The 57,671-nt window shown below is 55.2% G+C and carries 48 protein-coding genes (1 of these 48 running past the window's edge); 19 read left to right on the top strand and 29 right to left on the bottom strand.

Features of this window, described 5'->3' with window-relative positions; all coding sequences use genetic code 11:
* Positions 1 to 259, bottom strand: partial view of a hypothetical protein gene (locus EJ361_RS23705; RefSeq protein WP_126249066.1) — the 5' end (the start) only. It extends 1,235 nt beyond the left edge of the window; 259 of the gene's 1,494 nt are visible here — the first part of the coding sequence; its start codon is at positions 257 to 259; the stop codon falls past the left edge of the window.
* Between the two features lie 94 nt (positions 260 to 353).
* On the opposite strand from EJ361_RS23705, the gene EJ361_RS23700 reads away from it, so the two are divergent.
* The 5 genes from EJ361_RS23700 to EJ361_RS23680 all read left to right on the top strand — a co-directional run bounded on the left by EJ361_RS23700 (position 354) and on the right by EJ361_RS23680 (position 5,693).
* On the top strand, positions 354 to 1,700 hold the full coding sequence (locus EJ361_RS23700) for a hypothetical protein (RefSeq protein WP_126249065.1): 1,347 nt from the start codon (positions 354 to 356) through the stop codon (positions 1,698 to 1,700).
* 11 nt (positions 1,701 to 1,711) lie between these two features.
* Positions 1,712 to 2,011: a hypothetical protein gene (locus EJ361_RS23695; RefSeq protein ID WP_126249063.1), complete on the top strand. Its 300-nt coding sequence runs from the start codon at positions 1,712 to 1,714 to the stop codon at positions 2,009 to 2,011.
* A 17-nt stretch (positions 2,012 to 2,028) separates the two neighbouring features.
* On the top strand, positions 2,029 to 2,619 hold the full coding sequence (locus tag EJ361_RS23690; RefSeq protein WP_126249061.1) for a hypothetical protein: 591 nt from the start codon (positions 2,029 to 2,031) through the stop codon (positions 2,617 to 2,619).
* Positions 2,620 to 2,654: 35 nt separating this feature from the next.
* Positions 2,655 to 4,385, top strand: coding sequence for an O-antigen ligase family protein (locus EJ361_RS23685; RefSeq protein WP_126249059.1), 1,731 nt, complete (start codon positions 2,655 to 2,657; stop codon positions 4,383 to 4,385).
* Positions 4,386 to 4,493: 108 nt separating this feature from the next.
* Positions 4,494 to 5,693, top strand: a complete 1,200-nt coding sequence (locus EJ361_RS23680; RefSeq protein WP_205687099.1) for a cytochrome-c peroxidase — start codon at positions 4,494 to 4,496, stop codon at positions 5,691 to 5,693.
* Positions 5,694 to 5,971: 278 nt separating this feature from the next.
* Here the strand turns inward: EJ361_RS23680 and EJ361_RS23675 are convergent, their stop codons facing one another.
* The gene (locus EJ361_RS23675; protein WP_126249057.1) at positions 5,972 to 6,505 is read right to left on the bottom strand and encodes a GNAT family N-acetyltransferase; all 534 of its coding nucleotides are present in this window, start codon (positions 6,503 to 6,505) and stop codon (positions 5,972 to 5,974) included.
* 231 nt (positions 6,506 to 6,736) lie between these two features.
* Between EJ361_RS23675 and EJ361_RS23670 the strand changes: the two genes are divergently transcribed.
* Positions 6,737 to 7,135 carry a VOC family protein gene (locus EJ361_RS23670; protein ID WP_126249055.1) on the top strand — a complete coding sequence of 133 codons (399 nt, stop codon included), beginning with the start codon at positions 6,737 to 6,739 and terminating at the stop codon, positions 7,133 to 7,135.
* A gap of 34 nt (positions 7,136 to 7,169) precedes the next feature.
* Here EJ361_RS23670 and EJ361_RS23665 read toward each other — a convergent pair whose 3' ends face one another.
* On the bottom strand, positions 7,170 to 9,635 hold the full coding sequence (locus tag EJ361_RS23665) for a TonB-dependent receptor (protein WP_126249053.1): 2,466 nt from the start codon (positions 9,633 to 9,635) through the stop codon (positions 7,170 to 7,172).
* 104 nt (positions 9,636 to 9,739) lie between these two features.
* Entirely contained in the window at positions 9,740 to 10,429 is a 690-nt protein-coding gene (locus EJ361_RS23660; RefSeq protein ID WP_126249051.1) for a lycopene cyclase domain-containing protein, read from the bottom strand.
* Here EJ361_RS23660 and EJ361_RS26205 point away from each other — a divergent pair.
* Positions 10,411 to 10,770: a hypothetical protein gene (locus EJ361_RS26205; protein ID WP_394344738.1), complete on the top strand. Its 360-nt coding sequence runs from the start codon at positions 10,411 to 10,413 to the stop codon at positions 10,768 to 10,770. The two genes, EJ361_RS23660 and EJ361_RS26205, sit on opposite strands and share 19 nt — an antisense overlap.
* Positions 10,771 to 10,886: 116 nt before the next feature.
* On the opposite strand, the gene EJ361_RS23650 is transcribed toward EJ361_RS26205, so the two are convergent.
* The 7 genes from EJ361_RS23650 to EJ361_RS23620 form a co-directional block, all read right to left on the bottom strand.
* Entirely contained in the window at positions 10,887 to 11,723 is an 837-nt protein-coding gene (locus tag EJ361_RS23650; protein ID WP_126249048.1) for a phytoene/squalene synthase family protein, read from the bottom strand.
* Complete coding sequence (locus tag EJ361_RS23645) at positions 11,707 to 13,197, bottom strand: phytoene desaturase family protein (RefSeq protein WP_126249046.1); 1,491 nt, start codon at positions 13,195 to 13,197, stop codon at positions 11,707 to 11,709. Before EJ361_RS23645 ends, EJ361_RS23650 begins: the two co-directional genes overlap by 17 nt.
* A 3-nt stretch (positions 13,198 to 13,200) precedes the next feature.
* Positions 13,201 to 13,839, bottom strand: coding sequence for a MarR family winged helix-turn-helix transcriptional regulator (locus tag EJ361_RS23640; RefSeq protein WP_205687098.1), 639 nt, complete (start codon positions 13,837 to 13,839; stop codon positions 13,201 to 13,203).
* Between the two features lie 218 nt (positions 13,840 to 14,057).
* Positions 14,058 to 14,507, bottom strand: coding sequence for an SRPBCC family protein (locus tag EJ361_RS23635; RefSeq protein ID WP_126249043.1), 450 nt, complete (start codon positions 14,505 to 14,507; stop codon positions 14,058 to 14,060).
* Between the two features lie 224 nt (positions 14,508 to 14,731).
* On the bottom strand, positions 14,732 to 15,673 hold the full coding sequence (locus tag EJ361_RS23630; RefSeq protein WP_126249041.1) for a T9SS type B sorting domain-containing protein: 942 nt from the start codon (positions 15,671 to 15,673) through the stop codon (positions 14,732 to 14,734).
* A gap of 1 nt (position 15,674) precedes the next feature.
* Positions 15,675 to 16,535, bottom strand: a complete 861-nt coding sequence (locus tag EJ361_RS23625; protein ID WP_126249039.1) for a hypothetical protein — start codon at positions 16,533 to 16,535, stop codon at positions 15,675 to 15,677.
* Between the two features lie 4 nt (positions 16,536 to 16,539).
* Positions 16,540 to 17,886, bottom strand: coding sequence for an immunoglobulin domain-containing protein (locus EJ361_RS23620; RefSeq protein ID WP_126249037.1), 1,347 nt, complete (start codon positions 17,884 to 17,886; stop codon positions 16,540 to 16,542).
* Positions 17,887 to 18,514: 628 nt separating this feature from the next.
* Here EJ361_RS23620 and EJ361_RS23615 point away from each other — a divergent pair.
* From EJ361_RS23615 to EJ361_RS23590, 6 genes are all read left to right on the top strand, one after another.
* Positions 18,515 to 19,102: an RNA polymerase sigma factor gene (locus EJ361_RS23615; protein WP_126249035.1), complete on the top strand. Its 588-nt coding sequence runs from the start codon at positions 18,515 to 18,517 to the stop codon at positions 19,100 to 19,102.
* Positions 19,103 to 19,190: 88 nt separating this feature from the next.
* Entirely contained in the window at positions 19,191 to 20,186 is a 996-nt protein-coding gene (locus EJ361_RS23610; RefSeq protein WP_126249033.1) for a FecR family protein, read from the top strand.
* Between the two features lie 42 nt (positions 20,187 to 20,228).
* Positions 20,229 to 23,720, top strand: coding sequence for a SusC/RagA family TonB-linked outer membrane protein (locus EJ361_RS23605; protein ID WP_164714399.1), 3,492 nt, complete (start codon positions 20,229 to 20,231; stop codon positions 23,718 to 23,720).
* Positions 23,721 to 23,731: 11 nt separating this feature from the next.
* The gene (locus tag EJ361_RS23600) at positions 23,732 to 25,114 is read left to right on the top strand and encodes a RagB/SusD family nutrient uptake outer membrane protein (RefSeq protein ID WP_164714398.1); all 1,383 of its coding nucleotides are present in this window, start codon (positions 23,732 to 23,734) and stop codon (positions 25,112 to 25,114) included.
* A gap of 48 nt (positions 25,115 to 25,162) precedes the next feature.
* Complete coding sequence (locus tag EJ361_RS23595; protein WP_126249027.1) at positions 25,163 to 26,224, top strand: TlpA family protein disulfide reductase; 1,062 nt, start codon at positions 25,163 to 25,165, stop codon at positions 26,222 to 26,224.
* On the top strand, positions 26,224 to 27,465 hold the full coding sequence (locus EJ361_RS23590) for an amidohydrolase family protein (RefSeq protein WP_126249025.1): 1,242 nt from the start codon (positions 26,224 to 26,226) through the stop codon (positions 27,463 to 27,465). The genes EJ361_RS23595 and EJ361_RS23590 overlap by 1 nt, the downstream gene beginning before the upstream one ends.
* 49 nt (positions 27,466 to 27,514) lie before the next feature.
* On the opposite strand, the gene EJ361_RS23585 is transcribed toward EJ361_RS23590, so the two are convergent.
* The 7 genes from EJ361_RS23585 to EJ361_RS23555 all read right to left on the bottom strand — a co-directional run bounded on the left by EJ361_RS23585 (position 27,515) and on the right by EJ361_RS23555 (position 39,114).
* Positions 27,515 to 29,053 carry a SulP family inorganic anion transporter gene (locus tag EJ361_RS23585; protein WP_126249023.1) on the bottom strand — a complete coding sequence of 513 codons (1,539 nt, stop codon included), beginning with the start codon at positions 29,051 to 29,053 and terminating at the stop codon, positions 27,515 to 27,517.
* Positions 29,054 to 29,261: 208 nt separating this feature from the next.
* The gene (locus EJ361_RS23580; protein ID WP_126249021.1) at positions 29,262 to 31,253 is read right to left on the bottom strand and encodes an FAD-dependent oxidoreductase; all 1,992 of its coding nucleotides are present in this window, start codon (positions 31,251 to 31,253) and stop codon (positions 29,262 to 29,264) included.
* A 15-nt stretch (positions 31,254 to 31,268) separates the two neighbouring features.
* Positions 31,269 to 32,714, bottom strand: a complete 1,446-nt coding sequence (locus tag EJ361_RS23575) for a RagB/SusD family nutrient uptake outer membrane protein (RefSeq protein ID WP_126249019.1) — start codon at positions 32,712 to 32,714, stop codon at positions 31,269 to 31,271.
* A 27-nt stretch (positions 32,715 to 32,741) separates the two neighbouring features.
* On the bottom strand, positions 32,742 to 36,005 hold the full coding sequence (locus EJ361_RS23570) for a TonB-dependent receptor (protein ID WP_205687097.1): 3,264 nt from the start codon (positions 36,003 to 36,005) through the stop codon (positions 32,742 to 32,744).
* A gap of 280 nt (positions 36,006 to 36,285) precedes the next feature.
* Positions 36,286 to 37,449: a FecR family protein gene (locus tag EJ361_RS23565; RefSeq protein WP_126249015.1), complete on the bottom strand. Its 1,164-nt coding sequence runs from the start codon at positions 37,447 to 37,449 to the stop codon at positions 36,286 to 36,288.
* Between the two features lie 90 nt (positions 37,450 to 37,539).
* Positions 37,540 to 38,136, bottom strand: a complete 597-nt coding sequence (locus tag EJ361_RS23560; protein WP_126249013.1) for an RNA polymerase sigma factor — start codon at positions 38,134 to 38,136, stop codon at positions 37,540 to 37,542.
* 162 nt (positions 38,137 to 38,298) lie between these two features.
* The gene (locus tag EJ361_RS23555; RefSeq protein WP_126249011.1) at positions 38,299 to 39,114 is read right to left on the bottom strand and encodes a class I SAM-dependent methyltransferase; all 816 of its coding nucleotides are present in this window, start codon (positions 39,112 to 39,114) and stop codon (positions 38,299 to 38,301) included.
* 269 nt (positions 39,115 to 39,383) lie between these two features.
* Between EJ361_RS23555 and EJ361_RS23550 the strand changes: the two genes are divergently transcribed.
* Entirely contained in the window at positions 39,384 to 40,394 is a 1,011-nt protein-coding gene (locus EJ361_RS23550; protein WP_126249009.1) for a hypothetical protein, read from the top strand.
* 38 nt (positions 40,395 to 40,432) lie between these two features.
* Here EJ361_RS23550 and EJ361_RS23545 read toward each other — a convergent pair whose 3' ends face one another.
* The 3 genes from EJ361_RS23545 to EJ361_RS23535 all read right to left on the bottom strand — a co-directional run bounded on the left by EJ361_RS23545 (position 40,433) and on the right by EJ361_RS23535 (position 42,562).
* The gene (locus EJ361_RS23545) at positions 40,433 to 41,296 is read right to left on the bottom strand and encodes a sugar phosphate isomerase/epimerase family protein (protein WP_126249007.1); all 864 of its coding nucleotides are present in this window, start codon (positions 41,294 to 41,296) and stop codon (positions 40,433 to 40,435) included.
* Positions 41,297 to 41,457: 161 nt separating this feature from the next.
* Positions 41,458 to 41,916 (bottom strand): carboxymuconolactone decarboxylase family protein, encoded by a 459-nt coding sequence (locus EJ361_RS23540; RefSeq protein WP_126249005.1) that lies wholly within the window; start codon positions 41,914 to 41,916, stop codon positions 41,458 to 41,460.
* A 184-nt stretch (positions 41,917 to 42,100) separates the two neighbouring features.
* Positions 42,101 to 42,562, bottom strand: a complete 462-nt coding sequence (locus EJ361_RS23535; RefSeq protein WP_126249003.1) for a DUF4268 domain-containing protein — start codon at positions 42,560 to 42,562, stop codon at positions 42,101 to 42,103.
* Positions 42,563 to 42,751: 189 nt separating this feature from the next.
* On the opposite strand from EJ361_RS23535, the gene EJ361_RS23530 reads away from it, so the two are divergent.
* Positions 42,752 to 44,221, top strand: a complete 1,470-nt coding sequence (locus EJ361_RS23530) for an ATP-dependent DNA helicase (RefSeq protein ID WP_126249001.1) — start codon at positions 42,752 to 42,754, stop codon at positions 44,219 to 44,221.
* 4 nt (positions 44,222 to 44,225) lie between these two features.
* On the opposite strand, the gene EJ361_RS23525 is transcribed toward EJ361_RS23530, so the two are convergent.
* Complete coding sequence (locus tag EJ361_RS23525; protein WP_126248999.1) at positions 44,226 to 45,062, bottom strand: glycoside hydrolase family 16 protein; 837 nt, start codon at positions 45,060 to 45,062, stop codon at positions 44,226 to 44,228.
* 151 nt (positions 45,063 to 45,213) lie between these two features.
* On the opposite strand from EJ361_RS23525, the gene EJ361_RS23520 reads away from it, so the two are divergent.
* Positions 45,214 to 47,436 carry an alpha-L-fucosidase gene (locus tag EJ361_RS23520; protein WP_126248997.1) on the top strand — a complete coding sequence of 741 codons (2,223 nt, stop codon included), beginning with the start codon at positions 45,214 to 45,216 and terminating at the stop codon, positions 47,434 to 47,436.
* A 70-nt stretch (positions 47,437 to 47,506) separates the two neighbouring features.
* Here EJ361_RS23520 and EJ361_RS23515 read toward each other — a convergent pair whose 3' ends face one another.
* The 7 genes from EJ361_RS23515 to EJ361_RS23490 all read right to left on the bottom strand — a co-directional run bounded on the left by EJ361_RS23515 (position 47,507) and on the right by EJ361_RS23490 (position 54,598).
* Positions 47,507 to 48,331, bottom strand: a complete 825-nt coding sequence (locus EJ361_RS23515) for a hypothetical protein (RefSeq protein ID WP_126248995.1) — start codon at positions 48,329 to 48,331, stop codon at positions 47,507 to 47,509.
* Between the two features lie 85 nt (positions 48,332 to 48,416).
* Entirely contained in the window at positions 48,417 to 49,154 is a 738-nt protein-coding gene (locus EJ361_RS23510) for an SDR family oxidoreductase (RefSeq protein ID WP_126248993.1), read from the bottom strand.
* Positions 49,155 to 49,160: 6 nt separating this feature from the next.
* On the bottom strand, positions 49,161 to 49,334 hold the full coding sequence (locus EJ361_RS25705; protein WP_164714397.1) for a hypothetical protein: 174 nt from the start codon (positions 49,332 to 49,334) through the stop codon (positions 49,161 to 49,163).
* Positions 49,335 to 49,552: 218 nt separating this feature from the next.
* Positions 49,553 to 50,719 (bottom strand): mandelate racemase/muconate lactonizing enzyme family protein, encoded by a 1,167-nt coding sequence (locus EJ361_RS23505; RefSeq protein ID WP_126248991.1) that lies wholly within the window; start codon positions 50,717 to 50,719, stop codon positions 49,553 to 49,555.
* Between the two features lie 10 nt (positions 50,720 to 50,729).
* A complete protein-coding gene (locus tag EJ361_RS23500; RefSeq protein WP_126248989.1) occupies positions 50,730 to 51,035 on the bottom strand; it encodes a hypothetical protein in 306 nt (101 codons plus the stop codon).
* 19 nt (positions 51,036 to 51,054) lie between these two features.
* A complete protein-coding gene (locus tag EJ361_RS23495; RefSeq protein WP_126248987.1) occupies positions 51,055 to 53,871 on the bottom strand; it encodes a glycoside hydrolase family 2 TIM barrel-domain containing protein in 2,817 nt (938 codons plus the stop codon).
* Position 53,872: 1 nt separating this feature from the next.
* Complete coding sequence (locus EJ361_RS23490) at positions 53,873 to 54,598, bottom strand: RraA family protein (protein WP_126248985.1); 726 nt, start codon at positions 54,596 to 54,598, stop codon at positions 53,873 to 53,875.
* A gap of 261 nt (positions 54,599 to 54,859) precedes the next feature.
* On the opposite strand from EJ361_RS23490, the gene EJ361_RS23485 reads away from it, so the two are divergent.
* From EJ361_RS23485 to EJ361_RS23475, 3 genes are all read left to right on the top strand, one after another.
* On the top strand, positions 54,860 to 55,750 hold the full coding sequence (locus EJ361_RS23485; RefSeq protein ID WP_164714396.1) for an AraC family transcriptional regulator: 891 nt from the start codon (positions 54,860 to 54,862) through the stop codon (positions 55,748 to 55,750).
* A gap of 124 nt (positions 55,751 to 55,874) precedes the next feature.
* On the top strand, positions 55,875 to 56,213 hold the full coding sequence (locus EJ361_RS23480) for a potassium transporter KefB (RefSeq protein WP_126248981.1): 339 nt from the start codon (positions 55,875 to 55,877) through the stop codon (positions 56,211 to 56,213).
* A gap of 192 nt (positions 56,214 to 56,405) precedes the next feature.
* Positions 56,406 to 57,506 (top strand): zinc-binding dehydrogenase, encoded by a 1,101-nt coding sequence (locus EJ361_RS23475; protein ID WP_126248979.1) that lies wholly within the window; start codon positions 56,406 to 56,408, stop codon positions 57,504 to 57,506.
* Positions 57,507 to 57,671: the final 165 nt, after the last annotated feature.

Genomic DNA, 57,671 nt, shown 5'->3' with positions numbered 1-57,671 from the left:
ACAAAAGGCTTTCCACGTTGTGAAAGGAATCTATCCGGAAACGGGTGGGTTTGCCGGAGGAAGCGTCCATGATCGCGGGCCGGTCCGACAACTGGCCGGGTATCTCCCTGAGCAGGTACCGCAAGGCTTCCAGCTTCAGCGAATCCGCCGGGTTGCCGGCGTATCGGTTTTCCAGGGAGCGAGCGTCCAGCGCACCGCCGCGCGGGCGGCAGGCCACGCATGAAAACAACAGTAGCCAACAAACAGGGAAGTATTTCATACGGTAAATTTAATCGCTGCCCTGCCGATGAAATATTGATTTTTATCAAATATTCCAACGGCTCCAAGACTATACTTTTGCCAAAACCTCAATTATGAAGAAATTTGTATTGTTACCATTAATGGCACTTGTACTGGTCACCTACTTCGCCTGTACCAAGAACGAAGCCCCGTTCACACCCGAATCCTTTAAAGACCCGTTCGTAAGTGAAGCGGCGAATTTCCTGAAGGGTCAGGTTTCCGCTTCGGAGTTCGAATCGCTGGACCTTCATGGTTATTCCCTCATGAAAAAGAATGAAAAGGAAGTGATCGGCGTACGATTCAATGTGAAAGGTAAAGACGGCAAGCAATTCGCCGTAATCGGCAAAACCGCCACAGGCCTTACCGGCAACTGGGTGGACGTATCCGGACTGGATGCGGACGCCAGCAAAAACGGTACGCTCGCTACCCGTTCTTTCTCCGGAGACAAGCGTTCGAACGTTTCCTTCACCGAAGGCCGCGTTACGAAAGTGAACAGCACCGTCAACGGAAAATCGAAAACGACCGTATTGCGTTACGGCCCCAACGGCGAACGCCTGAAAACAACCACCGGCGCGAGGATTTCCGGGCCGGATTCGGAAGATGGGATATGGCTCCCGGAAGTAACGGTAGTCGGCTACTACAACAATTACTCCGTAAGCTATTATAGCCTGTTCTACTATTTCAACCAGAGCCCGTCCTACACTTACACCTATCAAACTACCGATCCCTATATCTATGGATATGGCGGCGGGGGCGGCGGCAGTTCTTCCGCGGTAGTGGAACTGGCTCCCGTGGAAATCCTCAGCGGCCCCAGCGTCAACCTCAACAAACGCATCAACTGCTTCGGCAACGTACCTTCCAACGCCAGCACCACCTATTCCATGACCGTTTATACCGATATCCCGGAAGACGGCAATCCTTCCACCGTACTCTATGGCACCAATCCCGGCCATGCGTTCGTAACGCTGACGAAAACCAACGGTTCCACGACCGTCAGCCAGACTTTCGGCTTCTATCCCTCAAACGGTATCAAGAGCATCACCTTCGACAACGTGTCCAGCAAAATCGTGAACGACGCCTCGCATGAATACAATGCGAAGATCACCATTCCCAGCATGACCGAGGCGCAATTCAACGCCGCCACATCTACGGCATTGACAAAATCCGGCAATTCCTATGATCTGAATGATTATAATTGCACAGACTACGCCGTCGATATTTTCAACTCCGTTTCCGTTCCCGGTTTCAGCCAGCTGAGCATTCCCGATCACGTGGCACCGGCAGGCGTCAATTACAAAACAACGCCCGGCGGATTGTACAAGGCGCTGGACCAGCTGAAGACAGCCGGCGGCTCCATGGCCCCGTACATTACGGTAGGCGTGGATACCAATGGCGGAACAAGCGGCGGAGAATGTAACTAAATAAAACGCTTGTGAAGAAAGGACTACGGATATTCATGATCCATTTGGGGATTTTCGGGGTGTATTTCGCGGCAACCTCGTTGAAATTCATCTTTGAAAAATCCCCAAATCCTACCGGGCATGGCCTGCTCATGGCAGGCTGCATGCTCGTCCATCTCGTTGCGGGAGCGATGTGGATTGCGGCCCGCCGCAAAACGTTAACCCGCCCGGCCATCATCGTCCATATGTGTGCGCTCATCCTGCCCATCGTCTTGTTCATCATATTCAGCTCGTCTGTTTATGAATGGTTATGGGAATGGAGAGGCAATTGATAACCTAATTTCAAACCATGAAAACATCCAGAAAACCATTTAAATTCCTCATTACCTGCATCCTGTTGATGACCGCCGGAAAGGCGGCGTTCGCGCAGATCCGGTTCGAAGGGTACAGCCAGGATGCCGCGAAAGCCCCCATCCACAAGTTGTACCGTTTCCTGAAAGACGCGCCAACAGATCTCCGGCTGCCCGAAGAAAACCTCCAACCCTCCAAAGCCCCGCTATACGACAAAGTGCTCGCATCCTATTTCGACAATGCCGTCATGACCCAAAAACTCGGCGAAAGGGATGTTGACGTACGGATTCAGTACCAGGCGCTCTACGGCATCGATAAAAGCATCGACCAGGTGCCGGCAGATTCCGTGTTCGCCATGCCAGCCGGGTATTACTACGGCCGGTACCCGGAAGACAAACCGGCCGACCAGGCCGACTGGGCCCAACGGTACGTGGTAGGCTATATCATCGCCGGTAAACATTATCCGATGCTCGATGTCTGCCTCGCAGGTAACCAGCGCTTCGCCTATATCATGCCTTACATTTACTATGACCGCGAGAAAGGTAAAGTTGTAGAGGAATTCGCCCTCAGGCACCGGAAACCGTCATAACACAACAGAAATTGAACCGGAAACTGATTGTAGCCTTGGAATCGGCATACATCGCCAGTGTATTTATGCTTTGCATGTTTTATGCATTGTATAAATACACTTTTTCTTTCAACTACCAGCAAATACCGGAGGGCGGGCACTACCTCGCACTCCCGGTCATCGCCGGTGTAACGGCTTTGTTCGCAGCTTATGCGGCGATCAGGAATGTGAAATCGGAGTACATGCCCGCGGATGGCCTTGTGATGCTGGCGCTCCTTGTTTTCGGGGTGCTGCTGGCAACCGGCAACGGATGGTACAACCTGCACAACGAAATATGGGTCAACACCTTTTGCGGGTTGTCGGTTTACCTGCTTCTCCGGATGGGCGGGCAAACCGCATATCGCAAAGTCATCGTTCCCATCATCCTTTTGTTTTTCCTGCTCGAGCTCTGCGTTGGATACGCCATGCTGTTCAGCAACTTCCGTTCCGAACGTTTGTCCCTGCAGATTACCGGGCACCTGGAAAATTCTGGATTATACGCCATTTACCTGGTGCTGCATTTCCCGCTTGTCCACTATTGGGTTTCCACTAACATTCAAAACAGGCGGGCAAGATTAGCGTTACAGGCGGTGGTCTTTGCGGCTGCAGGAATGCTGGTGTTGATCGTACAGTCGCGGGCGGCGATGATCGGCGCGGCATGTTATGCCATCCAGCTGTTGATGGATGCGCCCTTTTGCAGGAAGCACAGGAAGCAGATTCTACTGACAAGCGCAGTATTGCTGCTCTTCCTCGTAGCAGGGCTCGTTTTCCTGAAGCCGGGCTCCGCTTTCGGGAGGTTCATCATCTGGAAAATCTCGTTGGAACACTGGCAGGAATATATCTGGACGGGAATTGGATATGGCCGGTTTCCCGTGGCTTTCCCTTCGTGGCAGACCGGTTATTTCGAATCGCTGCCGATGTCGGCGATATCGGAAGTACTGTCGGCGGATGAAGTGTATGTCGCCTATAACGAGCCGTTGCAATGGCTGACGGAAACCGGGCTGCCAGGGCTCGCATTGCTGCTGTATGGAATTTGGCGCATCATATCCCATAAACACGAACCGCAGGCGCTACTTCCCCGCCAACTGCAATCCACGCTGCTCATCCTGTTGGCGACGAGCCTGTTCTCCTATCCCTTGCATGTGAACGTTATCCTGATATTGGTATCGGCGATAATGGCCGGTCTCCTTCCGCTTACATTCCGAAAACGCCACCTGCCGGGTTCGAGATGGGTTAATAACTGCCTGGCCGCCCTGCTGCTGGCGGTAACGGTCATAGCCACGGACACCTACCGGGTTGTGAGCCGTTGGAACGGGTTGCAGGAAGCTATCACGATGTCCGAAAACGAACAGGTTGCCTCCTACCAACGGCTATACCCGGCGTTGAAATACAACCCGCATTTCCTGCTCGACTACGGCATCCTGCTGCTTTCCCGGCAAGACGAAAGGGCGGTGGAAATATTGGAGGAAAGTAAAAGCCGGCTGGTCACCGTCACCGTGCTGAACGCCCTGGTGCAGGCATATGAAAGCCGCGGGAACACCAGGAAAGCCATCTCGAACTGTGCCGCGTTGACCTATTTCGTGCCTTACAAGTTTACCTACCGGAAAAATTTGATGGACTTGTACCTCAAAGCAGGTTTTCCCGAAGAAGCCCGGGAAACGGCCAGGTGGATCGTTGCCATGCCGGTCAAAAAGGAAGATGAAACCGTGGTGAATATCAAAAGGATCGCGGGTACCTTGCTGCAATGATCCGATCAGGCCTATCCCAACTGCCTGCCAGTTTTCCATTCCCCGAAAATAAAAGATAATTTCCTCGTTATTTATTATCTTGACAGGCACAAACTGATAAGCAAACCCATGCGCCCAGGCCTCCTTCATGCAATTATGCTGCTCCTCGCCGGCGTTGTAGCCGTCAACGCCTGCCATTCGCCCGACAAACCGGCGGACAAATCCACCGTTGCCGAAAAGAAAGAACTCCCCGGCCTGGGAACCATCGATGCACTGCCGCTCTCCTACCGCTCGCCCGCCGATAATCCCGCTACGCCAGAAAAAGTGGAACTGGGGAGGCTGCTGTTTTACGACCCGGTATTGTCCGGCGGGAAAGATGTAGCCTGCGCCACCTGCCATCATCCCGATTTCGGCTATGCGGAAAGCATCGACCTGTCTATCGGTGTTAACGGGAATGGACTGGGCGAAAAACGGCGCTTCAGGGACAACAACAACATCCCCTTTACCAAACGCAATTCACAATCGCTCCTCAATATAGCGTTCAACGGCATCGGCCCAGACGGAAAATATACGCCGGAAGAAGCACCCATGTTCTGGGACCTCCGCGCAAAAAGCCTCGAAGAACAGGCCGCCATGCCGGTTAAGACGTTTGAAGAAATGCGCGGACATGATTTCAGTGAAGAACAGATTGCGGAAGAAGTGGTGAAACGGGTGAATGGTATCGCAGCATACCGGAAACTTTTTAAATCGGCTTTCCCGGAAAGCAATACGATCGCGCTCACCCACATCACCAAAGCCCTCGGCGCATTCCAGCGTTCACTGACGGCCGTGAATTCGCGGTTCGACCAGTATATGCGCGGCGACCGCTCCGCACTTTCACAACGGGAAGTGGAAGGCATGCAGCTCTTTATCCAGTCCGGCTGCGCCCGCTGTCATAGCGGCCCCATGCTATCCGACTTTAAGCCCCATGTACTCGGCGCTCCCGACAACGAAAAATTACCAGCATCCGATTCCGGCATTCAACGCAGCTATGGCTTCCGCACCCCCACACTCCGCAACCTGCGGTTCACCCGGCCTTACCTGCATAGCGGCAAACTGCAAACCCTCAACGAAGTGCTGTTTTTCTATGAAGACCTTCATGGCAAGCCGCTGCGCAACCCGCATGTAGACCGCTCACAGCTCGACCCACTGGCCGCGGCGGTGCGACTGGAGTTCAAAGACATCAATACCATCGTGGAATTCCTGAATACGTTAAACGATCCCAATTACGACAAGAAAATTCCTGCTTCCGTACCCAGCGGTTTGCCGGTAGGCGGGAACATACAATAACCGGGAGCAATCTCCATACCGGTCGCTGATCCCATCCTTTTTATCATCCACCCCGATTACACGGTCGAGGCGCGCTTTTAGGCTATCGTTCAGGTATTTACTCACGGGGATGTCGAATTGCACCATCACTGCGTATGCAAATCCGGTCAGCAGTACTACTCCACCAACGATGATCATCGCAAGTTGTGTTGGAGGAATGGGGGCCATTGGTTTTCTTATAACTCATAATGGGGAACTGCTTCGTTTTTCCGAGAAAGGAAAGTATCCGCTCAATAGCCTCACAGCCGGATGATCATATGAATATCTTTCGGTTCCCTGCTGAAAAGGGCCTCATCCGGCGTTGCGGCAAGGGCGCTCCCGTTATGCCGGTAAAAGGAAACGGCGGAGCGGGTTTCGGTGGAAGAGACATACAAATACACAGCGCCCCGCTTCCGCGCTTCGCCGGCCAGGCGGTCGAGTATCTGTGTACCGATCCCCCGTCGCCGGAAGTCCCGCGAAACATATAGCAGCTCTACCGCCAGCTGGTTGCCGTTCTCCCCGATCCACGCGTGCCCCAGCACGCCGAACCCCACCAGCACACCGTTGCTGAAGGCGCCGGTAGCGAATCCGCCTGCCGCCAGTGTTGCGATGTACCGCTCCTGTAGTTCGCGGAGTGCGTCCGCGTCCCAGGAGGCACAGTCGATGTGGGCTTCTTTGGCCGTCAATTCCCCGTTTTGCATCTCGTACAGCAGGTCTATGACCTCCGACCGGTCGATCTGCGCCAGCAGCGGGGCTTGCGTTACAGTCATGGTTTCGTGGGATATGGGAGCCATGGTGTGGTGTTTTATGCAAAGGTAAGGCGAAAATGCGCCGTCTTTTTCTTCCGGGGAAATCACGGTTCCGGTGTCCTGCGATCGCGATCGTTTTTCATTTCCGGGTCGTCATTAAATAAAATGCTGTTGCGCGAGACGTGCTGAAAATCGTTATTTTTAATTTGGGATAAACGGCTGTATCCAGCCACCATCCTTCCACGGAACCATGTTCAACATCCAAATGCCATCACTATGAAAACGCAATTATCCACGTTCCTGACTTTCCAGGAAAACAACGCCGAAGCCGCGATGAACTTCTACATCAGCCTGTTTGCCGATTCGAAGGTTATCGACATCCACCGATACGGGAAAGAAGGGCCGGGGAAAGAAGGGTCTGTCATGATCGCAACGTTCGAGCTTAACGGGAAGGCCTTCCGCTGCAGCGACAGTTTCGTCAGGCACAACTGGACCTTTACGCCCGCCATTTCCATCTGGGTCGATTGTAAAGATGAAAACGAGCAGGCCACCCTTTTCGCAAAGCTCTCCGAAAACGGGTCGGTGTACATGCCGCTGAACAATTACGGTTTCAGCCGGCAGTTTGGCTGGGTCGGCGACCGGTTCGGGGTTACCTGGCAGTTAAACCTGGCGTAACGACGAAAACATATCAATCGCCGGGACAGGTATGCTAGAATTCCTTATCCCCGATCTCACTGGCCGGCAATTTGGATTTGCCGCTCAACCGGTTGAGGTTATAACCGAGGTGAATGAGAAATACGTCCGTTTCGTAAACGTAATTCGTGGTCGTGTAAAAATCCCGGCCGCTTGTAGTGATGCGCTGGCGCTGTGTCTGGTGCATGCCCAGGTCGATATTCTGCCATTGCAGCGTAGCGGAAAAACGCCCGTTGAGGAAACTTTTCTTCAGCGACGCATTGGGCACCAGGAAGCGCGAATCCTCCCCTTGCGCCGTGGGCCTGACAGACAGGTAATTGACATTGGCCTGCATGCTCCATCCATCGCCCAGTTTGAAATTGGAGTTCGTATTGATGGAATATACCCAGTTTTTGTTGTTGACGGAGGAGGTGACGCCCAGGATCGTAAGATCGCCTTTGATCCGGTAGTTATACACATTCCCGCCGACGTACAGGCTCCACCATTTTACCGGCTCCAGGTTCGCACCCGCTTCCAGCCCGAACACCCTGGCCGCTTCAGCATTGGTGAATACACGGTTCAGGATGGTATCGGCATAAACGCTGTTAACCCGCTGGATGGGATTTTTAATATGCTGGTAATACAGCGTTCCGAATAACGAGCCTTTCCTGAAATTTTGGACCATTCCCAGTTCCACAAGATCGATAAACGAGGGCAACAGGTTGGGATCCCCCTGCTCCAGCGTTTCGGAATGCTCCCGCTCGGGGATCGGGTTCAGTTCGTAGTTGTTCGTCCGCTGGATCCGCTTACTGTACCCGGCCTTAATCTTCCCATCCTTACCGGTGGCATATAACAGGCTGGCCGAAGGAAAGAGGTTCGACAGATCGAGCCGGTGGGGCTCGGGGTCATAAGACAGCCTGACCGTTCTGCCTGCATTTTCATATCGCAGTCCGCCCTGGTATTCCAGCTTTCCCTGTTTTCCCGAATACTGCGTGTATACCGAATGGATCCGGTTGGCGGCGGAAGCGGAGCCGCGGAATCGATCGGCATCCGGCTGTGAAGTAGCGGGCGTCACGAAATAACCGAACGTTCCTTCCTGCGTGTCGTGCCGGAACTGATAACCGCTTTCGAGCTTACCCTTTCCGAGAGGGATAGCATGATCGAGTTTGAGGCGGTACCCTTTGATGGGGTTTTCATAAGGATTAAACACTTCCTGCAACGCCTTGCCAGTTTCGGGATACTCCAGGTTTTTATTGCGGGTATTGCCGTAGAGCCGGGCGTTCTCGAATAATGCGGAAGCCGAAAGGGTAGACTTGTTCCGGAACGTATGCGTATAATCTATATTACCCAGGAAAAAATTCCCGTACCGGGTCTGAAGATTCGAGTTGAAATAAGTGGTTTCCCGCATCAGTTCTCCATTGCTGATACGGGACGCGGAATTATGGTACAGGATATCCGCCAAGCGCGCCTGGTATCGTTTCCCGACGAAGACGCCGGCAGCAACGGTGTTGGCCGAATCCGGCGAAAAAGCGGCGGATGCACGGCCTGCGTAGTTGTATTTGTCGAAGCTCCGTTCTCCGCTCGATGGGAACCGGGTAAGGATATCGGTTGCACTATTTTTGGTGAAGACATCCCCTTCCCGGTAACCTGCATTATCGTTCCTGGTGTAGTTCCCGCCTGCGGACACGTCCCATTTCCCTTTTTTGAGATTGACGGTCACATCCCCGCCGAAACGCTTCGGCTTTTTCTTATTGCCATGATCGCCGGTACTGGGCAATCCGCCCATGACGTTCGCCGCCATGGACACCCCGTCGGTAGCGCCCTTTTTCGTCGTGATATTGATGATGCCGCCTTTTCCGTCCGGGTCGTATTTTGCCGATGGCGCGGTAACCAGTTCGATGTGCTCGATGGCATTGGCCGGAAGCTGGCTCAGCACGGTCCGGGCGTCTGTCACCACCGGCTTCCCGTTGATGAGCACCAAAAAGTTCGATGAACCGCGTACACTGATGCCGCCTTCACCGTCCATCGAAACGGAAGGGAGGTTCTTCATCACGTCCATGGCGTTGCCGCCTTTCGCGGCTTCGAACTGCCCGGCGCGGTATACCTGCTTATCGATCCGGTTGATGGCGTTCTGCTGCGCGCCCGTTATGTTCACCTGGTTGAGCATAGCGCTGCCGGGGTCCAGCAACTGAACGCCCAGGTCTACCCGCTGGCCTGCCGCTACGCTGACGTTGCCCACGAAACGGGTGGTGTATCCCATAAACAGTATCCGGAGAAAATAATTGCCCGGGGCCAGTTTCTCGATCAGGAAAATCCCTTTCGCGTCTGTGAGGCTTCCGGCAACGAGGGAAGAATCACTGTTCCTGAACAGGGAAACGCTGGCGTATTCCAGTGGCAGGTTAACGGATTTGTCGTTGACGGTGCCGGTAATGGAGGCTTTTTGCCCGAATGTGACCTGAGCGGCCAACAGGAAAATCGAAATAAGGATTGCGCGGTAGTTCATATTGAGTTATCTAACCGCTGCAAAGATAACCGCTGGCGGGAACTATAATAGCAGAAATCCGCCCGTCATGCCGAGTGCGAACCAGAATATGGAAATATCCTACTTCATGATTTAATTTTAAATTTTTCAAAAAAATACACGTTCAGCAAAAACTGGGCATACCCGTATACAAAATCTTCCACCGGAATGGTCCGTACCCTGATGTTCAACATCTCTTCCGGATCATAATTCACCACGGGATTCGCCAGGCCTGTACCTGTCAACACACCGTTAACGGCGAAAAATCCCGGCATCAACAAGAGGTACACCATCGTCACCTGCCCGATCTGCGGCCACTTGGCGACAAAATGCATGTACAGCAGTACAAGTGCCGTAGCCACTGCGGTCACCAGTGTATACCAGCGCCCCGGTTCCAGCAGGGCAGCCAGCAGGCAAACCGTTATGGCCACGAACACGATGATGTTGTTTAGCGCATTTGTCCATGCAAGATCGAAGAACTTGTCCAGGCAATACCAGGTAAACACGCAGGCGAACGGGATACAAATGAAAAAAAGCCACTCTTCCAACGGCAAACCCGCGAAACGCAGGCCCACCGTATACACATCGTTAAACCACCATACGCCCATGCGGGTAAACAGCACGTCCCATCCCAGGAACGGAATTGATACCAATACCACAGCCTTCAAAAATGCGCCAAAGTGGCGATCGAACCGGATCCTCCTGTCGAAAGAAAAGATGAAACAGATAATGACCGTCAAAAAATCAAGGAGCAGGTATGTGTACTGTAACGGCATACTTTTCAAAGCTTGTTAAAATACATCCTGAAATACTTCCATGGCACCCAGAGAAACCCGAAACACTCGCCATCCTCTTTTCCGGTATGCTTGTGGTGCTGTTTGTGCGCCCTTCGGATCGCCCGGAAATAGGGGTTTTTCGTATTCCGCATCCAGCGGATGCGCTGGTGTATGAAGATATCATGAACAAAAAAATAGGACATCCCGTAGAAAAAAATACCAAGACCAATATAAAACAGACCGCTGAACCCCTGCTCCACGCCAAAATACAGCAGCGCGATCGTTGGCAGGGCGAAGATAAAGAAGAACAAATCGTTCCGTTCCAGCTGCCCTTCGTGTGAATGATCGTGATGATCGCGGTGCAATTTCCACAGCCAGCCGTGCATCACGTATTTGTGAATGGCCCAGGTAGCGCCTTCCATCAGCAGGAACGTTGATATGACGATGAGCGCGTTCATTACAAAATCGCCATTTTATATTGCAGGTAACTGCTCATCATCAATGATAATTTACGGCCGTTCGGAATTCGTACCCTTTCCTGCAGTATCTTTTGCGCAGGCATATGCCTGATCTTTTCAAAAAGTGAAAGGTAATATTTGTAAGCAAGGTACACGCCGAACCGCGACGTGACCGGCAGTTTCCTGATTCCGCAGAGCGCCGCAGCAAAATCCTCCGCGATTTCCCTTTCTATGGAAGTTTTGGTATCGGTATCGAATATGCGCAGGTCCACACCCGGGAAATACGTACGGCCGAGTATGCGGTAATCGTCTTTAAGGTCGCGCAGGAAATTCACTTTCTGGAACGCCGATCCCAGTTTCATGGCATAAGGCCGCAGCTTTGCATAAGCCTCCGGATCGCCTTCCACAAACACATGCAGGCACATCAGGCCCACTACTTCCGCAGAGCCCAGGATATATTCCCGGTATTTATCGTCGTCGTATTCAACGGGCGACAGGTCCATCCGCATGCTGTCCAGAAACCGGGAAATCAGTTCCCGCTGGATGCCGTACCGGTTAACGGCGTCCTGGAACGATTGCAGGATGGGGTTCAGGGAAATCCCCTCGTCCAGCGCCTGCCAGGTTTCGACCGATAACCGTTCCAATAACCTGTGTTTGTCATGCGCGTGGAAACTGTCCACGATCTCGTCTGCCAACCGCACGTAGCCGTAAATCGCATATATGGCGGGGCGGATCGATGGCGCGAGCGCAAGGATGCCGATGGAAAAACTCGTACTGTACTTCCTGGTGACGGCCCTGCTGACCTGCATCGACAGCTCTTCAAAAAGCGCTTTCATAACGGACGGATTTTAGTTGATTGATCTCATTGGCGGCGATCTTTCCGGAAATGACCGATGGCGGCACTCCCGGCCCCGGAACCGTCAACTGCCCGGCATAGAACAGGTTGCACAGCTTCCGGTTTCGAAGGGCCGGCTTGCCGACCGCCGTCTGCGCCAGCGTGTTGGCAAGTCCGTAGGCATTGCCCTGGTAGGCGTTGTAATCCTGTATGAAATCACGCACACAATAACTCCTTGTAAAGTCGATTTTATCGCGCAGCTTTTTCATGCCGGTATGTTTTTCCAAACGGTGGAGCATTTCGTCGAGATATCGTTCCCGAATCGCCTCTTCGTCATGCAGCCCTGTTGCCAGCGGCATGAGCAGGAACAGGTTTTCATGGCCCGCCGGCGCTACCGCAGGATCGGTTTTGGAAGGGCAGCAGGCATAGAACAAGGGTTGCTGCGGCCAACGTTTGTTTTTGTAGATGTCATCGATGTGGCCATCGAGCGGGTGTTCGAAAAACAGGTTATGGTGCTGCAAACGCGGCAGTCGCTGGTTGAACCCGAGGTAATAGATGAGCGAAGAAGGGGCGAAAGTGCGCGAGCGCCAATATGCTTCATCGTAATTCCGGAACGCCGTATCGAGGAGGGTTTCGGTATGGTGATAGTCGGACGATGCGATGACGGCGTCGAACGCCAGTTGTTGACCATTGGCGATAATCGATGTTACCCGGCCATTTTCAGCGACAATCCGCTCTACCGGACTGTTAAAGTAAAACCTGGCACCCTCTTTTTCCGCGATCGACTTCATCGCTAAAACCAATTGGTAAAATCCTCCCATGGGGTACCAGGTCCCTAAAACAAGCCCGCCGTAATTCATCAGGCTGTACATGGCCGGAATTTCCGAGGGCGGGGCGCCGAGGAAGATCACCGGAAATTCCATCAGCGCAGCCAGGCGGGAATTTTTGAAATATCGGTCCACGTATTTGCGAAAACCGGACAAAAGATCAAGTTTGAAGGAGGAGACGGCGATCCTGGGGGATACGAATTCCAGCCAGGAATGGCAGGGTTTCTGCACAAATTCCCGCATCCCGACTTCGTATTTGAACCGTGCGGATTTCATAAAAGCGTCCAGTTGCCGGCCGGCCCCCGGTTCCAAACTTTCGAACAGACTGCGCAATTGCCCATATTCCCGGGGAACGGCAAGGTTGCCGTCGGAAAAGATGATTTCGAACTGGGGGTCGAGTGGCACCAGTTCATAATAATCGGACGCGGTGCTGCCGAAATCGCGGAAAAATCGCTCTATGACATCGGGCATCCAATACCAGCTGGGGCCCATATCGAAAGTATAACCCGCCGCAGCCAGTTGCCGGGCCCGGCCGCCGGGGGAGCCGTTCTTCTCGAACACATGCACTTCATGCCCGGCTTTCGCCGCATATGCCGCGGCAGACAAACCCGAAATGCCGGAGCCGATGATCGCGATTTTCTTTTGCATCGATTATTCAATTGGAGGTAAGCAATCTTTTGTAACCACATCGAGCAGGTCCGAAGCCGGCAAGTTGCGAATGAAGATATCGTGATGGAAATCGTCCAGTTTCGACAACAGGCGTATCAGGTCCGTTTTTTCGTCGTGATCGAGATTGCCTGTCACGATGCGGGTGGCCTGCCGTATCTTTACCATCTGGCGTTGCAATACCGCCTGTCCTTTGGCGGTAATACGGATAATTCGCCTTCTTTTATCGGCATGCGATCCCCCCTGCTCCACCCAGCCTTGCAACTGTAGCCGGTTAAGTATCTGAATGCCGGCGGGCTTGTCATGGATATTCCGTCTGATCAGTTCCATTTTGGTCATCGGGCCCAATGCGTTGAGGTTGATCAGATAAATGAATTCCTCCTGCGTGGAAAAATCCGAATCGTGAATGGCGGCCTTCGCATACATTTTCGCATACCGGTTCATGCGTACCACGAGCGTGCTGATGAAGCTCTCCGGGCTCCTCCCGCTTTCCTTCCCTTCCCAGGCGGGCTGATCCCGTTTCTGCCCAGAGCGCTTTACTTCATCATATATCCACTGCTTAAACCCGTTCAGCCCAACGGGATATTTGGCTCCCTGGTTAGCATCATTGAATGCCTCCACCATATCAATAACCGATTTAATTAAATCATAAGTCATTTTAAATCAGTTTACTCAACTCCCGAAACATTCATTTAGTATATTTTTATACTTATTTTATCAAAAGTAGTATAAAAATATACTTTTTATTCAAAACACAAAAAAAAGAGTGAAATCAATTCACTCTTTTCATACTAATCTGTTGAGAATCAGTTTATTATTTCTAGTTCCTATCTAAAAATGGATCAAGCGTCCGGGATTTCGGGCTCTACGAGGCGGGTCAGTTTGTCGAGCGACTCCTGCCAGCCGAGGTAACAGAATTCCACGGGGATAGCTTCGGGAATGCCTTCCTGTTTGATATTGATTTCCGTACCGGCGATGGTTTTCTTCAGCATTACGGTGGTGATCATTTCTCCGGGGAGGTTGGGATCATCGAACTGATCGGTGTATTTCAGCAATTCGTTCGGTTTGATTTCCAAGTACTTGCCGCCGAAGGAATGGCTGTTTCCCGTAGAGAAGTTGTGGAAAGACATCCTGAAGGTGCCGCCAACTTCGGGTTTCATTTCGTGCACGGTGCAAAGGAAACCATACGGGGGCAACCAGGAAGCGATGGCCCGTTCGTCGGTGAATGCGCGGAATACTTTCTCCGGCGTGGTTTTCAGCATGCGGTGTAATGTTACGGTATTGCCTGACATAAGTTCGGTTTTTGGTCCCTACTCTTTTGGCTTTTCGGTGCCGCCCGTTTTTTATCGTGGTGGCTGCTCCACTGACAGTACAAAAGTGGTGGTAAAAACCGACTTCTGCAGTGGCAGGATGCGACAAATCCCGGGTAATATGCGACTGTCGCGCAAAGCTTCACCGGCCATCCGGCGCCGGGTGAAACCGCGCTTTCCCTGGTCTCCGTCATGGCCCGAGGGTTTTATCGCAGCACCGTGATGTTCCCTTTGAACAGGTGCCATTCTCCCGCGGCATCGCGCACCCGCAGGATGTACACATACGTGCCCACTTCCTGCCCCTGCGCATCCCAACGCTGCTGGTAATTCCTTTGCGTAAACACAACATGCCCCCAGCGGTTGAACACCGTCAGCTCATTGTCCGGATACCGCTCCAGGCCGATGATGCGGAAGCGGTCGTTATGCCCGTCGCCATTCGCCGTGAAAGCGGTGGGGATGAACAGCGGCATCACCTGGAGCAGGTGCGTGGCGCGGTTGTTGGCAGGCAGGCTGTCGGGCTGCGATGCGGTTACCGTTGCCGTATTCTCGATCGGGCCCGTTTTACCGGCTTTCGCCAGGATGGTGAGCGTCGCGCTTTCGCGGGCGGGCAGGATGGGTATTTCCCAGGTTACCCGGTGACTTCCGGGTTGATAGGAAGCGGTCCCTTTTGCGGGAGGTTGCAGCCTGTCGAACGATAGCGCCGCGGGCAGGGCGTCTGTGACGATGATACCTGTGGCGGTGGCGGGGCCGTTGTTCGTGACGGTCAGCAGGTAGGAAACGTTTTGTCCACCGGGCAACTGGCGGGCATCGGCCGATTTGCGGATAGACATATCCGTTCCCTGTGGCCGCGGCCCGGCGGGACCGGTGAGGACCACGGGGTCCGAGGGGTCGGAGGCGCAGGCATCCGGGCCGTTGAAAGCCACCACGGTGTAGGTGCCTGGCTCAACGGTCGTATGCGCGATACCGTTAGCTCCCGGAATGGGGAGCCCATTACGGTACCATTGGTATCGCGAAGCACCGGAAGCGGCAGCGATGAGCCTGGCGGGCCTGTCCGTGTCCACGGTCCTTGTGGGCGGGCCGGATTGAGCCATGGCTACGGCTGCGCTCCCGGTGAGGAAAGCGGTCAATATGCGGGATTTCCGCCGCATGTTACTCGATAGTGATCGTCGGTTTGCCGGCTTTCTTGTATTCCTTCACGACAACGGTGGTGGTGCTGGTGCCGCTGTACAATGCAGGTGCAGTATAGGTGCAGGCGGTTTTGGCGGCATAATTCACGTCGAGCGCTATGGAATAGGTTTCGGCATGACCCGGATTTGCGGCGGCGGTGAGCGTATAGCTGTCTGCGTTTCCAACGGTGGTTTTAACGCTGGAGGCGTCCACTTTGGACCAGGTGTATTGCAGCTCGAAATCGTCGATGGTCAGCGCCGGCAATTGGGTATTGGAGATGTCGCGCGGTGTAGCGTCGAATGCTACGACGCTGGTAAAAGTGAAGGCATCGGGGCCTGTGGGGGCGCCGTTCTCGGAGCAATAGCTGACGCCTTCCGCATCTGTTTTATTGACGCGGGGCGTCACTTTCAGCGGCGGTAAAACATACACCGTGAAATAGGTCGGATCGGCCTCGCAACCCGTGGCCGCGCCGATGGTGGCCGACACCCGGTAGATATGCCATCCCGGCGCCGCATTGGTAACGTTGGCCTTGTTCGGCGAACTGCCTGCCGTCATCGGCTGGAAGGTGGTACCGTCGGTATTCATTTCCTCCCAGGTGAAATTCGTGTACGGCAGGTTGTTTTCCGGATCGGTGGTAGAAGACGCCAGTGTGAACGTGGACGACCCGGTGCAGAACAGGGTACTGCCGTTGTCGGTGGACGTACCTTCCAGGTAATTGCCGCCGTTCTTGAAAAGCCCGGCCGGCGTCGAGATTTTGGTCTGTGCAGTGGCGTTGACCGCCATGAGGAAGCATCCTGCGAAAAACAGGCATGCAATTGTAATGGTGCGGAGTTGTGTGCTCATATGATCAGGGATTATTCTGAATGGTTAATTCCGGCGATGCGGCTTTCGGCATAACGTTTACCGTTGCCGGCGCTTGTGTTTCCGAGTTCGTGCAGCCGGTTCGCTGCGCTTCCACGTAGAAAGTGTAATTACCGGCAGCGGTGATCACCGGCGTGATGCTATTGCCCGTTCCGATAAAAGTGGAGCCGTTGTACCAGCGGTACGTGGCGCAGGATTCCGGCGAATTCACCGAAAGGGAAATGCCAGATACTTGCGTGATGCAAACAGGATCGGGACCGGCGGAACCGTTGAGCGTAAAGGCGACCGAAGGCTGCCGGGCTATGCGGGTAACGTCGAGGAGATTGAGGGTGAGGAGCACACCGGCAACGGCGGTGAGTTTGATCTCCACCCGGTCGAACGATCCGGCGACGGCGGCGGTGAGGATATTGACGGGGCTCCCCGGCGCCAGGAGCCGCAGTTGCAGCCCGGTGGCCGCGTTGGTAATGGGCGCCCCCACCGGCGTACCGCCCAGGTAAGGCTGGATGCTGAAATTCCCCAGCAGCAACAGGTCGAGCAGGGAGCCGCCCTCCCTTTCGATCATGATGCGGACGGAGTCCCCCGGCTCCGAAGCCGTATTGAAAACGACGGTTTCGTAAACGCTGCCGGCGGCGTTCACGCCCATATTCAGCACGGCAGCGCTCGCCAGGTCCGCATCCACCGCGTTCCACTCATTCGTCACGGAACCGATCCCTACGATATTGAGCGCCGGTATCACGCCGCTTAATACGTCCACCACGCCGTTACAGGCAATTGAATTATTGGTGTTCTTGTAGTAATAGGCTTCGTAAACTTTCATGCTGTAGGCGACGCCGATGCCGTTCACCGTGATCACGACCCCGTCGAAATTCTGGCTGGGAACGAAAGACAGTTCCATTGTGGCCGTGCCGTTGACCAGGCCGAGGAGTTGCGGATCATCGAGTTTTTCGGTGGCGATGTTGACTTTCGTACTGCCGGAGCCGTTGTAATATCCCTGGATGGTGAAACTGGGCAATAGGGCGAGTAAGCCGCTGAATGTGGACACTTTCAGGTAGACGCGCGTGCCTGCATTTACCTTCTGCTGGAAGCCCAGCCATTGTTTGGCAGGCGTCAGCAGTCCCGCCGCAAGCGTAGACGCGGTTGTGACGTTCCCGTCAACGGCATCGGCTTCATTCGTAACGTTGCCGGATTTTTCGGATGAACTGGCATATTGCCGGACCTGCCGGGTGCATTGCGCATCGGCCGTCGCCGGCCAGGCGAGCCAGATCAGCAGTAATAACCTGCCCAGGAAATGTGAAGCGCGGGAAAAATATGTCTTCGAAGGATACGGCCTCATAGGCGGGATACGGCTGCGCGGGGATTAAAAAGCCCGCTGTAATACGAAATAAGCGATTATACCGCTGAAGGGACGTCGTGAATGGAGAATGAACAAAGATGGATAGGGATTACATAAAATGAACAGAATGAACAAGATAAGATTTTAGCCTTTGACAAATCATTACACTTGATTTATGCATTATCAACATTTTCAATTAGAATATTCTAATCATATTCATCCCCGGCTTTGAAAAGCCCCCCGTTCCGGCGGGCCTTACCATTAATCAGGAATCGCTATTTACTTCGGACCTGTTCCCATCACCATCCATCCCGCCGGCGTCGCCTGCACCCATGGTATTGTCTGCCCGGCGGACCGCATACGTTGCCAAAGGCATGAACCCAACGAAACCATAACCGCTGTTGAACCGCCAACCTCCACCTTTCCTCCCTGCGGACCCGGCAGCAACGATTTACATCCTTCAACACCCACACTTCCCGGGAAAAACAGCGTGCTCAGCCGGGACGCTTCCAGCGACAGCTGTTGATTTCCGTCATGCCCGACCTCCCCAACAAAAACGCTTCCTCACCTGCGGCGAAATGGCAAAAAGTGACGAATCCCCTTTTCCGGACACGAAATTCCCTATCTTGTGGGGAAACAAACAGACCAGCAGACCAAAGTCTTATCCTTGCATATGTTCGATGAGCGCCACATCTGGGCCAGGTTTTGCGAAGGGGAAAAAGCAGCCTTCCGGGAACTGTACGACCATTTTTACACGCGGATGTTCGTGTGGGGATGTAAATGGTTGAAAGGAGAAGAGGCCTTTGTCAGGGATACGTTGCATGATTTTTTCATATATCTCTGGGAACGGCGGGCCCGTCTTTCCCAACCCGCCCATCTCTCCGCCTACCTGCTCACTTCCTTCAAACGCCGTTTGACGGACGGGTGGGAAAAGGAAATACAGGCTTCCGGGCTCGACAACCTGGCCGATCAGTCCGAATCAGATTTAACCGAAGCGGAAACCTTTTCCGCGCAGTTCGCCCTCGTGCAGGCGGCGCTGGCCAACCTTTCGCCCGCGCAACGCGAGGTGATCGAGATGCGGTACCTCTCCGGGATGAGCCCCGAACAGATCGCCGCCCATAAAAACACCAGTCTCCGCACGGTGTACAACCTTATGCACCGGGGCATCACCCAACTCCGCCGCCAGGTAGGCAGCCAGCATTTGTTCTTTCTTTAACCCCGCTCCTTCCATCCTCCCAAAAAAAATTTCAAACCGTGTGGTAAATCCATCCCGGTTTTGCCTCTGTCCTGTTAAAAGAGGCACCATGGGGGAATTTACGGCTGCAAAACTGGCCACGCTACCATCTTTCATCAATTACTGCCACGGTACCGACCGCGCCGATGCCGCGTATTGGGAAAGCTATCTCGGGGAACATCCTGAAAAAGCGCCCATGATCGCCGAAGCCCGCGAGCTGGTCAGCATCGGCAGCTGGATGGCGCGCGGCGAAAAAGAAAAATCCGCCGCGCTCGACCGGCTCGATGCCTACCTGGCCACGCCGGTTGCGGTCCGCAGCCGCCGGCGTTACCTCCCCTATGCAGCAGCCGCCGCATCTGTGGCCGCCCTCATCGCCGCGGCGATCTTCCTCGCCCGGCCCAAACAATTGCCCATTGCGCCCGTCATCGAAACCGCCGCGCAAAACGCCCGCAAAAACCTTGTACTGCCGGATAGCAGCGTTGTATTGCTGGAACATGGCGCGCTGGTGGAACTGGAACATGGCTACGGCGATCATCGCCGCCTCGTACGGCTGGAAGGCACCGCGTATTTCAACGTGGCCGAAGATCCACACAAACCTTTCAGCGTAATGGCCGGCCAATACCTGATCACCGCGCTGGGCACTTCGTTCCGCGTGAGCATCCGGCCGGATAGTTTGCAGGTGCTGCTGGAAGAAGGGAAGGTGAAAGTGGAATATGTAGCCGGTAAAAAACCGGAGCTCATTGCCGTGCTTGGCCCGTCTGACCGGCTCGATCTCCGTCCTGGCGCTACCGCTGCGCCGCAGCGCAGTACTTTCCGGGCCGCCGAGCTCCACACCTGGAAAGCAGAAGAAATCGTATTCGACAATACGCCGCTCACCGAGGCCGTCCGCCAGCTGGAAGCGGTGTATAATATCCGGATAGCGTTGCAGGATTTCGATCCGAAAAAGGAGACTTTCTCGGGGAGGTTCCGCAACGACCGGCTGACCGAAGTGCTTGAAGTGCTTTGCTTTACATTAAACAAGCGATATGAGATAAACGAGGATTCTACCGAAATCATTATTCATTAATCAACCAACATAGCAAGCGTTATGCAATGTATTCGCCGACTGTTGTCTTCACGGACGACGCTACTCTTTATTGCCCTTACCTTACCGGTCCAGCTGCTGCCCGCGCAGGCGCTGTACGCCCGCCAGCAGGAAACGGCCGGTTTCCAAAAGGAACCCGTCGAGAAGGTTTTCAAAGCTTTGGGCGCCCGGTACAAGGTCCGCTTCTTCTATTCCGGTTCCGTGGCCGCGAAGAACGCCGTCATTTCCATGCCGCAAAACATCCGCAGCCTCGAGGAAGCGTTGCAGTACCTGTCGGAGCATTATGATTTCCTGTTCCGGCAGCAGGACAATATGATCAGCGTGAGCCTGAAAAGCGCCCGCTCGCTCGACCCCGTGTACCAGGAACGCATCGTGAAAGGGCGCGTGGGCCTGCTCGACGGCGACCGGATCATTTATGCGCCCGGTGTCACGGTTCGCGAGAGCGGCACCACCAGCGCCACCATCACCGATGAAAAGGGATATTTCAATCTCAGGCTGAAAGGCAACTCGTCGCAGCTCATCATCAGTTATCTCGGATATGAAACCAGCCAACAGGAAGCAGGTGCCAATACCATGCTCAACGTGACGCTGAAACCCGCCGTCCAGGCCATCCGCGAAGTGATCATCTCCACCGGCTACCAATCCCTTGCAAAGAAAAACACCACCGGCGCATATTCCTCCCTTTCACCGCAGGAGATCGAGCGCAGGAGCAGCCAATCCCTCAACCAGATCCTCGAAGGCAGCATCCCCGGCCTTACGCTGGCCACAAGGTATACCGGGCTGGCGCGCGACCGCCAGGCCGCCGGTGTGGACCTGCAGTTGCGCGGCGGCAGCGCCATCGCTGTAGACAGGAACCAGCCGCTGATCGTGGTAGACGGGTTCCCGGTGAACCAGTTGCCGGACAATATGAACGACGTGGAAAAGATCGACGTGCTCAAAGACGCAGCAGCCGCCGCCATCTGGGGAGCGCGTGCGTCCAACGGTGTGATCGTTATCACCACCCGGCGCGGAAAAGACGGGAAGGTCCGTATCAACTACGCCGCCAATACGTATTTCACGCAGCGGCCCGATTATTCGAAACTGCATCGCGCCTCGTCTGCCGATATTATGGATTATGACAAGGAACTGTATGACAAAGGCTACGTCATGCCCGTGCTCTTCGAAGGCAGTCCCAACGGCTATTCCCCGTCTTTCGACCTGCTTTTCCGTCTCGACCGCGGCGACATCGACGCCACTGAATTCGCCCGGCTGCAGGATTCCCTCGGCGGTATTTCCAATCAAAGCCAGATCCGCGACCAGTTGACGCGGACCGGCTTGCGGCAGAACCATTACCTTTCACTTTCCGGTGGCAGTGACCGTTACCGGTACATCATTTCCGGTTCATACGATAACAACAAACCGAACTTCCCCGGCAACAAAGACGAATCGTTCCAGCTCAATACCCGCAGCGATCTCGAAGTTACCCGCAACCTCCGTTTCAGCGTAGACGTCAACGCGGTGTTTGCCAACGCGAAAACGGGATCGAGTTCCAATTTCGACATCCAGCAACTGCCGCCTTACCAGTTGCTGCTCGATGGACAGGGGAACTACATCCGCGAGTTCATTGCATTCAACCAGGCCGCCAATTCGGACATCAAAAGCATGGGATATCTCGACAACGGCCGCAACCTCCTCGAGGAAGCCAGGCTGGCCAACAATGCCACCAGGCGCTTCGGCATCCGCACGAAAATTGGCGGGCAATGGAAAATCTGGAAGGGCCTCACGTTCAATACCGACTTCCTGTTCGACCGGTTGAAGACCAGCGGTAAAAACATCATGGACAAGAATTCCTATGCCGCCCGGTCCTACATCAACCGCTACGCCAACGTAGAAAACGGGAAAGTGGTTTTCAACATCCCCAACGGCAACATCCTCGACCAGACCGAAAGCACCAACAACAACTGGGCGCTGCGTTCCCAACTGAATTATACCACGCTCATCGATTCCAGGCATTTCATCAATGTGATCGCCGGTTACGAAATGAAGAAAAATGTGACGGAAGGGTTCGGGTTCAGAAAATTCGGGTATGACGACGAGCTCCTGGCATGGCAATTCATCGACCAGAAGAAACTGGCAATGCCGGGGCTGGTATGGTGGAACGGCCGCCCGCTCAGCTCCTTCGACCCCAACGCCCTGGACAGGTTCAATCAAAACGACGTGCGCGAACGCTCCTATTACGGGACCGCTGCATATACGTACGACGACCGCTATACCTTTACCGCCAGCTATCGTGTAGACCAGTCGAACATGTTCGGTGCCGACCCCAAATACCGCCGTACCCCGTTATGGTCGGTGGGCGGCGCCTGGAACATCGCCGGGGAATCATTCTTCAAAGTGCCTGCCGTGAACACCCTGAAACTCCGCGTGACCGCGGGCCTCACGGGCAACTACGACCGCACCACCACGCCCAAGCTGGTAGCTACCCGCAGCTTCCAGGCCTCCCTGGGCGACTACCGCGCCCGCGTCGACTATTATAACCCCAAACTGCGCTGGGAGCGCACCCGGACGATCAATACCGGCCTGGATGTGGGGTTGCTGAAAAACAGGTTCCAGGTTTCGGTAGATTATTACAACCGTTTCGGATACGATCTCCTCGGCTCCGTGGTCCTCGATCCTACCGTTGGGTTCACCCAGTTCAGGATCAACGCTTCGGAGATGACCAACAAAGGGCTCGACCTGGCAATCGAGGCCAAAATCATCGAAGGGCGCAAGTTCCGATGGTCGTCTCGCCTGAACGCAGGATACAACCGCAACAAGATCACCGACAACAAGATCCAGGACCCCAGCCCGACGATCAGCCGCGTGACCGGTGGCGGCACCTATGTGGAAGGTTACGCCCGCGAAGCACTGTGGAGCTACCGCTGGGCGGGGCTCGACGAGCGCGGCAATCCGCAGGTGTACGGCGACAAAGACGAGAAGGTGAAGCAGGCGGTGTTTTCCTCGCTGGTGAACAATGGCGTGTACAGGGCGCCTTATAGCGGAGGGTTTACGAACATCTTCCATTACAAAGACCTTTTCGCCAGCGCTTTCCTGACCTACAACTTCGGCCACATCATCCGCCGGTACACACCTGATATGAACGGTCTTGCCTTCGGCACCAACTACGACGCACGCGTTTCCGAGCGCTGGCGCAAACCGGGAGACGAAGCCTTCACCGACCTGGCGGCCATCACCCCATCGTGGGGACCGGACGATTTCTATGACGGCCGCGAACGTGCGATCCAGTATTCTACCAACAGCGAAATGCCCGGCGCATATATCCGCCTCCGCGAAATCCAGCTCGGGTACAAACTGCCCGCGGCACTCATCAAGCGCACGTTCCTGCAAAGCGTATCGTTCGTAGCGCAGATGAACAATGTGGCGCTCTGGAAGAAAAACAAATTCGGCATCGATCCAGAAGCGGTAGACCCCGTGACAGGCACTTACTTCCTGCCCGAACCCCGCGTAACCACATTCACTTTAAGGGTTGAACTGTAAAAATGAAGCACATGAAAAAAATCACACTCTATATCGCCGCGGCGCTCACGCTCACCGCGGGCGGCTGCAAGAAATTCCTCGAAGTGACGCCGAAAGGGAAAGTACTGCCCACCACCGTAACCGATTATGAAATGTTCATGAACGACCTGCTACTGGCCGATGCGGGATACATCATCACCGAATTCGCGACAGACGACCTCCTGCTCAACGACGAATTTGCGCGGAACAACAGCCGCAGTTCAAAAACCTACCTCTGGCAGAAAGAAACCATGCTGATCACCGATGTTGATGCCGACTGGAACCGTATGTATTCCAACATCTTCTATTGCAATCTCGTGCTCGATAAAATCGACGGCGCCACGGAAGGCACGGCTGAAGATAAAGCCCGGCTCAAGGCCGAAGCGAAAATCCACCGCGCATGGTACTACTTCCACCTCGCCAATATCTATGGCAAGGAATACACGCCGGCAACCGCAGGCACCGACCTCGGCGCCCCCTTGCTGCTCATCCCCGACCTGGAAGCCAAAACCTCCCGCGCAACGGTGCAGGCCATGTACGACCAGGTGCTCAAAGACCTGAATGACGCCATAAATACCGCATCGCTCCCCGAAAAGGGCCGCAACTTCGTGCATCCCGGCAAAGCCGCCGCCACCGCCCTGCTCGCCCGTGTACAACTCTATATGGGGCATTACGCAGAAGCTAAAACCGCCGCCGAAAAAGCGTTAACCTACAACGCAACACTGCTCGATCATAACACCTTCGTATTCGCCAACCCGGCAAAACCCTACAACGGCGTTACCAACAGGCCCTCGGCGGAAAATCACCCGGAAAACCTCTTCACCCGCAACAACGGGCAAACCAACAGTTTCACCCGTTTCATGATCAGCCCCGAACTGCTGGGCATCATGGGTGAAAAAGATCTCCGTTTCGTATTCAATTTCACCCGCATCCCGCCATCGGCGGCCACCCCGGCCGGAGCGTTCCCGGATTATCTCCGCGGAGCCGTGAACTTCAGCATCGGCGTGCCCGAGATGATGCTCATCAAAGCCGAAGTACTGGCCCGCAATAATGAGAAAGACGGCGCCGTAGCCCTGCTGAACACCATCCGCCAGAAACGTTTCAAACCCGGCGAATACACGCCCCTTTCCGCCGCCACCGCAGACGAAGCGCTGCAACTCGTGCTCCGGGAAAGAAGGCTGGAACTGCTCTACAAGGGCGTACGGTTGTTCGACCTGAAACGTCTGAACGCGGATCCCCGTTTCAGGAAGGACCTTTCGCGCCAGCACAACGGCCAGACGTATTCCCTGCCCGCCGGCTCGCCGAATTACCTGATGGAGATCGCGCCGAAAACAATCCAGATCAACCCTGCCATTCTTCCCAATATCAGAAACTAACCATTCCTGCCCGGGGCACGTCTTGCCCCGGGCTTAACCCGTTCCCACATGAAAACATCATTATACACCGCCGCCTTCCTCTTATCCGTTTCCAGCGGGTTTGCCCAGCAATTGCGGATCTCCACGCCCCTGCACACCGACGGGTCGAAAGTGACGGTCTATCGCGAATGGCCAACGCGCCAGCTCATCGACACGCCGCTCGTGAACGACGGACGCATTTCCATCCGGTTGCCCGACAGCGGACGGGCCGTGTATTCCGTTCAGCTGCGGAAGCCCTGGGCCAGCGCTACCGTATTCTCATCGCGCCAGCCCATCGACATCGTCATCGGGAAAGACACGCAAGTTGCCGTAAGGGGCGATGCGGTACTGCAAAAACTCGTTTCCTTCGAAAAAAGCCTCAAGCCGCTCGAAGCCGAATGGAACCGGGCCGGTACGGAATACGGCAATACGCAGGACATGGAAAAGAAACTCGTGCTTAGCGAAAAAATCAACCGCATGGCCGATGAAGTCCAGCAAAAACGGCTCAACTTCTCATTGCAGAACGCAGGTAACCTCGCCGGCGCCTGGAGCGCCTGGCAATACGCTTTTGCATGGAACGGCGCTTCCCTCACCAGGCTCATCCCCTCCTTCCGCCAGCAGCCATGGGCTGCCGCCACGCTCGCCAAATTGCAGGACAAACAGGCCGAAGCCGCCCTCGTCAATATGACCGGCAAACCTGCCCCCGCATTCGCTTTGCGATCGCTCGACGGGAATGTGGTGCGGCTGGACAGCCTGCTGGCCGGCAACCGTTACGTGTTGCTCGACGTATGGGCATCCTGGTGCACGCCCTGCCGCGCGGGCAACCGAAAGCTCGCGCCGCATTATGCCGCGCTGAAGAAAAAAGGCATTGAAATCGTTTCCGTTTCGGTGGATGAAAAAGACGACCTGTGGCGGAAAGCCGTGGCAGCCGATAAAATCCCCTGGCCGCAGCTGGTAGCGCCGGAAGGCATGAAAAGCGGGATCGTGGCGGATTACAAAGTGCAATCGCTGCCCGCTACTTTCCTGATCGACAAGTCCGGAAAAATCATCCGGCAGCATGTAGAATTACCTGAACTCGAAAAAATAGACTGATGCGATACACTGTATTGTTTGTTTTGATTTTAATGGGCGGGACGGGCGCTTCGGCACAACAGCTCCTCCTGAAGAACGTGACGGTCATTGACGGCGACGCCGCCGTGCAACCGAGGCGCGCGTCCGTGCTCATCAACAACGGTGTTATCCGGGAAATCTACACCAAAGTTCCCCGGAAACTCCCCAACACTGAAACGATCGACTGCTCCGGACGCTTCCTCGCACCCGGCCTCACAGACGCCCACGTTCACCTGGCCACCGTCATAGACGAAGACCTTTCCAAAGCACGGCAAGAGACAGACAGCATTTTGGAAAATATGGTGCGCCATGGCATCACCTCCGTCCGCGACATGGCCGGAGACGCGCCCTACCTCGCCGCCCTGAAGCGCGACGTACGTTCCGGCAAAACCATCGGGCCGGATATTTACTACGCCGCACAGTTTGCCGGGCCGGGATATTTCGACCTGATCCGCCGGTCGGGAAGAGACGGCGATCTTGGCAACAGCGCGTGGTATAAGGCTATTTTTCCGGGGGTGGACTTGCCGGCGGCGATGAAAGCGGCGCGCGATGCGGGTGTTTCCGGCATCAAGATCTACGCCGACCTCAGCGCCCAGCACCTCCGCGACATCACTACCGCCGCCCACCAGGCCGGTTTACAGGCCTGGAGCCACGCCGTCGTGTTTCCCTGCAAACCGGAAGCAGGCGTAGAAGCAGGCGTCAACAGCATGTCGCACGCCAATGATTTCGCGTTCCAGCAACTGCCCGGCGATACGCTCGAGATCGGCAAATCCTGGGGCGCGCTGTACAAAAAGGATTTCCGGCTGGATACCGTTGTGATAGAAAAACTCGTGCAACGCATGGCAGCCAAATCCATCTTCCTCGACCCCACCGTTTTCCATGCCGAAAACAACAAGATGCACAGCGCCGCCGCCGTAACCCGGATCGCGCATCGCAATGGCGTAAAAATCGTGACCGGCACCGACTGGATCTATCCTACAACCGGCGAAGTACCGCTGCTCCAGGAAATGCTGCTGCTCCAGCAAAAATGCGGGATGAATGCGGCGGAGATTATCCAGGCGGCTACGCTCAACAGCGCCAACGTTTGCGGTGTCTACAACCACGGCAGGGTGCGCCCCGGCATGCGGGCAGACCTCCTGCTGCTCGACGCCGATCCGCTGCAAGACCTCCGCGCGCTGTTCCGGCCCGTGCAGGTGTTCCTGAAAGGCAAACCCGTTCTTTAATAGATAGTGGTCAAATAAGTAAAAGCCCGCCGGAATTGACCTGACGGTATTATTTCCTGTCTGACATGACGCGATATGCAGGGTCTTCGATGATATTAACATCGATTACCGATGCCGCGCTGGTCAATAACCGCCTGCAATCGTCGCTAAGATGCCGGAGATGCAGTTTTTTACCGGCCTGCGCGTACCGTTCCGTGAGTTTATTCAATGCGTCGATCCCGCTCATATCCGCGACCCTGCTATCTTTAAAGTCGATAATCACTTCTGCCGGATCGCCCGGGACGTCGAACTTTTCATTAAATGCCGATACGGAACCGAAGAATAAGGGGCCGTAGATTTCGTAATGTTTCACCCCCTGGTCATCGATGTATTTCCTGGCGCGGATCCTTTTGGCGCTCTCCCAGGCAAACACCAGCGCGGAGATGACGACCCCGATAAGGACGGCCAGCGCCAGGTTGTGTAACCATACGGTAATCACCGCTACCAATATACCGACAAAAATATCCTGCCGGGGCATTTTATTGATGATCCGGAAGCTGGCCCATTCGAACGTGCCGATGGCCACCATGATCATTACGCCCGTCAAAGCCGCCATAGGCAACAGTTCTATAACAGGCGCACCAAAAAGTATGATGATGAGTATCGTGAGGGAAGCGATGATACCGGACAAGCGCGCCCGGGCGCCCGCAGAAAGGTTCACCAGCGTTTGCGCGATCATCGGGCAACCACCCATTCCGGTAAAGAAGCCATTGGCGATATTGGCCGCTCCCTGCGCCATACATTCCCGGTTGCTGTTCCCCTTCGTTCCGGTCATTTCATCCACCAGGTTCAAAGTCAGCAGCCCCTCCGTAAGCCCAACTCCAGCCATGATCAGTGCATATGGGGCGATGATCGTGAGTGATTCCAGGCTAAAGGGGATCATCGGGATATGGAAAGCCGGGAAACCGCCGCTCACCGAAGCAATGTCTTTCACTGTTTTCGTATCGATCCCGAAAACCAGCACCAGTACAAACACAACTACAATGGCCACCAGCGACGGCGGCACCTGCTTCGTTATCCTGGGCGTTATCAGCACGATCCCGATGGTTAAGGCTACCAATCCTGCCATGATCAGCAGCGGCGTTCCCGCGAGCCATTCGGATTGTCCGTTCACCGACGTTTTGAACTGTTCCAACTGAGCCATAAAAATGATCACGGCCAATCCGTTCACGAAACCGTACATCACGGGCTGCGGTACGAGGCGAATGAACTTCCCCCATTTCAACACCCCGATCAGGAACTGGATCAACCCCGCCATCGCTATGGCGCCGAATACATATTCTATACCGTGCGATCGCATCAGGGCGATCAGCACAACCACCGTAGCGCCCGCTCCACCGGAAATCAATCCCGGCCTCCCCCCCAGCACGGAAGTTACCAGGCCCATGATAAATGCCGCATACAGCCCTACCAAAGGCGGGAAACCTGCGAGAATGGCGAATGACAGCGATTCCGGCATCATTGTCATAGCAACGGTTAGGCCGGCGAGTATTTCATGCCGGTAATTGATCTTCGTAGAAAAATCGAACAAGTTGAAGTACGCCTTCATATCAAATTTTGAATATTACATGTGCGGATACCGGTACGAACTGGCAGGCCCATGCGAAGCAATGAGCGGTCATGATCAGGATTTGGCGATCATGGTGGCGTAACGGGGGAAAATGAGGTTCGTCTTTTCATCCGGATGCGAAGGTATAAAAAAAAAATTGCGCCGGGCCCAAAAGAGCCCGGCGCCTGTATGTATATCAAGGACGCTTTTATCGTACCGGGATGAACAGCACTGCATCCGCGACCACAACCCCATCCGCACCGTCTGTCGTGATTTCCACATATCCTTTCCCGCCTTTGGTGAGCTTCACCGTACCCAGGTCTACCCACTCGCCCGACGTTTGTCCTTCCACCTTCACTGCATCCGCCGCGAAATCCAGCGGTTTCACGGATTTGCCGTCGGTCGATATTTTGATGCTGGTATGGTTCGACATATCCGCCTGTTTGGGCACATAGGAATACACCTTGTAGATGCCGCTGCGCACTACTTTCGGCGTGAAGCGCACCGTGCCGGCGGCGCCTTTTTCCGACACATAGGCCGACGGGCCGTACGCGCCGCGGTTGATCTTCTTCCAGTTGCCGGTCACGGTCACCTGCTGCTGATCGTCGTTATCCACGAGGATCTCCGCCGTGGCGTTGGTAGCCAGGGGCCGCGCGCGCAAGGTTTCCCGGAGCTTGGCTACGTCTACCTGCTGTACCGTCTGCTTCGCGTCGATAGCCATGGACGCGGCAGTGGCGGCCGATTGGCCCAGCACCATGAACACCGGCTCCATTCGGATGGAACCGTAAGCGATGTGGGAGGCCGACAGGCAAATGGTTACCAGCACGTTGCCGCAATCTTCCGCTTTCGGGATGATGGAACGGTACGAAATAGGGTAAGGCCCGAACCCGCCGATCTGTACATCGCCTTCGTTTTTCACCATGCCGTCTACGATGATGCGCTGGCAGTTGTGGGAATCCATGGTATAGGCGGCCATGCCCACGCCATCGTCGACCGTTGCGCGGCCTTCGCAATTGGCCTGCGTCATCACGTAAGCGCCGACCATGCGGCGCGCTTCGCGGACGTACATCTGCGGCGACCAGTTCCCGAATTCCACATATTCATCTTTCGGATACCCCCATTGCAACATTTCCTTGCGGAGATTTTCGGGCATGCGGGGATCGTGGCCGATGAAATACAGCAACCCTTTATTGTACAGCTCGTGCGCTTTCGTGATGTTGGCGCGGGTAGCATAATCCGCTTCGGGATAGTTCCAGTTCATGCCGATCATGTCGGTGGAAAAGGAACCGTTGTTGTTGATGTCCGTTTTATGATTCGGCATGCGGTCGAATTTGAGGATGCCGTTGAGGTTGCCCGGTTTGATGCGGTTCACCACCCGCAGCAGCAGTTCGTAGCGCGTGGAGTCATATCCTTCCGGACGGGTGATGGGCACCCTGTTTTCTGGCTGGTTGGACAGGCAGATGCGGAAATTGTAGGCCTGGACTTTTTTGTCGCCCACGCCCTGTGCTGCCAGGGGCTCGGTGCTGATGCCCCAGAGCACACCGCTGGTGGGGTCGCCGGGGATTTTGTAGGGATCGATGCCTTCGGGGAACTGGTGCTTGTCGCGCAGTTGCACGCCGTTATACGTTTCGCCGTACTGCGCATTGGCTTCGCGGCCCACCGTGTAGGAAATGCCCGCCAGCGCGAGGAGGTCGCCTTCGTAGGAGCAATCGATATACATTTTCGCGCGGACGGTGGAGACTTTGGGAGTCCCTCCCACGGAGGATTCCAGTTGTATTTCCGTCACCTTGCCACCTGATTTCTTCACTTTGGTGATGCGATGGTCATAGACGATATCGAGCGCCGCTTCCTGCACGTATTGCTTAAACACTTTTTCGGCGACGGACGGTTCGAAAATCCAGGTCTCGAATTTCCCGTAATGCTTCCCGATCCTGCGGTAATAATCGCGGGAAATGCCGGAGATGGCGTATTTGTTACCGATGTCGGTATATCCCAAACCGCCGGAAGTGAGGCCGCCGAGGCGTTTGCCGGGCTCTATCACCACCACGGATTTATTCATCTTACTGGCCGTGTAAGCAGCGATCACGCCGGCGGAAGAGCCGCCGTACACACAAATATCCACTTCCCTCACCTGCTGCGCCACTACGCTGCCGGGCAATGCCAGCAGGCAAAACAGTACTGTCTTTCTGATTGTTTGCATCTTTTTTCAATTGGATTAGTAACCGGGATTCTGATCCTTCACGGGATCTATGGCTTTGTTATAATTCGTTTCTATCACCGGGATCGGCCAGAGCAGGTGCCTGTCGGCCATTGTCTTTCCTTTCCCGGCCAGGATGGCCTGTTTGGCGATGCCGAGGCGCTTCAGATCGAGCCACCGCTTCGACTCCCCGCAATTTTCATACCCGCGTTCGCGCACTACCAGGTCGATGAACGCCTGCTTGCCGCTGTAATCGGCCAGTTTGAAATCTACCGCCGGATCGGCCGTCAGGGGATTTTTTCCGTAAGCCCTGCGGCGCACCATATTCAGTTTCTCCATCGCGTCGGCATTCGGCGCACCCGCCTGCGCCACGCATTCCGCATAAAACAGCAGGATGTCGGCATAACGGTACATCGGATAATCGTTCCCCCCGGCCGAAACCGCCTGTTTGTCCTTGAACTTTTTCAGGAGGATGGTGGTAGACCCGAGGCCGAACGTTTGCGGGTACCAGTTAAATGTATAGCGCAGATCGTTCTTATCCCAGCTTTTGATGAAAGGATTTTGTTCCGTATCGCTGTAAAAAGTATAATATCCTCCCGGCGGATAAAACCCGGAATTGGGGTAATGGCAGTACATGGGATACGAAAACCCTTGTCCATTGGGCACCCGCGCATATTTCAGGTAAAATATCTCTTCCGGGGATGTGGATATATCTGCACCGAAAACTTTCTCGAAATCTTCCGCGACATCCACTTTCACGAGGCTGAATTTCCCGGAAGCGATGATGGCGCCCGCCATGTCGCGCGCTTTATCGTACTGGTGCAGGTTCATGTACACATCTGCCAGCAGCGCCCTGGCCGAAGATTTCGACGGCGCGCCGCTCAGCCGCGGGTTATCCGGCAATTTCGGTTCCGCCCATTCCAGGTCTGCCAGGATGAATGCATACACCTGCTCCTCCGAGTTGCGCGCCAGCTCCCGGTCGTTCATGTTCTTTTCATCGCGGACCGGTACGCCGCCCCAGTTGCGGACGAGGTAGAAATAGTTGAGCGCACGCAGGAATTTCGCTTCTGCCAGGTACATATCCACCTGCGCTGGCGACAACTTCTTCCCCAGCGGCGCCCTTTCGATTACGATGTTCGCATTGCGGATGGATTCGTAAAACGCGGCCCACATATCGCCCACGCGGGTCACATTGGTTTGATCGAGCCCCGTGAAATCGTTCAGCGGCGCGTGGCTGCCGCGGCCGTACATGTATTCGGTGTAAATCTCGTGCTGGCATTCATACAATGCGCCGAGCGTGCTGCCGCGGCGGATGGGCACGTAAATGGCGTTGAGGCCCGCTTCCACTTCTGCCGGCGTATTATAGAACAGTTCCGCTGCGATGGACCGCGGTTTTTCCTCGAGCGCGCCGGTACAGCCCGCCATCACCAGCATCGTTAATATCAGTATTGCAATTTGTTTCATAATGGAGGATTGGAAGATGAAAAATGATCAGAACCCGCAGCGGATGCCCACCGTCACCGATTTGCTCATCGGGTAGATGGAATAGTCGATACCTTGCGAGATGGAATTGGAGCCGCCGTAGGCGTTCACTTCCGGATCGTACCAGGAATATTTCGTGAACGTGATGAGGTTTTGCCCGCTCACGTACACCTGTGCGGAACGGAACCATTTCGCCATGTTGGAAACAGGCAGGTTATACGCCAGCTGTATGTTGCGGAAACGCAGGTACGATCCGTCTTCCACGAACCTGGACGACATGTTCGCCGTCAGCGTCCGCGTAATGCGGGGATATTTGGCGTTGGTGTGCTGCGGCGTCCAATGGTTGTCGAACACTTCGCGGGGCAGGTTGAGGCCCATACCGAGGTCCAGCGCGCCAACGCGGTTCAGGTTGAACAGGTCATTGCCCTGCGAGCCCTGGATGAAAACCGTCAGCTCGAACCCTTTATACGAAGTCACGGAATTGAGGCCGTAGATGAAATCCGGGTTGGGATCGCCGATGAAGGTTTTGTCGGCCGCGTTGATCATCCCGTCTTTGTTGATGTCTTCGTACTTAAGGTTCCCCGTTTCCGTGTACCCGATTTCCTTATACCCGTAAAACACGCCCAGGGGCTTGCCTTCGCGTAAAATGTTGATGAAATCCTGTACGGAACCGGTGTAGAATGTTCCGCCGTTGATATCCTGTCCGTTATACAGTTTCAGCACCTTGTTCCGGTTCAGCCCGAGGTTGGCGCTGAGGTTCCACGACACTTCGCGCGCCTGGAACAGGTTCGCTTCCACGCCGATCTCGAAACCCCTGTTCTCGATCTCGCCTACGTTCTGCACGGTGGTAGCATAGCCCATCGAAACGGGCAGTTTCACGTTGTTGAGCAGGTCGCGGGTCTTTTTGTGATACACGTCGAAGGTGAAGCGCAGGTTATTTTTCAGGAACGCCGCATCAACGCCCAGGTCCGCCTGGCGCGTTACTTCCCAGCGGAGATCCCCCGGCAGCGTGGCTCCCGGTGCAAATCCGATCCCCAGCTGATCACCGAAAATGGTATTGAGCGATCCGAGCTGGCGAAGCGTGGAGTATGGCCCGATAGACGGGTTGCCCGACAATCCCCAGCTGGCGCGCACCTTCAGGTCGGAAACAACTTTGGAACGTTTCAGGAACGGTTCGTTGGAAGCCTTCCAGGCGATGGCGGCCGACGGGAAATTCTCCCACTGCTGCCCGTCGGAATAACGGGAAGAACCGTCTCTCCGGATGCTCGCCGTCACCAGATATTTATCCTGGAAGGAATAGTTCACCCGGCCGAGATACGACAGCAGCGCCCATTTCGCGTAGCCGGAAGAAGGGATCCCCGGTGTGAGGGCGCCCTGCAGGTTCCCCGTGTTCACCACATTGGAAAGGAAACCCGTCCCGGAGCCGTTCATGCTCGTCGAAACCTTGTCCTGGTAAGTGAAACCCGCCATGGCCGTGATGGAATGATCGCCGAAAGTATTGGTATACGTAGCCACGTTCTCGTTCAGCAGGCTCGTGTATTGCGAAGTATACACCGCCGCATTGCCGACGTTGTTCGTAGTAGGCTCGATGTTCTGGAACTGGTCTGTCCGGTCGTTCAGATTGTCTATACCGCCGGAAATGCGGATGGAAAGGCCTTTCATCGGCTTGATGGTCAGCGCCGCATTGGCCAGCACGCGATCGCCCTGAATTTTGTCTGTCCGTTCATTGATGAAAACGAGCGGATTGATAATTACGTTCGAGATAAAGGGATACGCCGTGTTCAGGCGGCGGTAGCTGCCGTCCGGCAAATAGGGCGAAAGCGAAGGCGGCGCCATGAGCATCCCCGAGATCAGGTCGCTCCCGCGGTTGCCGAGCCCGGAATTCTGGCGGGCGCTGTTGAGGCGGGTAAGGATCGTGTTGACAGATACGCTGAAAACCTTGCTGATATCGTGCTCGATGTTACCGCGGAGGTTATATCGTTTATAGTCGCTCGTTTTCACGATCCCGTCCTGCAGGAAAGCGGAGCCGGAGAGTGAGAAGCGTGTTTTATCCGTTCCGCCGTTGACGGTGGCGCTGAAATTGTAGATCGGCGCCGTGCGCAGCACGATGTCCTGCCAGTCGGTACCGGGATTTTTGCTCAGGCTGTCGATATGCGCTTGCGTGAAATACTCCGCCACACCGTCGTTGCGGGCCTGTTCGTTATACAGGAGCGCATATTCGCGGGCGTTCATGAGGTCCATTTTTTTGGAAACGAACTGCCAGGTGTATCCCGCGTCGATGTCTACTTTCGTCCGTTCGCCTTTCCGGCCGCCTTTGGTGGTGATCATCACCACGCCATTGGCGCCGCGCGATCCGTAGATGGCGGTGGAAGAGGCGTCTTTGAGGATTTCCATCGACTCGATATCCGCATTTTGCAGGAAAGTAGGATTGCCGTCGTACGGGAAACCGTCGATCACATACAGCGGTTCGTTGCCGCCGAGGATGGAGTTGGTGCCGCGGATGCGGACGGAAACCCCGCCGCCCGGGGAGCCGCCGTTCTGGATCACGCGAACACCGGCCGCACGGCCGTTAAGGGCTTGCATGATGTTGGTGGACGGGAATGCATTGATCTCTTTGGATTTCACCTGGCTGAGGGAACCGGTGAGGTCGCTTTTCCGGACGGTGCCGTACCCCACTACCACGAACTCGTCTGCACTGGCGGCCTGTGCCGTGAGCGTAAACTGCATGGGTTGCCCGATCAGTGCGGTTTTCTCGGCGCTTTTAAACCCGATGTAGGTGACTTCGATCACCGTTCCCCGCGCCACGCGCAGTTTGAAATAGCCTTCGGCGTCGGTCACCGTACCCTGGGAACCGCTGCCTTTTACGGCCACCGTGGCACCGGGGAGCGGCGAGCCTTCGACGTCGAGCACGCGGCCGGTGATATTGAGCATCGTATCCTGGACGAATACTTTTACGGGAGACAAAGGGGAGAAAACGGTCCGCTGTTCCTTGATAACGATATTTTTCCCGATGATCGAATAGGAAAGCGGCTGGCCTTTGAGCACCAGTTCCACGGCTTCTTCCAGCGGAAGGTTGTTCGCCTTCACGTTGATGCGCGGCGCTTTGTCGATCAGCAGATGATCATAAAAAAATACGTAGCCTGTTTGTTTTTCGATCGTCCGGAAGAGTTTTTCGAGAGAGGCGTTCTTTTCCGAAAGCGAGACCTGCTGCGCCAGGCTTTTTGCGCTCACCTGCAGGCACGCAGCGAATAGCAAAATGGCGGAAAACTTCATACACAACAGCGTTTTGTAAATCCATCGCCGCGTAAAATACCGCGTACAAATAGCACTAATTTGCATAATTTTGGTTTGTTAGGGTAATAAAAGTCCCGCCTGGCTGAAAGGCCAGGAACGTGGAATACCGTGGAAATCCATTTGTCATGGTTTGCCCTTACATCCTTGCCGGGTCCGACTGCCATCGGGTCCGGTTTTTTTTATGGGCGAAACCGTTTACGGAGAGATTATGTCGGTTTTTTCTTCATAACGATTATGACGGTGGAATGATGATAGATGATTATGGTATAACGATGATCTTTTTCCCTTCTATTCTGAACCGGATGCCGCTAAGCTCCAGGATTTTCAATACGTCTTTCACACTGCTGCTCCGCGCTATCTTACCACCGAATTCACGGTCGGGAACAGCGCCTTCGTAGGAGATCTCCGCATCGTACCACCGCCCTACCTGGCGCATGACGCCGGGCAGCGATTCGTGGTTGAAATGGAAATACCCGTTCTTCCAGGCCACGGCTTCCTCCACATCCACCCCGTCCTGGATGCTCATGTTCCCGGCGGGATGGGCAGTTACCTGCTGGCCGGGGCGCATGTCCAGCGAATGGCCGCCCTGGCCCACCTTCACGGCGCCTTCGAGCAAGGTGGTGCGCACGGTGGCTTCGTCTTCATACGCCATCACGTTGAAATGCGTGCCGAGCACCTGTACCGTCATGTCTTTCACCTGCACGCGGAACGGCTGCTGCACATTCTTCGCGATCTCGAAATACGCCTCGCCGCGAAGTTCCACCACGCGTTCCTTGCCGTTGAAAGCCGTCGGGAACCGTAGGGACGATGCGGCATTCAGCCAAACGGACGAGCCATCGGGCAGGATGATGCGGAATTGTCCGCCGCGGGGCGTGGCCAGCGTGTTGTAGGCCACTTCTCCCTGCGCGCCGGCGCCCTGGTAGGCCAGTTGCCCGCTGTCCAGCTTGATGACCTGCACATCGCCCTGGCTGGCGATGGCGCCGTTGCCTGCCGTATCCAGCGTGATGGCCTGGCCGCCTGCGAGGTACAAAACCGCCTTGTTGCCGCCCGGGACCACCTGCAGTTGGGCCTCCGCGGCCGCCACAAGGGGTTTGGGACCGGATGTACGCATCCAGAAAAACGCGACGGCGGCGATCGCCAGTACGGCTGCCGCAGCCCAGACGGGACGCATTTTCCGGACGATGGCTGGCTGCCGAACGGGTTTGCCGGCGCCGGAAAGTATCCGGTGGCGGATGGCGTCCATCCGCGCGGGGTCTGCCTGGCCGTGCGCCGATTTGTCGCGCAGCATGCCGCCCACGGCCTGCTCCCATTGCCGGCGCATGTCCGGATCGCCGAGCGAGTCCAGCAGCCGGGAGGCTTCTTCCTGGCTCAGTTCTTCGTTCAGGTAACGTTTGAGTAAGTTGGAAAATGTCTGTTGGTCCATAACGTGCGATCGGGTTGCCGGCGGGGCCGGTTCGTATGGTAAAGACGCACAGCTCCGCGAAAGGGAGGTGCCGGAATCGAAAAAAATTTTTCAGGAAAGTAAAATCAGCGCCCAAAGCGCGCTCATAGCTCCGGAGGGATGGTTGGAAAGGGCTTTCCGCAGCGTGGCGATGGCCTGTACGATATAACTTTTAATGGTAATCCGTGAAACGCCCATGGTGGTGGCGATCTCTTCGTGCCGCATCCCTTCGAACCGGCTGAGGGTGAACGCCCGCTGCTGTTGCGGCGGCAGTTGCCGGATAGCGGTCAGCACGCATTGTTCCAGTTCCCGGAATTCCGCTGCATGATCGGCCTGCTGCCCGCCACCTTCGTGAAGGAACTGGAGCACGTATCGCCGGTAGGCATCGCCCGATGCGAGTTTACGGAAACGGGTGTAGATGAGGTTGCGGGCTGTGATGAAAAGATACCCTTCCAGCCGCGCCACTTCCTCCAGCTCCGCCCGCTTTTCCCACAGAATGGTGAATACGTCCTGCGCAATGTCTTCCGCGATGGAAGCAGATTTTGTGAGGGCCAGCGAGGTGGAATAAACGGCATCCCAATACCGGTCGAACAGCGTACGGAACGCCTCTTCGTCGCCACGGGCGAGAAGGCGCAGCATTTCGCTATCAGGATGTGGAATTTCGTGCATGACCGGAAAAAAGAAATTGGCTGATAAACTGTGGAAATAAAATTAGTAAAAATTCCGAAGCCACAAATTATAAAAGCCCCGGCAAAAAACCGGGGCTATGCACAACATGCGGGATCGTTCCCAAATTCGATCAGGGATTGCGGAAAGAGCCACGAAAAAATACTATCTGCGGTAAACGGTCACTTTCAAAAACGTAGCAGGGATCAGCGTGGTGCCGGCGGTGCCGCTTTCATTCCTGTCATTGAACAAGGTTTCCAGCTCCTGCTGCAATTCGGCCGCTTTCCCGTTCTTCTCCGCGGCTTCGTAGGCATTCATGGTAGGGCCGTAAAACTGGCGGAAGCGGCCGAGGAATTCGGTGGGCGAACAATCGATCCCGAAATGGAAGGTTTCCCTTTCGAAGGAAATATCGTCCTTCGACACGCCGGCGTTCACGAAACGCTGTGTCACGTGGTCTTCCACGCCCCAGAGCATCGGGCTCACGAAACCCTCGGGCGGCGGCGGTGTGTAGGCGGAACTGATCTTCAGTATCTGCGCCACCAGCGTCGGATCTCCCGGGATCCAGTTGCCCATGACGATGCGGCCGCCGGGCCGGGTCACGCGCACCAGTTCGCTGGCCACATCTTGCGGTTTTGGCGCGAACATGGCACCGAAAATGCTCACGGCCAGGTCGAACTGCTGATCGCCGATGCCCTCCAGGTTGGAGGCATCGCCTTCACGGAACTCAATGTTGGCGAGCTTCTCCGCCTCGGCACGCCGCTTTCCGGCCGCCACCAGGTTGCTGGCGATATCAACACCGAGCACCTCCGCGCCCAGCTTCGCTTCGGGAATGGCCGTGGTACCGTCGCCACAACCCAGGTCCAGCACCTTCATGCCCGGGGAAACACCCAGCCGGGATACGAGCGCCGCACCGCTTTCGCGCATGCTCTCCGCAATTTTGGTGAAATCGCCTTTCTCCCATAACGCTTTGTTTGGATTCATTTTGATTGGATTTTAACATGAAAAAATTCGTGTCGCCACGATTGGGGTTTATTAAATGTGTATGATTTGGGGTGATGTTGACAAATGCGAAATTAACTACAAACAGGCGTCGGGACTTGACTTCCGGGTCTAAAGAATTGACTTAAAAGCTCAGCTGCGGGGAATTCCGGAATTTCAGTAAATTTAAGGATAATTATGCTCAACTTCTATGAACGTATATGGCAGCATCCCTAATTTTACCGCCAGTTCACCTGCCGCCAATCGCTCATATGCTTATGCGCAACCTGGCTATTTCTTTCCTGCTCGTCTTCTGCAGCACACTATCCGCCACCTCACAATCCATTCCGCCCGGCATGAACGGTGTGCCGGCCTGGTTCTCGGCGTGGGACTTCGTTTGCGGAACTAAATTCGGCACATCTCCCACAACGCCCGTCATTTTCCTGTACGACGATTCCGCGTATTATTCGACTGCCCCGGTAGCCGCTACAGACAAGCGTTTCAACTGCCCCGGCCCCGGCGGCAAAACGCTGGAATGGTATACCGGCACGCATGGCGGAACGTTGCGCATCCCCGATGGACAATCGGTCCCGCTGGGCCTCATGTCTTTCGCCGCGGCGGATCCTGCCGGTCACCCGTTCTTCGTGATGGCCGTTCCCGGTTTCTGGGAAAAAGCCGGCGTACAAAGCAAGGAGCTCGGGCTGGACAAGCTCGTCACCGCCGTGTTCCTCCACGAATTCGCGCACACCCGCCAGCAGCGGGGAATGGGCGCTACGGTAACCGCCATCGAGCAAAAACATCCGTTCAAAGATCCGCCGCTGTCAGACGATATCGTACAGCATACGTTTTCCAAAGACAGCGCGTATGCCGAAAGCTGGCGAAAGGAAACCGGCCTGTTTTACCAGGCTGCATTTCACGCCGATAAACAGGCGAAGAAAAAACTGACCTGCGAGGCGTTGCGGATGCTGCACGAGCGGCAGGCGCGTTATTTCACCGGCGACAAACAGATTTTACGGGAGCTGGACGATATTTTCCTGACGATGGAAGGATTGGGGCAATTTTCGGGGCTTTATTGGCTGCAACATCCGTCTGGCGGAGGTTTCACATACGACAACGCCGTGGAAGGGATGCGGCGGAAGCGGAATCAATGGTCGCAGGAAGAAGGGCTGGCCATGTTCCTCGTCCTCGATCAACTCGAGGCTAAAAAATGGCCGCGGCGGGTGTTGTCCGACGAGCCGGAAACGATCGTGGAATTATTGCATTCGGCATGCGGTTGCCCTTAAAAAGCAAAAAGCGGGAAGACAGGCTTCCCGCTTTTAGTTTATGCGAATTTTTTGGTGTCGAGGTAGCGATGGCTTTGTTCGATGCTTTTGAAGATATCGCCCTTGCTTTCGTCCTGCTCCACGAACCATTCCTTCAGGCCTGCTTTTTTGCGCGCTGCGAAAATGCGGTCGAAGTCGATGGAACCGTTGCCCACTTCCGTAATGTCTTCCGACCCCTTTTCGAGGTCTTTCACGTGCCAGAGCGGGAAGCGGCCAGGGTATCTTTCGAACCAGGCCACGGGGTCCTGTTTCGCTTTCACCGCCCAGTAGAGGTCCATTTCCATGTTCATCATCGCGGGATCGGTGTTTTTGAGGAGGTATTCGTATAAGATGGAGTCGTTATACTTTTCGAATTCGAAATCGTGGTTGTGATAGGCGAACCCGATGCCGGCGGTTTTGGTTTTTTCGCCGGATTTGTTCAGCAGTTCGGGCAGTTTCGCATAGAATTCGCCGGTCCTTTCCTGGGGGAAGAGGTAAGCGCAGGCCATGTATTTCGCGCCGATGGCGTGCATGTCTTCCACGGCTTTATCCCAACCGTCGAGCAATGTGCCTTTCATTTTCATGGCGTGGCCGGGCAGGTGGTGCGAGCTGAGTACCTGCATGCCCGTACCCGATAAAATGGATTTGAATTCCGAAACGCTTCTTCCAAAGAAGGTGCCGTTGTAGCCGTAAATTTCCAGTTTGTTGTACCCGAGCTTGGACAAGCGTTCCAGGGTGCCGGGGAGGTCTTTCGCTACCGCATCTCTCACCGTATACAGCTGGATGCCCAGTTTTTTGGAGGCCGGAAGGCTGGCCCAGAGGGAGGAGGTCGACAGTCCGGCTGCACCGATCGCCAGCGATTTGATAAAATTTCTTCTTTGCATACAGCGTAGATATGATTTGGGTGAAGATAGACGCCGGGCCCACTGTTCAGACCCGATCCGCATGCAATGATAGAAAAAACCCCTGGTATTTGGCGAGGTAAAACTGTTCGACGGGAATTAAATCCAATCTGCCTCAGGGCCTGCATCGGCCTGGCCAGGGCTTAGCCGAACTGTCCGGGTTGGTAGGTACCTACTGCCGCGGGGTTGGGGAAAGCGATGTTGAAACGGTTCCAGGTGTTGATGGAAGATACCACCAGCGTGAGATCGATCAATTCTTCGTCGGCAAAGAATACCTTCACGCGTTTGAACGTTTCGTCGGGCACGTTGCAGGCGGTTACCGCTTCGGCCCAGTCCAGTGCGGCTCTTTCGCGGTCGGAGAAGAACGGCGTTTCCCGCCAGGCGGCCAATGCATACAAGCGTTGCTCCGTTTCGCCGTGGGCCCGGGCGTCTTTTGCATGCATATCCAGGCAAAACGCGCAACCGTTGATCTGCGATACCCGGAATTCTATCAGGTGTTGCAACTTCGCTTCGATCGGCGATTTTTTCAGATACGCACCTATTCCGAAAAGCGTTTTGAGGGCGCCCTGCCCCTTTTCAATGAAATTAATCCTTTGGTCCATTTTTTTATTCGTTTTACTATACTAATAAGAATCGAATTCCCTCAAATTGGACACCTTCCCCAATATTTTTTTAATAAATTGAATATCAAGACTATATATCATTTTGCAGCAGATGTGGCGCTGGTAGTTCCGTTTCTCCGCAGCATTTCCTGCATGCCGGTGGATGCATGACGCATTCCTGAAATCATCCCAAATCCTCGAACGGATATTTCCGTTCGCTCCAGAACGCGTCCAACGCCAGGATCCTCGGCTTGAAAAACGAGATCAGCGCCGGCCAGTCCTCCTGACGCAACACGCTCACGCCGGGCAGCACCTTATAAATGCTGCTGATGGTTTTCCCAAAATCATCGCGCTTGTGCAGCTCCCAGGTCCAGGTTTCGCCGAGATGGCTTTCGAGCGCGGATTTGAATTCCCGGAACTGCTCGAAGAAAAGTTCCTGTATGCCAGCATCAGGGTGGGCGACTTCAATGGCGATGGCAGCCTCGCGGTGGCCGGCATGCATCCGGAAATAGATATGCTTCACGCCCGTTTTGTAATTGGTCCAGTTCACGCGGCCGCCATCCGCAGACATGTGCGGGGCGATGTACTGGCCGAAAGCGGTCCAGAAAGCTTCTCTGATACGGGAGGTTTCTTCTTTTGAATACAAATCCGGTAATATTTTGGCAGCTGCAAGTTAGGATTTTGAACGCTATCATTTGAAAACCCGGCCGATATTCCAGCATCGCAGTAATACGTGGAAACACCTTATTAAATTGGCCCTGCGGATCGGACGACTGCGATCCCCGAACTAATCCGTACCTTCGCGCATTCCAGGTCAGGAAATGTAAATTTCGGGATGGTCCAGCTTCTCCAACAATACCACGACAACCGCGACGCACAGGAAGCCATCAGGCTGATCGCCTATACCCGCCAGTCGGTTTTCCTAACCGGCAAGGCCGGAACGGGTAAGTCTACCCTGCTGCGCAACCTCATCGCCCATGTCCCGAAAAAATACATCGTGCTCGCATCCACCGGCGTGGCGGCGCTCAACGTCGGCGGACAAACCATTCATTCCTTCTTCCTCGTAGAACCACGGCCTTATTTGCCGCAAGACAAAGGCGCGGCCGATCTGAACGAAGAAAAAACGGAGCTTCTCAGGCAGGTAGACCTGATCATCATCGACGAGATTTCCATGGTGCGGTGCGACCTCATGCAGGCCATAGACCTCACCTTGCGCAAAAACCTCCGTTCGGCGCTGCCCTTCGGCGGAAAGCAGCTCCTCGTTATCGGCGATCTGCTGCAACTGCCGCCCGTGATCGATAATAAACGCGCCGGTGAAGTGGAGATCATTTCCGGGAACTATACCACACCGTATTTTTTCAGTGCGAAAGCTTTCGAAGAAGGTTTCCGGATGCAGATCATCGAACTGAAACGTGTGTACCGCCAACCCGATCCCGCATTCGTGCAGGTGCTCAACGCCGTGCGCGACAATACCGTGCAGCCCTCTCACCTGGCCACGCTCAACACCCGGCACGATCCCGATTACGAGCCTTCCGGCACGGAGCTGGAACTGATCCTCTGCACCACCAACGCCATCGCCGACGCGGTGAACGAACAGCGGCTCAAGGCGCTGGAAGGTGACATCAACTCCTACAAAGCTTTGCTGACGGGCGATTTCGAGCAGGAAGCACGCAGCGGCGGCAACCGGCTGCCGGCAGAATTGCAACTGCAACTGAAAACCGGTGCACAGGTCATGTTCATCAAGAACGATAAGGAAAGGCGATGGGTAAACGGAACGCTGGGGAAAATCACCGCACTCGAAGAAGAATATGTGGAAGTGCAGCTGGACGAAGGCGAAGTGGTGCACCGCGTCGATAAATCGGAGTGGGAACACATCGAGTACAAATGGAACCGCCAGAAGGAAGAGATCGAAAAGATCGTGACGGGCACATTCCGGCAATTGCCGCTGAAACTCGCCTGGGCCGTAACCATCCATAAAAGCCAGGGTCAAACGTTCCAGAAAGTGATCATCGACCTGGGGAACGGCGCTTTCGCGACAGGGCAAACGTACGTGGCGCTCAGCCGCTGCACCAGCCTGGAAGGCATCCGGCTCAAAAAGAAAGTGACCCTGCGCGACGTCCGCTACGACCCGCGCATCGAATTTTACCTGCAACACATGATGGGCGGAAATATGGAAGTGGAAAAACAGCGCGCCATCGCGGAAGGTATCCAGGCCCGCATCACGGAGATCAGCGCGGGGACCGCCAAGAACGAAACCGAGCGCGCCGCCCTGGAAGCGGAACGCGCCCTGCTCGAAACTTCGTGAACTTTTACTGGTATACTTTCACCCAATCCACGATCATATGCACCGGCAGCGTTTCCGGCTTCACTTTTCCTACCCAGCTACCGCCCAGCTGCTGGTCGATGAGGATGTAAAACGACTGATCGAACGGCCACTGCGAAGCATCCACGCCCTGCACACGCGGATAGGTGAACGTTTCCCGGCCATTGAGGATATACACGATTTTATCGGGATACCATTTCAGGCCGAACACATTGAATTCATCTTTATTGAAAACCGCGGTGCCACCGTGTTTCGGGTTATCGGCCTGTTTCAGTTCGAGCGTGTACCAGGAATGGACCGTCTGGTAAATGATGGAGTCGTAGTTGAGGTGCTCCATGATATCGATCTCCCCGTTTTTCGGGTATTGGCCGTATTTGTCTTTTTCCGCGAGCATCCACATGGCAGGCCAGGCACCCTGGGCGCTTTCGAGTTTTGCGCGGATCTCGATCTTGCCGTACCGGAACGCGAATTTCCCTTTCGTCCAGATACCGCCGGTGAGGAACGGGCGTTCGTCGGCCAGGGTGTCAGGGTTCACAATGCCCTTGAGATAGAGGAGCCCATCTTTCATTTCGTAGCATCTGTCATCTTGCGTCATATGCCTGTTCCAGTCCGATTTCCCGGGCGGGATGCGCGTCCACTTCGCCGTGTCGATCGTATTGCCCTTGAAATCATCTTTCCAGACGAGTTTCCAGTTTTCATTCTCACGGCCGGCGCGCTGTTCGTACATATAACCGTCTACCAGCTGATACGCCGGCGTTTTACAGGCGGCGAAAACGCCGAGAAATGCGAGGAAAGCTGCCGGTTGGGCGAAGGATCGGATCATACTTTTCATATCATACAATCAGGGAAAAAGTAAAATTATCATCATCCGGCAAGCGGAATGCCGCTAATTTAACCAAAACGGGAAGCAAATTGAAAAAATCATCCAACTTCCGCCAGAGCTACTATCTTTATGGTACTCTTATCTGTCTTGTATGAAAAAAACAATATTGCTTTTATCCGCCTGCTGGATGATGCAGGCACATGCCCAGCAAGCACCTATCCCCTACCACAACACGATTGCGGTAGATGCGGGCGACAGTCCGGACGAAATTATCCGCAAAGCCGCGCACGTAGTTCCTACGGCCAACCAGTATGCCGCGCTCCGGAATGAGTTCATTGCCTTCATTCACGTAGGGCCGAATACTTTTACGCGGATGGAATGGGGCAACGGGAAAGAAGACCCCGCCATCTTCGACCTGAAAACCCTGAATACCGACCAATGGTGCGCGGCGATGAAAGCGGCGGGCATGAAAATGGTCATTATCACGGTGAAGCACCACGATGGATTCGTATTGTGGCAAAGCCGGTATACGAAGCACGGGATCATGTCTACCGGGTTCCGTAACGGTAAGGGCGACGTGCTCCGCGACCTGTCTGCCTCCCTGAAAAAATACGGACTGAAGCTCGGTATCTACCTTTCCCCCGCCGATCTTTACCAGATCGAGAACCCGGAAGGCCTGTACGGCAACCTCAGCAAATACACGAAACGCACCATTCCCAGGGCCGTTCCCGGACGACCGTTCGCCAATAAAACGAAGTTCCAGTTCGAAGTGGACGATTACAACGAATATTTCCTCAACCAGCTATTCGAACTGCTGACGGAATACGGCCCGGTGCATGAAGTATGGTTCGACGGCGCACATCCCAAAACCAAAGGGGGCCAGCAATACAACTACGCCGCCTGGAAACAGCTGATCCATACGCTGGCGCCGAAAGCGGTGATTTTCGGGAAGGAAGACATCCGCTGGTGCGGCAACGAATCCGGCAGAACCCGCGCGGAAGAATGGAACGTGATCCCCTACACGGCAAACCCCAATACCGCCAGCCATTTCCCCGATCTGGAAGCGGACTCCCTGGGCCAGCGTTCAAAATTGCTGTCCGCAAAATACCTCCATTACCAACAGGCCGAAACCAATACCTCCATCCGTGAAGGCTGGTTTTACCGCGACGATACCCGGCAGAAAGTGCGCAGCACCGACGATGTTTTCGATATCTACGAACGCTCCGTGGGCGGCAACTCTACGTTCCTGTTGAACATTCCTCCCAACCGTGAAGGGAGATTCTCGCCTGCAGATTCTATCGTGCTCTACGAAACCGGCCGTCGCATCCGTGAAACCTACGGCAGCAGCCTGTTCAAAAGTGCGAAAGGCCCGCAGGCCGTGCTGGACAACAATCCAGGTACCGCATTACAACTGAAAGGCAAATCCGGCGACTTCGAGATCACCACACCCAAACCCGTAACCATCAACCGCATCGTGCTGCAGGAGGCCATCCAGACCCGCAGCGAAAGAGTGGAGAAACATGCGGTGGACGCGTGGATCGGCGGCGAGTGGAAAGAAATCGCGCATTCGGCCAACATCGGGTATAAACGCATCCTGCGGTTCCCCGACGTAACGGCGAGCCGTTTCCGCGTCCGGATCATCGAATCCCGGCTAGCACCGGCCATCAGCACGATTTCCGCTCATTACTACCGGAGCCGGCCCCCGCAACTGGCCATCAGCCAGTCGGCGGACGGAATGGTCACCATCGCGCCCTTGCAACCGGAATTCAACTGGAAGCCCCATGGCGAAAATGCCACCCAAAACCTCAGCGCCAATTTCGACATCCGGTATACGACAGACGGCTCCGCCCCCAACGCGCAATCCCGGAAATATGAAGGCCCGTTCCGTATGACGGCCGGCGAAGTGAAAGCAATTTCCGTACAGCATCAGGAAACCAGCGGCGTGGCAAGCCAGACCATCGGCCTCGCAAAAAACGCCTGGAAGCTCGTCAACGCCAGCAGCGAACGCAACACGCGCCCCGCCACAGCGGCTTTCGACGCCAATCCGAAGACTTTCTGGCAGTCCGGCGACGGCGGTGCGCACAGCATCACCATCGACCTGGGCACTACGCACGATCTGAAAGGATTTGCCTACACACCACAAACCCTGCATGCGGAAGGCATGATGGCGAAGGGTAGAATTCTCGTCAGCGCCGACGGGCAAACCTGGCAACCCAGCGAAACGTTCGAATTCGGGAACCTTATCAACGATCCCACTACCCGGTACCACTATTTCAAGAACAGCGTCAAAACACGGTTCGTGAAAATCGAAGCCACGGAAACGGCTGCTGGCAGCGCATCCGTAGCGATCGCGGAGATCGGTTTCTTTGAATAGCAGGATCAGAATAAAAAGAAAAGGCGGGAAGTGATTCCCGCCTTTTTTATGTGCAATATCCGCAGATAGATTACTTCGTATAGAGCGGCGAGCGCTTCAGCAGATATTCCAGCGTATTGGAATAAGCGTCCTGCGTGTTCCAGAATGCGGTCCTGTCCTGGCTGTACACAGCCGTTCCCTTATCGTTATAGATTGCGAGGCTCAGTTTGGTCTGGAAGTTCTGGGTGGCCGTGCCGTAGGAATAACTGTTGTATTTACGGTCTTTCCTGTCGTCGTCATCTTTGGATTTAACGGCGCCAGAGTTGGACTGCGTGGTGGTTTGCGTGGTTTTGTTCATGGTCACCAGCCCGTCTACCACATATTCCACGCCGAGCACGTTGCAGATATCCTCCATCGTATAGCCCTTGATGGTTTCGCTGTTGATGCCGGCCTTGATGAGCAGGGCATTGGTGGTGCGGGGCGGGAGGATCGTATAAACACCGGAATGTTTGTTCATGAACGAATAGCATTCGTTCTGGATCTGCTCACCGTCTGCCGGCTGTCCGTCGCGGATGAAGCCGAAAGGCAGGATGGCTACCTTGTTATGATGGTCTTCGAGACTGGATTTGTCGGCGGATGCTGGCGCAGCGTTCTGGGCGGGGGCGGCTTGCTGGGGTTTGTTGAATACCTGGATGCGGCCGCTGGAAAAGGTGATCTTCATAATCTCCGCCTTCTTGATGTTATAGACGAGGGTTTCGCCGGTGTAGGAGAACTCGATGTCGTCATTGTTGATTTTGAGGACTTTCCCCACCAGTTCGTCGCCGTCGAGTTTGAGAACGACGTCGTTCTTTACTTGCTGCGCGAAGCTGTACAGCGAGATCAACATCATAGCCAGGCAGGTCAGGAGCTTTTTCATGTGCTTTAGCATTAAGGGGGGTACGTAATAAATTATATGGTAACAGCAAATGTAAAAAAAATCCAACATGAAAATTCAGGGGCCCCTAACTATCCTGCATAAGCGCCGACCGGCCGCCGTCTACCAGGTAAGTGGCGCCGGAAGCGAACGCGGCGAAGCGGCTGGCCAGGAAAGCGCACCAGGCGCCGATCTGCTCCGGGCTTCCCAATTGCTTTACGGGGTGGAGGTTTACGGTGCGGTTCCTTTCTGCGTCCGGGTCCGGGAATGAATCGAACCATTGCTGGTTACCGGGCGTATCGATGAACCCCGGGGCGATGCCTACCGTGCGGATGGCCGGGCCCCATTCGATGGCCAGGCTGCGGACGAGCCCCGTCAGCGCCGTTTTGGCCACATTGTAAGGGAAGCAGCCGGGAATGGTGGAAAATGCGTGGTTGGAAGCGATGACGATGATGACGCCATGGCCTCGCTTTTGCAGGTGCGGCCGGCACAGCTTCGCGATGCGCCAGTGCGCAGTGAGGTTCAGTTGCTGATTGCGTTCCCAATCTTCGTCGGTACATTCGGCCGCGCCTTTGAAAACATTGGCGCCAGCGCAAGACACGAGAATATCGACCCCTCCGCGCCGGTGCGCCACCGCTTCCACGAAGCGTTCCAGGGCCGGGGCGTCCGTCACGTCCACTTCGGCCACCCCTTCTCCCCCATTCAGATCACAACCTTCCACTACGGCGCCCGCGCGGGCCAGCTCCGCTGCGATCCCCGCCCCGATCCCCGAGGCGGCGCCCGTCACAATGGCCACTTTGCCGGCCAGGTCGATTTGCAGAGACATACCGTTCTATTTCGGTTTTGGTGAAAATAATGCCATCAATCTCCCGAATCCCATAATCAGCAATCCATACCACAGATTGATCCCCGCTTTTGCGCGGAAAAAACTGTAACCCGCCAACAGCAAGCCCGTCAGCAGAAAAAACAATCCAATGATAAACCGAAGATCCGTCAATCTTTCCATATCCTGAATTAAAAGAAAATGATGTTCAACACCAAAGTGAAAGCCAGCACCTATGCAACGGGGCGATCCATCTGCCTTTCCTTTCCGCTGCCGCCGGCCGCATCCACGCCCAAGTAGTTGGTGTCGGGCGAAGCAAGCCCTTTCCCAACATGCAACCTGGTCTCGTCCCCGTTCTTAACGATCCCTTGCCACCCGCCGGCGCGCTGCATGCCCGCGGTTTATACATAAAAACCTGCCCTGGGCCGAAGTATGCCGGGATGTTTTTCCATTTCCGGTTCCACGAGATCTACCCCCAGCCCCGGCCGCTCGCTCAGGCGCAGATGCCCGTTGCTGACCATGCCTGCGATAGGATGGGTAATGATCTCGTCGCGCCAGGGCACGTCGGTGAACATGAATTCCTGCCGGAAGAAATTGGGTACTGATGCGCAAACGTGTGCAGACGCGAGGGTCGACAGCGGACCGTTGGGATTATGCGGCGCCAGCAAAACGTTGTAAGCTTCCATCATGGTGGCCATGCGTTTCATTTCCGACGGGCCGCCGCAGCGGGTGATGTCTGGCATGAGAATGTCGCAGACGTGTTTTTCCAGCAGCGGCCGAATGCCGTGCCGGGTATAGTGGCGCTCTCCCACGCAAATGGAAACGTTTGAAGGGATGCGTTCGCGCATGGCCCGGAGCGTATCGGCGCTTTCCGGGCCGGCGGGCTCTTCATACCAGGTGATGTTCAGGGCAGACAGGCGTTGCGCCATTTTCACCGCCACGCTGTAATTGAGCATGGCGTGCGTTTCGATCATGATGTCGAACTCCGGCCCCACGGCTTCGCGGACGGCTTTGCTGACCTCGAAGGCCAGGTCTTGCTGCGCGGGCGTCAGCGTGAGGTCAGGCGAAAGATCTTCGCCGTATAGATAGTTGGTATGCGCGAACGGGTCGAACTTCAGGCCGGTGAAGCCTGCGTCTTTCACCTTGCGCGCCTGCGCGGCATAATCTTCCGCGTTATGGCCGCCGCCGGTAAACCAGTAATTGGCGTACAGGAGAATATCTTTCCTGTAGGCGCCGCCGAGCAGCTCGTAACAGGGAACACCGAGCGCCTTGCCTTTCAGGTCGAGCAGGGCCATGTCGATGCCGCTGATGGCGCAAAGACTGGCGCCGTAGGGGCCCATCCAGTTGAGATCGCGGTAGAGTTTGGTCCAGATGAAATCCGTTTTCATGGGGTCGAGGCCGATGATGCGCTCCCCCACGTGTTTGGCGGCATGGTAAACGATGGGGCTCCCCGGCCAGTTGGTGGCTTCTCCCACGCCGGTGTGACCGGTATCGGTATGAATCTTCAACATCGTCCAGTTATACTTCACACCTTCCACCAGCCATACTTTCACATCGGTTATTTTCATATTTTCCTTTTTATTCGATAACGAATCTGATCATACCCTTCATTTGTTTTGAAGGATTGGCCACGCCCTGGAAGTTTCCCCAGGCGAGGCTCCAGTAGTCCCAATTGCCGGAGATGACGAGCCATTGCTTCCCGTCGGCCCCCACGTCCATCCGTGCGGCATGCGAACCGTCAGGCAGTACGCGGATGCGGCCGGTGCCGTTGAGGCGGGACGCTTCGTATTCAAAGATATGTTCCTTTTTGCCCCGGAACCCTTCGGAGCCGTGCATCCCTGCTTTCCGCCCGTCCGTTGTGGCGTTGAGGTAATAATCCGTCATGTCTTCGGCGATGGTGACTTCATGGTAGTACGATGATCGTCTTTCCTTTGATCGGCTGATTCTTGATATTCATCCTTCCGTTGGAATGCGGGGTGTTGTAAAAACCTTCCGAGCCGTTGTTGCTGTAATCCGCGATGAGCCAGTTGATCGCCGCGTCTTGCAGCCAGGTCCGGGAATGCTGGGTGCCGTTGGAGGTAACGGTGAGCGAATCGCCTTTTCCGTTGGCCAATGCCACACGGGTGATGTTGCGTTTGGTTGACCTGAAATCGTTAGATCCCAGTTCATTGGCATCGTCTTTCCAACTGCCGCGGGGAATTTCGCCGTGGGGCTCCACTTCACCGATGATCCGGGCGTTCAGCCTGGCTTCCCCTTTGTTCCGCGCGATATCGTCGGCCGGATACACGGAGAATTCGCCGTTTCTTTCCCAGCTCATTTTATCGAAATTGCGCGGCAATTGCAGGAGGAGGCCGTATTGATAAGGATCGTCCCCACCGTTGTATTTCACATCATATTCGGTGATCAGTTCCCCTTTCGTGGTGAAAATGTAAGATTGCCGGCCTTCCGCGTTTTTGAATTCCAGCTGCGCATCGAAACGGATGCCTTCACGGGTCGATTCCACATCGATTTTCCGGGCGAATAGCGTGTAGAGCGGGTAGTATTTGAGCGGGTAGATATTGTTTTGATAAGTTTCCCCGGCTACGTTGGGCTTGCCGCCGTCATCGCCGTTCAGGGGCACCACCGCCACAACCGGCCCCTGCGTCATCAGCGTGTCGTTATCCCTGCGCAGGCATTCGATGAGGCCTTTCGTTCTGCTGATCGTCCAGGTGTAAGGGCCTTGCCGGATGGTGTAACCGCCGGGCACTTCCTCCCATTTGATATTCATCGTACGGCTGGTAACGGGAGCCGCTGCTGCCGGTGCGAAGCGTTCTTCCACACACACGAACCCGCGAGGATCGGTGATCTTTACATATACCGCACCGTCGCGTTTTTTCACTTTCAGTACCGCCGTTTTACCGGGAGCGGCGTCCAGGCCAACGGGCACACCGTTCGCTTCGATCCGCAGTTCTTTCAGCGAAGTGAAATCATAACGGTTGGCGAATTGCAGCGTTAGCTGCTTGCCATCGTCGCTCAATTGGGTGATGCGTACCGGCTCGTAGGCTTTCTTCATGCCGATGTATTCCGGTTTGGGCCTGCGCCATCCATCGATCGGCCCCCATGGCCCGTATCCTACGATCTTGCCGCCGGGCAAATGGAAAATATCGTCTATGCCGCTCCAGATCGCACCGCCCAAACTGCCCTTATAATGATAGATCGAATCGTAAAAAGTAACCAAAGGCGCGCTCCAGGCCGCTCTTACACCGGGGTCCGTCACCAGTTCGCGGCGGTTGTAGCAAGACAGGTGTGCATATTCGCCGAAAAGTACCGGCCGGCCGGATTTCGCCGCCTCGCCGGGCCCGTTTATACCCGGGTAATGGTAGTTGGCGATATCCGCCTTGCTGCCCAGGTTGTTGTAGCTGCCCCAGCACTGGTCATGAAAAGTGGCGGGGCGCGAAGGGTCGTTTTTCTTTACGAAGGCCAATACCTGCGCCCAAAGCGGGCTCCAGTTGGATTCATTTCCCAAAGACCACATGATCACGGAAGGATGATTTTTCCCCGCGGCGATGTTATCCGCATTGGCGCGGATCATGTACGGCAGGAATTTTTCGTCGGTAGCGTTCCATAATTTCCAGATGGGCGCGGCTTGATGGTTGATCCACGTCAGGGCGGCTTCGCTTTCCACGAAAAGCCCCAGTTCATCGGCCGCATCGAGGAATTCTTCGGAGGGCGGGTAATGCGACGTGCGGATATAATTGCAGTTGGCCGCGCGGAAAAGTTCCGCATCCTGCCGGTCGAGCGCGGGGCTGAGGCTCCGGCCCTGGAGCGGGTGCACATCGTGGCGGTTGATGCCGCGCAGTTTCACGGCGCGCCCGTTCACCAGCACTTCGTTCCCGCGGATGTCCACCTGCCGGAACCCGATCTGGCGGAACGTGCTTTCCGTTACCTTTCCGTCCTGGAGCAATTCCATTTGCAGCGTGTAGAGATGGGGATGTTCAGGGTCCCATCGCTTCGGTGCTTTCACGGCGAGGATGTGCTCTTCCGGCAAGGTGGCGCCTGCCTGGATATCGGCGGGCCTGGCGGTATGGCCAAGTACCGTTTTTCCCGTGGCGTCTTTCAAGGTAAAACGGATTTCGGTACGGGCGATCTTTTGCGATTCATTCGTAACTGCCGTACGGATACGAAGCGTGGCATCTTTATAATTTTTGTCGAATCCGGTTACTACCGTCAGGTCGGAAAGATTCGTTTCGGGAACGGCGAACAACGTCACCTTGCGCAATAAACCCGCCACCGTATGCGCCGCGTACTGCGAAGTACGGGCCAGGTAATCGGAAACCGTCAGCGCCTGCACTTCCACCGTCAGCACGTCGTTCCCGAAATTGAGGGCTTCTGTAATATCCAGTTCGAACGGTACGAAACCGCCCTCATGTTCCCCTACTTTCACCCCGTTCACAAAAACGGCGGCATGGCTGCTCACGGCGTCGAACCGGAGTTTCACGCGCTGATGTTTCCAACTATCGGAAATGTCCAGCGATCTGGAGTAAACGGCTTTTTCGCCTTCGTGGATGTTGAAACCCTGCATCAGCAGTTCCCCCGGCACTTTCACGGGGTATCTCCCGTTCAGTTTCCATTCCCCATTGAGCGAAACCACATCTACCGGGCGCGGCGACAGGCGCGGGAGTTGCGCCATGGCACTGCCGCATAAAAAGGTAAAGAGGATGACGAATAAACTTTTGCTCATGTTACAATATTCCGTATTTCGCGAAAGCCTGTCCGGCGCTCATGCCTTCCAGGATTTTTTGTTGTACCATTTTTTCGCCGCGCGCTTTCTCGATGGCGAGGGAAAACACTTCGCGTTCCGCTTCCCGGGGAACGATGCAGACGCCGTCGATATCCCCCAGCACTATGTCTCCCGGGAGCACACGCACCCCCCTGATCTCGAGCGGAGTGCGGAAGTCGGTCACCTTGCCGCGGGGCGCCTGGTCCTGCGCATAGCGGCCGTAGGAAAAGGTAGGGAAATTCAGCTGGAGGATGCCTTTGGTGTCGCGGGAATACCCGTCTACCACCGCGCCCGCCGCGCCCAGCCGCATGGCGCGGGCGCTCATCAGCTCGCCCCATAATGCATACGCCGGCGATGCGCCTGCGCAAATATAAACCTCGTTTTTCTTCAAATCGTCGAGCGCCTCCAGCATCAGGCCGAAAGGTTTTTTGAGCAGCGGGTCCTCGCCGGCAGATGGATCGCCGGAAAATACATCCGCTTCCAACACCGTCATCGCCCGGCCTACAACGAACATATCCGCCTGCAGCGGCTGGATCTGGGGCGGCAGAAACTGTCGCTGCAACCCCATTTTGTCCATAATATCTCCCACCACGGCGGTGTATAATTCACTTCTTACGATGGAAAAAAGTTCATCGTCGTGCTTCCACAACGGGCTGGCCACGTGGTGACCGTTTGTCTGCTCGTTCATATGGTTTGATTCTTCGGTGCCTGCCGCCCGGGCTCACCGCCCCGGCAAAACCGCCTTATGAAAAGAGTAACATCAGTGTGGTGGCGGCGCTCCGGGCCGGTGAGGTTTACCTTACCAACTTTTGCCCGTGCAGCAATCATATGCAATTTAACAGTTGAAGGCGCGGAAGAGGTTAACGATTTTAGCCAATACATTAACTATTTTAGCAAGTCCAGGCCATTTTATTTAGTAAATTTGTCAATAAAATTAATACCAAGGATCATGAAAGCGAGGTTGATCGAAACCGGGCTGGATGCCAACCGGCAGTTCAGGGTAAAGCAGGTCGACGAATACTTCCTGAATTCTCCCTTCCACTTTCACGACACCTGCGAGATCGTGCTGATCGAGGAGGGATACGGGAAGCGGATCGTGGGTGATCATATCGACGATTTCGACCAGGGAGATATGGTGATGATGGGGCCTAACCTGCCGCATATCTGGCAAACGGACAATGCGTTTTACCAAAGGCGGAAAAACCTTCGTGTGAAAGCCACCGTGCTCTATTTCGCACCCGCCATGGTACTGGGGCTCGTAGCCGGCACCGATGCCGCGGCGGCCGTGGAAGACCTGCTCGCCAAAGCCGGCAGGGGCCTGTCCATCAAACAGGACGCGCACGCCCGGCTGCTGGAACTGTTCGCGGAAATTCAAATCTCCGAAGGACTGAAACGTATCTCTCACTTCCTGGAAGCCCTGCATCTGTTGGCGCATACCGATGATTACGACTGCCTCGCCAGCGACCAATACAAAAACGCCATGACCGTCAAGGACGCCGGCCGTTTCAGCGATGTGTACCAATTCCTTATCACTAATTTCCACCGCGAAATTCCGCTGGACGAAGTGGCTTCGGTAGCGAAAATGTCGCCTACGGCGTTCTGCCGGTATTTCAAAACGCGGACGCAGAAATCGTTCGTGAGCTTCCTGCAGGAAATCAGGATCTCACACGCCTGCAAGCTCCTTCGCCGCGATGGGCTCTCCGTCATGGAAGTAGCCCTGGAAAGCGGGTACAACAACCTCGTCAACTTCAACAAATGTTTCCGCAATATCACCGGCCACAGTCCTTCCGAATACCGTAAACGCATACGGGCCGAAGCTGCGGGCGAACTCATCCGATGATCTCCATCCGGCGATCCCCTTCCAAAAAAATCCCGCAATTACTTTGAAATGAAAAGTAAAATCACTTAACTTTGAAACACAAAGTACTTTCCGTTTATTAATTAACGCTAAAATGTAGTGGGTTATGACCTCGAATCACCGTTCCACGATTTCCTCCTACTTTACCGCCGCCCTGCTAAAGCGGATGCTCGCCGGCGCGGCGATCGCGCTGACGCTCATGATCATCTTCCTGACAGGCGCCCCTGATCCCGAACCGGAATGGGGCCGATACTGGATCGTTCGCCCCCTCGTTGTGATAACATTCGCCGGCGCGGCTGGCGGCGCATTCTTCCACCTGGTGAATCCCCTCCGTTTCTCCGGCATATGGAGGAAGACCGCAGCGCTTTTGCTTTGTTTGCTCGTTTTCGTTTTCTGCCTCTGGCTCGGCACCGTGCTGGGGCTCGACGGCACCCTGTGGGACTAACGTACTTTCCTGTTCGCCAACCAGATTACAGGGCTCGCCCTCGACCCCACCGCGCCATCCCCCGAAAAGATATGGCTATCCGAAGGCAATGGTCAATCCTGATGACGAAGGTGTTATTTTTCCTTTAAGGAAATATTTTTTCCTATTATTAAATAATACAGGATATTTTAGTAGCGGAAAAAAGTAAATCATATGTCCGCCACCTCCGGAAAAAACGGCATGCTCGTCCTGTTCGACGGGCCGGGAACACCCTTCCGCGCCGAATCACACACCGTCCGCCCGCTCCATCCGGGCGAAATCCTCGTCCGCAATATCTACACTACCCTTTGCGGCAGCGATCTCCACACTTTTTGCGGATTAAGATCGGAGCCCTGCCCTACCGTGCTCGGCCACGAGATCGTGGGCGAGATCGTGCAATTGCACCCTTTCCATCCGGGAACGGACTTGCAGGGAGAGATCCTGCGCCCGGGAGACCGTATCACCTGGACGATCTTCGCCAGCGACCCAGCGTCTGCCAATGCCTTGCGGGGCATGCCGCAAAAGGGCGACGGCCTTTACAAATACGGGCATGCCCACGCCGCCGGAGATGAAGTTTTCCACGGCGGACTGGCGGAGTTCTGCATCCTTCAGCCCCATACCGGCATCATCAAACTGCCGGAAGAAATTCCCCTTTCCGTTGCCGCAACGCTGAACTGTTCCGTTTCCACCGTTGCCGGCGCGCTCCGCACGGCCGGCGATCTGTCGGGAAAGAAAGTGCTGATAACCGGCATGGGCCACCTCGGGATGATGTGCGCCGCCATGTGCCGCGAAGCCGGCGCCAGCTGGATCGGGACGGCCGATATATCCGGAAAGCGCCTCCGGGAATCCCTCCAATTCGGCGCGGATGCCGTTTTCGATACGCAGCAGGATGCAACTGAGCTCACCGCAATGCTACGCGGACAAACCAGCGGCGCAGACGTTGTATTCGATATGAGCGGATCTCCCGCCGCCATGGAATTCGGAATTTCCTGCCTGGCCATCGGCGGATGCGCCGTGTGGATCGGTGCGGTGTTCCAGACACGGCCCGTCTCCGTCAACCCGGAAAAGATCATCCGCAACCTGCTCACCATCCGCGGATTGCACAATTACAACTTCGAGGATTTCCGGAATGCCTTTGCGTTCATCCACGCCAACTGGAAAAAGTATCCTTTCGCATCGATGATCGAAAAAGAGTTTACCCTTGGGGAAACGCAGGCGGCATTTGAATATGCCGTGGCCCAGAAACCCCTGCGCGTGGGCGTCCGGCTGACATGATCGGTCCACAGACGATATAAAAAAAGCCGTACTCGCAGGTGTAATGCCCCCCAAAAGTTGGACACTTTAGGGGGGCATTTTTATGGACAAACGCATTAAATACAGTATTCGTCAAAAAGAGTTAACAGTTGTTTCGATAGAAAAGGGGAAGGAGTCCATTACTTC

The organism is Chitinophaga rhizosphaerae (genome assembly GCF_003958645.1).
GTDB classification, from domain to species: Bacteria; Bacteroidota; Bacteroidia; order Chitinophagales; family Chitinophagaceae; genus Chitinophaga; species Chitinophaga rhizosphaerae.
The sequence above is the reverse complement of the archived record's forward strand: the minus strand, read 5'-3'. Positions and strand labels throughout refer to the sequence as shown.

What these genes read in the sequence shown, in the direction of transcription:
- EJ361_RS23620 (WP_126249037.1), bottom strand. Translation starts at nt 17,886, where the DNA reads ATGAGGCCGTATCCTTCGAAGACATATTTTTCCCGCGCTTCACATTTC.
- EJ361_RS23585 (WP_126249023.1), bottom strand. Translation starts at nt 29,053, where the DNA reads ATGAAGGCGTACTTCAACTTGTTCGATTTTTCTACGAAGATCAATTAC.
- EJ361_RS23475 (WP_126248979.1), top strand. Translation starts at nt 56,406, where the DNA reads ATGTCCGCCACCTCCGGAAAAAACGGCATGCTCGTCCTGTTCGACGGG.
- EJ361_RS23690 (WP_126249061.1), top strand. Translation starts at nt 2,029, where the DNA reads ATGAAAACATCCAGAAAACCATTTAAATTCCTCATTACCTGCATCCTG.
- EJ361_RS23670 (WP_126249055.1), top strand. Translation starts at nt 6,737, where the DNA reads ATGAAAACGCAATTATCCACGTTCCTGACTTTCCAGGAAAACAACGCC.
- EJ361_RS23530 (WP_126249001.1), top strand. Translation starts at nt 42,752, where the DNA reads ATGGTCCAGCTTCTCCAACAATACCACGACAACCGCGACGCACAGGAA.
- EJ361_RS23570 (WP_205687097.1), bottom strand. Translation starts at nt 36,005, where the DNA reads ATGAAGTTTTCCGCCATTTTGCTATTCGCTGCGTGCCTGCAGGTGAGC.
- EJ361_RS23575 (WP_126249019.1), bottom strand. Translation starts at nt 32,714, where the DNA reads ATGAAACAAATTGCAATACTGATATTAACGATGCTGGTGATGGCGGGC.
- EJ361_RS23640 (WP_205687098.1), bottom strand. Translation starts at nt 13,839, where the DNA reads ATGGTGGAGGCATTCAATGATGCTAACCAGGGAGCCAAATATCCCGTT.
- EJ361_RS23545 (WP_126249007.1), bottom strand. Translation starts at nt 41,296, where the DNA reads ATGCAAAGAAGAAATTTTATCAAATCGCTGGCGATCGGTGCAGCCGGA.
- EJ361_RS23630 (WP_126249041.1), bottom strand. Translation starts at nt 15,673, where the DNA reads ATGCGGCGGAAATCCCGCATATTGACCGCTTTCCTCACCGGGAGCGCA.
- EJ361_RS25705 (WP_164714397.1), bottom strand. Translation starts at nt 49,334, where the DNA reads ATGGAAAGATTGACGGATCTTCGGTTTATCATTGGATTGTTTTTTCTG.
- EJ361_RS23480 (WP_126248981.1), top strand. Translation starts at nt 55,875, where the DNA reads ATGACCTCGAATCACCGTTCCACGATTTCCTCCTACTTTACCGCCGCC.
- EJ361_RS23500 (WP_126248989.1), bottom strand. Translation starts at nt 51,035, where the DNA reads ATGACGGATTATTACCTCAACGCCACAACGGACGGGCGGAAAGCAGGG.
- EJ361_RS23495 (WP_126248987.1), bottom strand. Translation starts at nt 53,871, where the DNA reads ATGAGCAAAAGTTTATTCGTCATCCTCTTTACCTTTTTATGCGGCAGT.
- EJ361_RS23665 (WP_126249053.1), bottom strand. Translation starts at nt 9,635, where the DNA reads ATGAACTACCGCGCAATCCTTATTTCGATTTTCCTGTTGGCCGCTCAG.
- EJ361_RS23610 (WP_126249033.1), top strand. Translation starts at nt 19,191, where the DNA reads ATGGGGGAATTTACGGCTGCAAAACTGGCCACGCTACCATCTTTCATC.
- EJ361_RS23650 (WP_126249048.1), bottom strand. Translation starts at nt 11,723, where the DNA reads ATGAAAGCGCTTTTTGAAGAGCTGTCGATGCAGGTCAGCAGGGCCGTC.
- EJ361_RS23645 (WP_126249046.1), bottom strand. Translation starts at nt 13,197, where the DNA reads ATGCAAAAGAAAATCGCGATCATCGGCTCCGGCATTTCGGGTTTGTCT.
- EJ361_RS23600 (WP_164714398.1), top strand. Translation starts at nt 23,732, where the DNA reads ATGAAAAAAATCACACTCTATATCGCCGCGGCGCTCACGCTCACCGCG.
- EJ361_RS23595 (WP_126249027.1), top strand. Translation starts at nt 25,163, where the DNA reads ATGAAAACATCATTATACACCGCCGCCTTCCTCTTATCCGTTTCCAGC.
- EJ361_RS23555 (WP_126249011.1), bottom strand. Translation starts at nt 39,114, where the DNA reads ATGAATCCAAACAAAGCGTTATGGGAGAAAGGCGATTTCACCAAAATT.
- EJ361_RS23515 (WP_126248995.1), bottom strand. Translation starts at nt 48,331, where the DNA reads ATGAAAAAGCTCCTGACCTGCCTGGCTATGATGTTGATCTCGCTGTAC.
- EJ361_RS23510 (WP_126248993.1), bottom strand. Translation starts at nt 49,154, where the DNA reads ATGTCTCTGCAAATCGACCTGGCCGGCAAAGTGGCCATTGTGACGGGC.
- EJ361_RS23675 (WP_126249057.1), bottom strand. Translation starts at nt 6,505, where the DNA reads ATGGCTCCCATATCCCACGAAACCATGACTGTAACGCAAGCCCCGCTG.
- EJ361_RS23660 (WP_126249051.1), bottom strand. Translation starts at nt 10,429, where the DNA reads ATGCCGTTACAGTACACATACCTGCTCCTTGATTTTTTGACGGTCATT.
- EJ361_RS26205 (WP_394344738.1), top strand. Translation starts at nt 10,411, where the DNA reads ATGTGTACTGTAACGGCATACTTTTCAAAGCTTGTTAAAATACATCCT.
- EJ361_RS23560 (WP_126249013.1), bottom strand. Translation starts at nt 38,136, where the DNA reads ATGCACGAAATTCCACATCCTGATAGCGAAATGCTGCGCCTTCTCGCC.
- EJ361_RS23700 (WP_126249065.1), top strand. Translation starts at nt 354, where the DNA reads ATGAAGAAATTTGTATTGTTACCATTAATGGCACTTGTACTGGTCACC.
- EJ361_RS23525 (WP_126248999.1), bottom strand. Translation starts at nt 45,062, where the DNA reads ATGATCCGATCCTTCGCCCAACCGGCAGCTTTCCTCGCATTTCTCGGC.
- EJ361_RS23625 (WP_126249039.1), bottom strand. Translation starts at nt 16,535, where the DNA reads ATGAGCACACAACTCCGCACCATTACAATTGCATGCCTGTTTTTCGCA.
- EJ361_RS23680 (WP_205687099.1), top strand. Translation starts at nt 4,494, where the DNA reads ATGCGCCCAGGCCTCCTTCATGCAATTATGCTGCTCCTCGCCGGCGTT.
- EJ361_RS23565 (WP_126249015.1), bottom strand. Translation starts at nt 37,449, where the DNA reads ATGGACCAACAGACATTTTCCAACTTACTCAAACGTTACCTGAACGAA.
- EJ361_RS23550 (WP_126249009.1), top strand. Translation starts at nt 39,384, where the DNA reads ATGCTTATGCGCAACCTGGCTATTTCTTTCCTGCTCGTCTTCTGCAGC.
- EJ361_RS23540 (WP_126249005.1), bottom strand. Translation starts at nt 41,916, where the DNA reads ATGGACCAAAGGATTAATTTCATTGAAAAGGGGCAGGGCGCCCTCAAA.
- EJ361_RS23485 (WP_164714396.1), top strand. Translation starts at nt 54,860, where the DNA reads ATGAAAGCGAGGTTGATCGAAACCGGGCTGGATGCCAACCGGCAGTTC.
- EJ361_RS23505 (WP_126248991.1), bottom strand. Translation starts at nt 50,719, where the DNA reads ATGAAAATAACCGATGTGAAAGTATGGCTGGTGGAAGGTGTGAAGTAT.
- EJ361_RS23590 (WP_126249025.1), top strand. Translation starts at nt 26,224, where the DNA reads ATGCGATACACTGTATTGTTTGTTTTGATTTTAATGGGCGGGACGGGC.
- EJ361_RS23635 (WP_126249043.1), bottom strand. Translation starts at nt 14,507, where the DNA reads ATGTCAGGCAATACCGTAACATTACACCGCATGCTGAAAACCACGCCG.
- EJ361_RS23580 (WP_126249021.1), bottom strand. Translation starts at nt 31,253, where the DNA reads ATGCAAACAATCAGAAAGACAGTACTGTTTTGCCTGCTGGCATTGCCC.
- EJ361_RS23490 (WP_126248985.1), bottom strand. Translation starts at nt 54,598, where the DNA reads ATGAACGAGCAGACAAACGGTCACCACGTGGCCAGCCCGTTGTGGAAG.
- EJ361_RS23520 (WP_126248997.1), top strand. Translation starts at nt 45,214, where the DNA reads ATGAAAAAAACAATATTGCTTTTATCCGCCTGCTGGATGATGCAGGCA.